The 57,671-nt window shown below is 75.0% G+C and carries 35 protein-coding genes (1 of these 35 running past the window's edge); 18 read left to right on the top strand and 17 right to left on the bottom strand.

All coding sequences use genetic code 11. The annotated features are described in order from the left end of the window. From ACFHW0_RS27720 to ACFHW0_RS27690, 7 genes are all read right to left on the bottom strand, one after another. On the bottom strand, positions 1-2,087 hold the 5' portion of the coding sequence (locus ACFHW0_RS27720; protein WP_416612282.1) for a non-ribosomal peptide synthetase. The gene continues 1,222 nt to the left of window position 1, outside the view; the window shows 2,087 of its 3,309 coding nt (coding positions 1-2,087); the start codon lies at positions 2,085-2,087; the stop codon falls past the left edge of the window. 1 nt (position 2,088) lies between these two features. Beyond that, on the bottom strand, positions 2,089-7,566 hold the full coding sequence (locus ACFHW0_RS27715) for a non-ribosomal peptide synthetase (protein WP_416612280.1): 5,478 nt from the start codon (positions 7,564-7,566) through the stop codon (positions 2,089-2,091). Between the two features lie 21 nt (positions 7,567-7,587). Then, a complete protein-coding gene (locus tag ACFHW0_RS27710; RefSeq protein WP_334609053.1) occupies positions 7,588-7,809 on the bottom strand; it encodes an MbtH family protein in 222 nt (73 codons plus the stop codon). A gap of 70 nt (positions 7,810-7,879) precedes the next feature. Continuing rightward, complete coding sequence (locus ACFHW0_RS27705) at positions 7,880-9,178, bottom strand: MFS transporter (protein WP_416612278.1); 1,299 nt, start codon at positions 9,176-9,178, stop codon at positions 7,880-7,882. A gap of 138 nt (positions 9,179-9,316) precedes the next feature. Continuing rightward, positions 9,317-10,447 (bottom strand): o-succinylbenzoate synthase, encoded by a 1,131-nt coding sequence (gene menC / locus ACFHW0_RS27700; RefSeq protein ID WP_416612276.1) that lies wholly within the window; start codon positions 10,445-10,447, stop codon positions 9,317-9,319. Between the two features lie 85 nt (positions 10,448-10,532). Then, complete coding sequence (locus ACFHW0_RS27695; protein ID WP_416612274.1) at positions 10,533-11,168, bottom strand: MurR/RpiR family transcriptional regulator; 636 nt, start codon at positions 11,166-11,168, stop codon at positions 10,533-10,535. 3 nt (positions 11,169-11,171) lie between these two features. After that, a complete protein-coding gene (locus tag ACFHW0_RS27690) occupies positions 11,172-11,870 on the bottom strand; it encodes a GNAT family N-acetyltransferase (RefSeq protein ID WP_416612272.1) in 699 nt (232 codons plus the stop codon). 97 nt (positions 11,871-11,967) lie between these two features. Here ACFHW0_RS27690 and ACFHW0_RS27685 point away from each other — a divergent pair, with 97 nt between their 5' ends. Continuing rightward, positions 11,968-13,116 (top strand): M20/M25/M40 family metallo-hydrolase, encoded by a 1,149-nt coding sequence (locus tag ACFHW0_RS27685; RefSeq protein WP_416612270.1) that lies wholly within the window; start codon positions 11,968-11,970, stop codon positions 13,114-13,116. Positions 13,117-13,251: 135 nt separating this feature from the next. Here the strand turns inward: ACFHW0_RS27685 and ACFHW0_RS27680 are convergent, their stop codons facing one another. Beyond that, entirely contained in the window at positions 13,252-14,334 is a 1,083-nt protein-coding gene (locus ACFHW0_RS27680; protein ID WP_416612268.1) for a hypothetical protein, read from the bottom strand. A gap of 301 nt (positions 14,335-14,635) precedes the next feature. Here ACFHW0_RS27680 and ACFHW0_RS27675 point away from each other — a divergent pair, with 301 nt between their 5' ends. The 4 genes from ACFHW0_RS27675 to ACFHW0_RS27660 all read left to right on the top strand — a co-directional run bounded on the left by ACFHW0_RS27675 (position 14,636) and on the right by ACFHW0_RS27660 (position 21,391). Further along, entirely contained in the window at positions 14,636-15,166 is a 531-nt protein-coding gene (locus ACFHW0_RS27675) for an adenylate kinase (protein WP_416612266.1), read from the top strand. A gap of 269 nt (positions 15,167-15,435) precedes the next feature. Then, complete coding sequence (locus ACFHW0_RS27670) at positions 15,436-19,710, top strand: S8 family serine peptidase (RefSeq protein WP_416612264.1); 4,275 nt, start codon at positions 15,436-15,438, stop codon at positions 19,708-19,710. A 243-nt stretch (positions 19,711-19,953) separates the two neighbouring features. Further along, the gene (locus tag ACFHW0_RS27665; protein ID WP_416612262.1) at positions 19,954-20,376 is read left to right on the top strand and encodes a hypothetical protein; all 423 of its coding nucleotides are present in this window, start codon (positions 19,954-19,956) and stop codon (positions 20,374-20,376) included. Between the two features lie 142 nt (positions 20,377-20,518). Then, complete coding sequence (locus tag ACFHW0_RS27660) at positions 20,519-21,391, top strand: peptidoglycan DD-metalloendopeptidase family protein (protein WP_416612260.1); 873 nt, start codon at positions 20,519-20,521, stop codon at positions 21,389-21,391. 113 nt (positions 21,392-21,504) lie between these two features. On the opposite strand, the gene ACFHW0_RS27655 is transcribed toward ACFHW0_RS27660, so the two are convergent. Continuing rightward, a complete protein-coding gene (locus ACFHW0_RS27655) occupies positions 21,505-23,766 on the bottom strand; it encodes a catalase (RefSeq protein ID WP_416612258.1) in 2,262 nt (753 codons plus the stop codon). A gap of 107 nt (positions 23,767-23,873) precedes the next feature. Here ACFHW0_RS27655 and ACFHW0_RS27650 point away from each other — a divergent pair, with 107 nt between their 5' ends. Beyond that, complete coding sequence (locus ACFHW0_RS27650) at positions 23,874-24,773, top strand: serine hydrolase domain-containing protein (protein WP_416612256.1); 900 nt, start codon at positions 23,874-23,876, stop codon at positions 24,771-24,773. A gap of 49 nt (positions 24,774-24,822) precedes the next feature. Here the strand turns inward: ACFHW0_RS27650 and ACFHW0_RS27645 are convergent, their stop codons facing one another. The 6 genes from ACFHW0_RS27645 to ACFHW0_RS27620 form a co-directional block, all read right to left on the bottom strand. Continuing rightward, positions 24,823-26,217: an N-acetylmuramoyl-L-alanine amidase gene (locus ACFHW0_RS27645; RefSeq protein WP_416612254.1), complete on the bottom strand. Its 1,395-nt coding sequence runs from the start codon at positions 26,215-26,217 to the stop codon at positions 24,823-24,825. A gap of 257 nt (positions 26,218-26,474) precedes the next feature. Beyond that, on the bottom strand, positions 26,475-27,914 hold the full coding sequence (locus ACFHW0_RS27640) for a hypothetical protein (protein ID WP_416612252.1): 1,440 nt from the start codon (positions 27,912-27,914) through the stop codon (positions 26,475-26,477). A gap of 138 nt (positions 27,915-28,052) precedes the next feature. Next, a complete protein-coding gene (locus tag ACFHW0_RS27635) occupies positions 28,053-29,867 on the bottom strand; it encodes a right-handed parallel beta-helix repeat-containing protein (RefSeq protein ID WP_416612250.1) in 1,815 nt (604 codons plus the stop codon). Between the two features lie 172 nt (positions 29,868-30,039). Continuing rightward, positions 30,040-32,940 (bottom strand): ATP-binding protein, encoded by a 2,901-nt coding sequence (locus ACFHW0_RS27630; RefSeq protein ID WP_416612248.1) that lies wholly within the window; start codon positions 32,938-32,940, stop codon positions 30,040-30,042. An 82-nt stretch (positions 32,941-33,022) separates the two neighbouring features. Further along, positions 33,023-33,259, bottom strand: a complete 237-nt coding sequence (locus tag ACFHW0_RS27625) for a hypothetical protein (RefSeq protein ID WP_416612246.1) — start codon at positions 33,257-33,259, stop codon at positions 33,023-33,025. 86 nt (positions 33,260-33,345) lie between these two features. After that, a complete protein-coding gene (locus ACFHW0_RS27620; RefSeq protein WP_416612244.1) occupies positions 33,346-36,672 on the bottom strand; it encodes a type 2 lanthipeptide synthetase LanM family protein in 3,327 nt (1,108 codons plus the stop codon). A gap of 308 nt (positions 36,673-36,980) precedes the next feature. Between ACFHW0_RS27620 and ACFHW0_RS27615 the strand changes: the two genes are divergently transcribed. Further along, a complete protein-coding gene (locus ACFHW0_RS27615; RefSeq protein WP_416612242.1) occupies positions 36,981-38,798 on the top strand; it encodes a BTAD domain-containing putative transcriptional regulator in 1,818 nt (605 codons plus the stop codon). Between the two features lie 65 nt (positions 38,799-38,863). Here the strand turns inward: ACFHW0_RS27615 and ACFHW0_RS27610 are convergent, their stop codons facing one another. After that, positions 38,864-40,288, bottom strand: coding sequence for a hypothetical protein (locus ACFHW0_RS27610; RefSeq protein WP_416612240.1), 1,425 nt, complete (start codon positions 40,286-40,288; stop codon positions 38,864-38,866). A gap of 189 nt (positions 40,289-40,477) precedes the next feature. Here ACFHW0_RS27610 and ACFHW0_RS27605 point away from each other — a divergent pair, with 189 nt between their 5' ends. From ACFHW0_RS27605 to ACFHW0_RS27595, 3 genes are read left to right on the top strand one after another with little or no spacing between them, the layout of a single operon-like run. Continuing rightward, on the top strand, positions 40,478-40,843 hold the full coding sequence (locus ACFHW0_RS27605; protein ID WP_416612238.1) for a hypothetical protein: 366 nt from the start codon (positions 40,478-40,480) through the stop codon (positions 40,841-40,843). A 5-nt stretch (positions 40,844-40,848) separates the two neighbouring features. Beyond that, positions 40,849-41,361, top strand: a complete 513-nt coding sequence (locus tag ACFHW0_RS27600) for a 3-hydroxyacyl-ACP dehydratase FabZ family protein (RefSeq protein WP_416612236.1) — start codon at positions 40,849-40,851, stop codon at positions 41,359-41,361. Further along, the gene (locus ACFHW0_RS27595) at positions 41,358-42,104 is read left to right on the top strand and encodes an SDR family oxidoreductase (protein WP_416612234.1); all 747 of its coding nucleotides are present in this window, start codon (positions 41,358-41,360) and stop codon (positions 42,102-42,104) included. The genes ACFHW0_RS27600 and ACFHW0_RS27595 overlap by 4 nt, the downstream gene beginning before the upstream one ends. Here ACFHW0_RS27595 and ACFHW0_RS27590 read toward each other — a convergent pair. Then, entirely contained in the window at positions 42,076-42,912 is an 837-nt protein-coding gene (locus ACFHW0_RS27590; protein WP_416612232.1) for an SDR family NAD(P)-dependent oxidoreductase, read from the bottom strand. The genes ACFHW0_RS27595 and ACFHW0_RS27590 overlap by 29 nt on opposite strands. Before the next feature lie 179 nt (positions 42,913-43,091). Between ACFHW0_RS27590 and ACFHW0_RS27585 the strand changes: the two genes are divergently transcribed. The 8 genes from ACFHW0_RS27585 to ACFHW0_RS27550 form a co-directional block, all read left to right on the top strand. Beyond that, a complete protein-coding gene (locus ACFHW0_RS27585) occupies positions 43,092-44,048 on the top strand; it encodes a beta-ketoacyl-ACP synthase III (RefSeq protein ID WP_416612230.1) in 957 nt (318 codons plus the stop codon). A 24-nt stretch (positions 44,049-44,072) separates the two neighbouring features. Beyond that, on the top strand, positions 44,073-44,312 hold the full coding sequence (locus ACFHW0_RS27580; protein ID WP_101410848.1) for an acyl carrier protein: 240 nt from the start codon (positions 44,073-44,075) through the stop codon (positions 44,310-44,312). Next, positions 44,309-45,670: a condensation domain-containing protein gene (locus ACFHW0_RS27575; protein ID WP_416612228.1), complete on the top strand. Its 1,362-nt coding sequence runs from the start codon at positions 44,309-44,311 to the stop codon at positions 45,668-45,670. Before ACFHW0_RS27580 ends, ACFHW0_RS27575 begins: the two co-directional genes overlap by 4 nt. A gap of 98 nt (positions 45,671-45,768) precedes the next feature. Further along, positions 45,769-46,749, top strand: a complete 981-nt coding sequence (sbnA, locus tag ACFHW0_RS27570; protein WP_416612226.1) for a 2,3-diaminopropionate biosynthesis protein SbnA — start codon at positions 45,769-45,771, stop codon at positions 46,747-46,749. Beyond that, a complete protein-coding gene (gene sbnB / locus ACFHW0_RS27565; protein WP_416612224.1) occupies positions 46,743-47,780 on the top strand; it encodes a 2,3-diaminopropionate biosynthesis protein SbnB in 1,038 nt (345 codons plus the stop codon). Before sbnA ends, sbnB begins: the two co-directional genes overlap by 7 nt. Beyond that, on the top strand, positions 47,777-47,983 hold the full coding sequence (locus ACFHW0_RS27560; protein ID WP_121401347.1) for an MbtH family protein: 207 nt from the start codon (positions 47,777-47,779) through the stop codon (positions 47,981-47,983). The genes sbnB and ACFHW0_RS27560 overlap by 4 nt, the downstream gene beginning before the upstream one ends. Before the next feature lie 66 nt (positions 47,984-48,049). Continuing rightward, on the top strand, positions 48,050-53,062 hold the full coding sequence (locus tag ACFHW0_RS27555) for an amino acid adenylation domain-containing protein (protein ID WP_416612222.1): 5,013 nt from the start codon (positions 48,050-48,052) through the stop codon (positions 53,060-53,062). Beyond that, a partial coding sequence (locus ACFHW0_RS27550; protein WP_416612220.1) for an amino acid adenylation domain-containing protein occupies positions 53,059-57,671 on the top strand: 4,613 nt, incomplete at its 3' end. The genes ACFHW0_RS27555 and ACFHW0_RS27550, both read left to right, overlap by 4 nt.

The following is a 57,671-nucleotide window of genomic DNA, read 5'->3' as shown; positions in this document are numbered from 1 at the left end:
CGCAACCGGTTGCCGTCGATCACGTCGTCGTCGCCGGCGACCACCACCGGCGCCCCGCACAGCAGCGGCAGGAGCAGGTCGAGCAGGGCGATGTCGAACGCGAACGGGCTCACCGAGAGGACCCGGTCGGCCGGCCCCAGCGGGATCATCTCGCGGAACGCGTGCAGCAGGTGCGCCACCGCGCCCTGGGTGACGGTGACCGCCTTCGGCCGGCCGGTCGACCCCGAGGTGAACAGCACGTACGCCGCCGCCGTCGCCGGCACCGCGCACGGTGGCGCCACCGCCGGCTCGGCCCCCGCGCCCGTCGGCTCCGGTCCGGCCAGGTCGAGCAGGGTCACCGACGCGGCCAGCTCGGCCAGCAGCGGCGCGGGGACGGCCCCGCTGTCGGTGACGACCACCCGCACCCCGGCGTCGGCGAGCATCCCGCGCAGCCGCCCCGGCGGATGGGTCGGGTCGAGCGGCAGGTACGCCGCCCCGACCCACCAGACGCCCAGCAGGGCCGGGAGCGGACGCGCTCCCCGGGGCAGGACGATGCCCACGGTCTCCTGGACCCGTACGCCGAGCCCGCGCAGCCCCGTGGCGATCCGGCCCGCGAGCCCGCGCAGCGCGTCGCCGGTCAGCGTCACGTCGTCGTCGGCGATGACCACCCGGTCGCCGACGTCGATCCCGGTCACGAGCGCCGCCGCGGTGCTGCCCGGCGGCGGGAGCGACCCGGACCGGGCGGCCGGCCACACCCGGGTGACGAGGTCCGCCGTCGCGGGGGAGAGGAGGTCCACGTCGCAGACGCGGGTCTGCGGGGCGGTCGCCAGCGCGGTCAGGATCGCGCCCAGGGCGTCGGCGAACCGGCCCGCGCTGGCCGGGGTGAAGAGGTCGGTGAGGTACCGCAGGCGCACCGTCAGCTCGTCGGGGCCGGCGACGGCGGCCAGCTCCAGCTCGAACTTGCCGGTGCCGGTGGGCACCAGCTCCGGCCGCCAGCGCAGCGCCCCCCGCTCCAGCGGCGCCAGGGCCTCCTCGACCGTGCACATCACCTGCACCAGCGGCGCCCGCGACGGCTGCCGCTGTGGCCGGCACAGCTCGACCACCCGCGCGAACGGCAGGTCCTGGTGGGCCTGGGCGCGCGCGGTGGCCGCGTGCAGCCGGTCGAGCAGTTCGGCGAGGGTCGGCTCGCCGTGCAGCGCCGCCCGGATCGCGACGGTGTTGGCGAACAGACCCAGCATCGGCTCGGTCTCGATCCGGGTGCGCCCGGCCACGGGCACGCCGACGAGCACGTCGTCCGCGCCGCTGAGCCGGGACAGCAGGGCCGCGTACGCGGTCAGCAGCACGGCGAAGAGGGTGCTGCCCCGCGCCCCGGCCAGGCGGCGCAGCGCCCCGGCCAGCTCCCCGTCGACCGGCACCGCCACCTCGCCGGCGGCCGGCGACAGCCGGTCGGGGTACGGGTGGTCGACCGGGAGCGGCACCTCCGGCGGGGCACCGGCCAGCTCGACCGGCCAGAAGCGTTCCGCCTCGACGTGGCCGCCCGCGTCGTCGTGCTCCCGCTCCCAGAGGGCGAAGTCCGCGTACTGCAGGGGCGGCTCGGCCGAGACGGGCGGCCGGCCGGCGCGTAGCGCCTCGTAGTCGGCGGAGATCTCGTCGAAGAGCAGCCGGAACGACCAGCCGTCGACGATCGCGTGGTGCGCGACCAGCGCCAGGACGTGCCGCTGCGGGGCGAGCCGCAGCAGCGTGACCCGGGTCAGCGGGCCACGGTCCAGCGGCAGCGGGGTGCGGGCGTGCTCCCGCAGCGCGACCCGGGCCGCCGCCTCCCGGTCCGCCTCGGGCAGCTCGTCCAGCGCCACGACCTCGACGGCGCTCGCGCGGGCGCTGTCGTCGATCACCTGGATCGGCCGTCCGCCGTTGGCCCGGAAGGTGGTGCGCAGGATCTCGTGCCGCTCGACCGCCGCCGCCCATGCCCCGTCGAGCGCGGCCGTGTCCAGCGGGCCGTCCAGCCACACCGCCCACCCGACGTGGTAGGTCGGCTGACCCGGGTCGAGCTGGTCGAGCAGCCACATCCGCCGTTGCGCGGCCGACGCCGGGAACTCGAACACGGCCATCTCAGCGCACCTGCCCGTCGACCGCGACGACCCGCAGCTCGGCGGTGTACCGCCCGTCGGGACCGGTCAGCCAGAGCTGGTCCGGCGCCGGCAGCATCTCCACCACTGCCACCGTGGCGTCGTCGCCGGCGTGCCGGCGGGCCCGGCGGACCGACCGGGACACCAGGTCGACCGAGGCGAGGCTGGTCAGGTCGGCGTGGACCGGTTTCCGCTCGCCCGCGCAGCGCAGGAACACGTGGCGCGGCAGGCCGTGGGCGCCGGCCCAGGCCCGCGCCTGCCGGAACCGCAGCGCCTCGTCGCGGGTGTCGGCGAAGGCGAGGTCGGCGGCGGCGAACGTCCACGCCTCGCGGCTGACCACGAGGGAGTCGATGGTGATCCGGGGCTGGTGCGCCGCCGGGGGCAGGACGCGGAAGAGCTGGGACAGCCCGGCGCCGACCACGTCGCCGAGGACGTGCATCAGGTCCACGTCGAACCGCCCGTCGCGCGACCGTACCCGCAGCCCGCCGGGCGTGTCGACCAGGTCGCACTCGCCGACGCGCAGGCTGCGGCGCGGGTCGTGCCCGAACGAGTCGTGCGCGAACACCAACCGGATGTCGTCGGGTCCGGTCAGCGCGTTGCTCTGCCTGGTCGGCACGCCGCCCTCCTGACCGGTCTCGGCGGGATAGACCGCCCCGGTGCCCACGTCCCGGGCCAGCGCGGCGCGCAGCGCGTCCGCCTCCGGGTGGTAGGCGACCCAGGTGGCGTACCGCAGGGTGTTGACGCCCGGGTGCAGCTCGCCCAGGACCCACTCGTCGCCGGCCCGCATCAGGTCCGGGCTGTGCTGCCGCGCGGTCGGCCAGCCGGGCCGTCCCGGTGGGAAGGCGGCGGCCACCGCCGGGGCCAGCTCCGCCGCGGTGAGCCGGACGCGTCGCCCGCCCGCCGGCAGCGGCAGCACGTCGGCCCAGCGCCGGTGCAGCGCGGCGGTGAGCAGGGCGGTCAGCCGTTGCGGCGGGTGGAACAGCGCCTCGCCGGCCAGCAGCCAGAAGTCGGCCAGCGGGACCACGTCGGTGCCCAGCTCGGCGGCCCGGCGCCGGTAGATGTCCGCGCAGAGGCGCCGGTAGAGCGTCGCGCCGGCGGCGGTGAACCAGCGCGCGCTCTCCAGCACCAGGCCGAGCGCGTCGCGGATCCCGTCCAGGCCCGCCTCGCCGACGCCGACCGTGCCGGCGCGCAGGCACTCCTCGTAGACGGGGGTGCGGCCGGCGTACATCGTGCCGGCGCGCCGGGTGGCCGGGACGCCGGCCAGCCGGGTGAAGGTGGCCTCCAGGTCGGCCATCGCACCGGTCAACCGCTCCGGGTCGCCGGCCGCCGAGGCGAGCGCGTCCCGGGCGGCGCAGAGTTCGTCCAGGGCGGCGAGGGCGGGCCCGCGCACGGCCTCGTCGGTGACCCGGGTCAGCCGGGCCCGCATGGTCCGCTCCGGCCGGGTGTCGTGCGGCGCCACCTCCGGCTGCCAGGCGATCCGGTGGGTCCCGGCCAACGTCTCCAGCACCTCGTGCACCTCCCGCGTCGACCGCAGTCCCGAACCCTGCTCGGCCAGCACGGCCCCGGCGACCTCGTCGGCGTCGCGGATCCCGTCGCAGGCGCGCAGCACCGCCGCCTCGGCGTCGGTGAGCGCCACCGGCGGGGCGAGCGGCACCCGCAGCGTCGTCCCGGCCAGCTCCAGGAAGGGCATGAGCCGGGGTACGAGCCACGGGCGCAGCCGTTTCGCGTACGGCGCCAGCACCGCGGCGACCGCCCACCCCTCCAGGTAGACCGTCCGCCCGGCGAGCAGCGCGGGTGGGTCGGCGGGGTCGACCCGCACGCCGGTGCCCGGCTCGATCCGCGCCCAGCCGACCGGCCCGAAGAAGCCGATGGTGTCGTTCTTCGCGCAGTAGCGCTGGAGGTAGCTGGTGACCAGCGCCTCGTGCTGGCGGTGCTTGGTGTTGCGGGTCGGGTTGCCGGGGCCCCGGCGCAGCAGCGCGTCGACGCCGGTGCGCAGCGCGTGCGGGTTCTGCCAGGCCACCGCCTCGCGGAAGCGGGGGTGGGCCGCCACCGCGTGCAGCGCCACCGTGAGCCGGTCGACCGCCCCCGGGTACGCGGTCGCGTACGCCGCCTCGGCGCGGGCGATGCCGGCCGGGTCCCCGTCGGCCCGGGCCGCCACCACCCGGTCGGCGGCGGCGGCCAGCTCCGCGTCGCCGAGCGGGGCCAGCAGGTCGGCCGGGAGGCCCGCGCCCCGCAGGCAGACGGTCCGCCACAGGGCCCATCCGTCGGTCAGCCGGGCCAGGTGCGCGGGCAGGTCCCGGTCGCTGCGGTGCGGCACCCGGTCGCGGCGGCGCAGCGCCGGCCCCGTCCCCGCCCGGCCGCCGGGTGCCGATCCGGTCGCCGCGTCGATCGCCGCCGCCGTCGCGGCCAGGGTCGGCGCCCGGTAGAACGGGCCCACGCCGAGTTCCACGCCGAACGCCTCGCGGATCCGGAACATCAGCCGGGTGACCGTCAGCGAGTTGCCGCCGAGGGCGAAGAAGCCGGTCTCCCGCCCGATGCTCGCGGGCGGGGGCCCGCCGGGCAGCAGCCGGGACCAGAGCCCGGCCAGCCGGTGTTCGGTCGGCGTGGCGGGCCCGGCGACGTCCGGATCCGTCCCGGCGAGGTCGGGCGCCGGCAGCGCCGCCCGGTCGACCTTCCCGTACGCGGTCAACGGCAACCGGTCGAGGACGGCGAACGCGGCCGGCACCAGGTGGGCCGGCAGCCGGGCGGCCACGTGCTCACGCAGGTTCGCCGGGGTCGGGACCGCCGCGCCGGCCGGCGTGACGTAGCCGACCAGGTGCCGCTCCGGCCCGTCGCCCCGTACGCCCACCGCCGCCGCGGCGACCTGCGGGTGCGTGCTGAGTACCGCCTCCACCTCGCCCGGCTCGACCCGGAACCCCCGGATCTTCACCTGGTCGTCGTGGCGGCCGAGGAACTCCAGCACCCCGTCCGCGCGCCAGCGGACGACGTCACCGGTCCGGTAGAGGCGCTCGCCGGGCACCTGCGGATCCGGCACGAACGCCCGGGCGGTCGCCGCCGGGTCGCCGAGGTAGCCGCGGGCCAGCCCGTCACCGCCGGTGTACAGCTCGCCCGCGACCCCGACCGGCACCGGCCGGCCGCTTGCGTCGAGCACGTGGACGGTGCTCTGCGGCACGGGACGGCCGATCGGCACCCGGTCGCCCACCGGCCCGGCGCCGCTCATCAGGTGGCAACTGGTCAGCGTCGTGTTCTCCGTCGGCCCGTACGCGTTGACCAGCGGAAGCCCGCCGCGCGCGGCGAGCACGGCGCGGACCGCGCCCGGGTCGGCCACGTCGCCGCCGGTGAGCAGCTGCCGCACCCCCGCCAGCGCTGTGACGTCCTCCTCGGCGAGCTGCCGGAAGAGCCCGGCGGTGAGGAAGGCGACGGTGACCCCGCCGGTACGCAGCAACGCGGTCAGCCGGGTGAGGTCCACCGGGTCCGGCGGCGCGACCACCGCCGTGGCGCCGGTCAGCAGCGCGCCCCAGATCTCCCAGGTGGACGCGTCGAACGCGGTCGGGGCGAACTGGAGCACCCGCTCGCCGGGGCCGAGGGTGGCGAAGTCCGGGCCGGTCACCAGCCGCACCACGCCCCGGTGGGTGATCCCGACCCGTTTGGGCGCCCCGGTCGAGCCGGAGGTGTGCAGGACGGCGGCGAGCTGCGACGGGTGGACCCGCCCCGGCGGCGGGCCGGCCGGCGCCGCTTCCCCGGCGGGCGCGTCGACGTCCAGCACCCGGACCTGGCCCAGGTCGGGCAGGCCGGCGGCGGTCGCGGAGGTGGTCAGCAGCAGGCGGGTGCCGGCGGCGGCGAGGAGGCCCGCGATCCGGGCGGGTGGGGCGGCCGGGTCCACGGGGAGGTAGGCCCCGCCGGCCTTGAGCACGCCCAGCAGGGCCCGGAACAGCGATTCGCCCCGGGGGAGCAGCACGGCGACGGGGGACTCCCCGGCGACCCCGTGCCGGCGCAGCGTCCAGGCCAGCCGGTCGGCCGCCCGGTCCAGCTCCGCGTACGAGAGGGTGCGGTCGTCGAGGACCAGCGCGGTGGCAGCCGGGTCGTCGGCCACGCGGGCCGCGAAGACCTCGGGGACGGAGGCGTCGCGGGGGTACGGCCGCCGGGTGGCGTTCCAGGCGGCGCGCAGGGGCGCCTCGCCGGCGGCGCCGAGGTCCAGGTCGGCCAGGCGGGCGTCCGGCCGCTGCGCCAACTCACGCACGGTGTCGTGCAGCTGGGCGAGGATCCGCCGGGCCGAGGCGTCCAGGAGCCTGCTGCCGTCCCACGTCACGCCGAGGCGCAGCTCCGGTTCGTCGAAGGCGTGCACCGTCAGCGGATAGCCGGGCATACGGTGTACGCGGGCCGAGCGCCGGGCCGCCTCCGGCCCGCCCTCGGCCAGGGCGGTGGCCAGCCGCTGCCGCTCGAAGACCAGCAGGCTGTCCAGCAGCGGCGTGTCGGGCGCCAGGCCGGCCTGGTCGAGGATGGTGTGCAGCGGCGTGAGCTGGTGCTCGCGCAGCCGGCGGATCCGGTCCGCCACGTCGGCCAGGAACCGTCGCACCGTCCACCGCGGATCGGGGCGGATCCGCAGCGGCACCGTGTTGAGCAGCAGGCCGACGATCTTCTCGGCGTCCGGGACGCTGTCGTACCGGCAGGATCTCGTGACCGCGAAGGTGACGTCGTCGACCCCGCCGTAGCCGCCGCGCAGCAGCGCCCAGGCCGCGTGGACCACGGCGCTGACGCCGACGCCCGCCGCCGCGGCGGCGGCGCGGAGCCGGTCGGACTCCGGCCGGGTGAGGGCCACCTCGTGCGAGGCGGGCACGCCGCGCGCGCCGGATTCCGCGTCGAGGCGGCCCGGGAGCGCCCGGGGCATCGGGGCGTCGCCGAGGTACCCCTTCCAGAACGCGTCGCCGGTGCGCGGGTCGCGCGTGCCCCACCAGTGCACGAAGTCCGCGAACGGCGGCCGGCGCGGCAGGTCCGGCACCCGACCGGCCCGGCGCGCGGCGTAGTCGGCGAGGACCTCGTCGAGCAGCATCCGCGTGGAGCGGCCGTCGAGGATCGCGTGGTGGAAGGTGACGACGACGTGGTGGTCGCTCAGTGCGGTGACCCGCAGCAGGGGCGCCCGACCCACGTCGAAGGGCTCGTACCGGTCGGTGGGGAGGAAGTCGTCGAGCGTGGTCTCCCGCCACCGCAGGTCCGGCGCCACGGTGGACCGGACGACCTGCGCGACGCCGTGGTCACCGTCGACCTCGAAGGCCGTACGCAGCACCGCGTGCCGCCGGGTCGCGGCCCGCCAGGCGGCGGTGAACGCGTCCCGGTCCGGCGGACCGTCCCACCTGATCGTGACCTGCTGGACGTCCACCCCTCCGGCGGGCCGCCGGAGAGTCTGCAGCACCATCCCGCGTTGCACGGCGAGGGCCGGATACCGCTGGCAACTGTCGTTCATGCGCCCTCGTCCGGTGCGGCGTCAGCCGGTGGCGGCGTGCTCGTCCATCCAACGCCGCAACGACAGCGGCCGCATGTCCGTCCACACCTCGTCGATCCGGGCGAGGCACTCGCCGCGTGTCCCGGTGGTGCCCTCACGCCGCCAGCCGGCGGGCAGTTCACGGTCGTCCCACCAGATCGAGAACTGTTCCTCGTCGTTCACGACCACGGCGTACGTCCGGGTGTCGTCGTCGTCTGCGCTCATCGGACCCCCTTCGCCGGGAAGGATTTCAGCCACGTCGATTCCGTGTCAAGGATCGGTCGATCTTCCGACGTCACGCGGACGTGGGCCGTACGGCCGCCTCGGAGTCCGGTGTGGACGGCGGCGGTGGCGCGTCGGCGCCGGCGTCGATCCGCGACGTCCGGGCGACCCAGCCGACGGCCGGGCCGGCGGCCAGCGCGCAGCCCACGAAGATCGCCGCGACGACCCACCAGCCCCAGCCGCCGGTCTGAATCGCGAGGAGGGTCAGACCCACCGGCGCGAAGACGTCCGCCGCCGAGCTGATCGTCTGTGCCGTGCCGAGGTACACCCCGCGCGACGCGGCGGGCGGCACGTTGGTCTGGACGAACCAGAGCGCCGCCGAGAACCACAATTCGGTGGTGGTCAGCAGCACCACGACGCCGAGGAGCGCGAGGACGGTCCATCCGCCGCCGGTCCGGCCCGCGAGCGCGGCCACCGGGCAGGCGAGCGCGGTGACGAGGGCGCCCCGGCGGATCAGGCGGGCCGCGCCGGGAAGCGAGTCCGCGCCGCGCGACGCGGGCACCTGCAACGTGATCACCAGCACCGTGTTGAGGGCCAGCATCGCGCCGAGCAGCGGCTTGGGGGCGTCGGTGTGGGTGATCGCCCAGAGCGGCAGGATCTCGACGAGGATCACCGAGTGGAACATCATGACGGCGAGCAGCACGGCGGTCGTCACGTAGGGCAGGTCCTTGAGTACCGCCCACCGCGAGGCGGTCGCCGCCCGATCGTGGCGTACCACCGGCGCGGCCGGTAGCCGGGTCACGAGGCCGGCGTTGAGCAGGGACAACGCGGAGTTGAGCAGCACCATGGCGACGAGCGCGGCGGCGGAGTCGAACGCCAGCGCCACCGCGCCGAGCCCGGTGCCGAGGGTGAACCCGGCGTTGAGGTACGAGCGCGCGTACGCCATCGTCCGCACCCGGTCCCCGGCCGGCATGGCGTCGGCGGTGTAGATGGTGCGCCCGGCGTTGGCGAACGAGTCGGTCACGGCGGCCACCACCATCAGCACCACGAAGCCCACGAAGGACGTCACGAGCGGATAGGCGGCGAAGGTCAGCGCCGAGCCGAGCGCGCCGACGGCCCAGGAGCGCTGCCCGCCGATCCGGTCGGCCAGCGCGCCCAGCGGCAGCGAGGTGGCGACCCCGGCGAGCCCCGCGATCGAGAAGCCGATCCCGATCTGCACGGCGCTGAGCCCGAGGACCTCGGTGAAGAACACGATGCTGCCGGTGAGGAAGGTGCCGCTGCCGACGGCGACCATGGCGGACTGGTACGCGATCGCCCGGGGCAGCCCGGGCGGCGGCAGGAGCCGGGACACGGCGAATCGGTGACCGTCCATGGTGCCGGTCAGGCTACCCGGGCGGTCGCCTCCGGTGGCGTCGCCGACCCGGCGCGCGGACCCGGGTCCGGTGCCGTGGGGATGGCGCGCACCGCCGGCCGGCGTGCGGGCCCGCCGGCGTCGGCCGCGCCGGGCCCGTCACGCCGCGCCGTCCGCCCGCAGCACGAGCCGGTCGGTGGTCCTCTCCCCGATGTACGTCAGGTCGGCGTCCCACCCGAGCCCGGGCCCGGCGGGCACCTCCACGAGCCCGTCGGCGCTCACGATCGGGCGGGTGGTGACGTCGCGGGCGTAGTACTTGTCGGAGCCGGAGACGTCCGAGGGGAGCGTGAAGCCGGCGAGCGCGCTCAGCGCGACGTTGGCGGCCCGTCCGATCCCGAACTCGTGCATGCCGCCGCACCACACCGGGACGCCGTGCTCGCGCGCGAGGTCGTGCGCCCGTACGGCGTGGGTCAGCCCACCCATCCGCGAGACCTTGACGTTGAGCACGCGTACGGCGCCCAGGCGCAGCGCGGTGACGAGGTCGTCCACCTCCTCGACGGACTCGTCCAGACAGACGGGGGTGTCGATCCGTTCCTGCAGGGCGGCGTGCGCGACGAGCGCCCGCGGCGCGAACGGCTGCTCGATCATCAGCAGGCCCAGGCCGTCGAGTTCCGCCAGGACGGCCCGGTGTTCCGGGGTGTCCTCGTAGGCGCCGTTGGCGTCGACGTGCAGCGGCACGCGCGGATGTGCCGCGCGCACGGCCCGCACCGGGTCGACGTCCCAGCCGGGCGCGATCTTGAGCTTGATCCTGCGGTATCCCTCGTCGACTCGCAGCCGCACCTGCGCGAGGAGGTCGTCGACGGTGGGTTCGATCCCCAGCGACACCCCCGCCTCGACGCTGCCGCGCGTGCCGCCCAGCGCGTGCGCGAGGGAGGTGCCTTCGGCGGCCGACCACAACGCCCAGGCGGCGATGTCGAAACCGGCGCGGGCGAAGTGGTTGCCCCGGACCCGGCCGAGCGTCGCGGCCAGGTCCGCCGGGTGCTCCCAGCCGGTACGCAGGACCATCGGCGCGAGGTGGTCACGGGCGACCGCCCAGCAGCTCTCGACGGTCTCGGCGCAGTAGTACGGGCCGCTCGGCGACGCGATCTCGCCCCACCCCACGGCGCCGTCGGTGTCGGTGAGCGCGACCAGGATGTGCTCCAGCTCGCGCTTGGCGTGGGAGCTGGTCTGGAACCGGTGCACGAGCGGCAGCCGGACCCGACGCAGCTCCACCGCCTCGATCCGCCTCACGCCGTCACCTCGCCGCGCCCGGCGTCGCCGTGCCGGTCGTCCCGGGCCGGCCCGTCGGCAGCCCCTGCGCCTCGCCTGGAATCGGTCACGGCTCCTCCTGGTAGAGATCGAGTTCGGCGGCGAGGGCGTCGCGCTCGCGCAGGCGGCGGCCGGCCCCCTTCGAGCTGGCGATGGTCAGGGTGGCGAGCAGGTGCAGCGCGAGCACCACCGAGGTGGGGGAGTTGGCGTAGGAGGCGCTGTCGGTGCCGATGACGATGCGGACGGCGGCGCTCTCGGCCAGCGGCGCGTCCTCGGCGTCGGTGACGAGGACCAGTTGACCGCCGTGGCGGACGTAGGCGGAGGCGACGTCGATGGTCTCGCGCCGGTAGCGCGCCATGCAGACGGCCACGAGCAGGTCGCCCTGGCGGATGTCGCTGAGCACGTCGAGGGGCCGCAGCGCCGCGCCGTCGACGAGGTGGACGCCGGAGAGCCCGGCGCTGAGGTCGGCAGCGAGCAGGGACGCGAAGCCGAGCGACTTGCCGTGGCCGAGCAGGTACCGTCGCCGGGCCGACACGATGAGCGCCGCGGCCCGCTCGATGGCGTCCTGCTCGGCGGCCCACGCCAGCGCCTTGGCGAACTCGGTGCGTTGCTGCTCCAGGACCCGCTGCTTGAGCACCTGCGCGGACCTGCGCTGCACGTTGCGGTCGAAGCGCTCCGAGGGCGTCGATCTTCTCGTGGTCATGCGTCAATCCTGTGCGAACAGGTAGCTGACGCGGCCGGGGGTGTCCGCCCGCCGCGCGACGCCGACGAGCCGCCCGCCCGCGGCGAACCGGCCAACCAGCTCCTGGCGCAGTCGCGCCCGGTCGTCGGGCCTCCGCGCGGCGGTACGGTCGTCGGCGGGCGAGTCCACGGCCGCGTGCCCGTGCCCGGGCGCCCGGGTGCCGCCCCCGGGACGGTCGAGGTCCCACCGGACCAGGACCCGGTCGCTGTCGCCGTCGTCGTAGAAGTCGGGCAGGAAGCGGATCCCGACGGCGCCCAGCACGTTGAGGTTGAAGTGGACGTTGCGCAGCGCGTACGGGTCGAAGGTCCACCGCATCGTGTGCGCGCCCGCGCGTCGTGCCGCCTCGGCCTGGGCGTGCTTGAGCAGGCGGCCGACGCCGCGCCCCTGCGCCCGCGCGTCGACCACGGCCGCCTGCGAGTAGTGGTAGAGCTCGCCGTGCTCGACGCCGGTGAAGCCGTAGCAGAAGCCGACGAGGGAGCCGTCCTCGTCGAACGCGCCGACCGCGGTCCCGGCGTTCTCGCGTAGCGCGGCCAGGAGGCGGGGGCTGACGGCGTGCTCGGGGCCCTGGTAACCGAAGACGGTCCGGTAGAGCGCCGATGCCGCCGTCCACTCGGCGAGCCCGGCGAGGTCACGCGCCACGATCCCCTGCGGGTCAGCGGTCATCAGCCACTCCCATGTGAAAGATAGCGATCGTATGTGGCCCATGGTGTCGATGTTCGAGCCCGTTGACAAGGCCTCACGGCGACCATACGGTCCGTATGTGCCCTCTTCGCCGTCAGATTCCCGCGCCGCGCTCGACGCGCTGCACCGCTACACGCTGCACGAGTCGCCGACCGGTGACGGGCGGGCGCTGGCCGCGCTGGCCGACGTGCTCGACGCCGACGCCGCCCGCGCCGGCTTCGACACCGCCCGGGTGCCGCACCCGAGCGGTGACCATCTGGTCTGGACGCTCCCCGCGCGAGGGGTCCCGGGCGACCCGGTGCTGCTGCTGACCCACTACGACACCGTCTGGCCGGTCGGCACGCTGTCCGGCATGCCGTGGTCCGTCGAGGGAGACGTCGTCCGCGGCCCGGGCGTGTACGACACGAAGGCCGGGATCGTCGCACTGCTCGCGGCGGCGGCGCGCGTCGAGCGGCAGAGCGCCCCGCACCCCGAGATCAGGGTCCTCGTCGTCGCCGACGAGGAGATCGGCTCGCCCACCGCCACCGGGCTGGTCCGGGCCGAGGCGGCCCGGGCCCGCGCGGTGCTCGGCCTGGAACCGCCGCACCCCGGCGGCGACCTCAAGACCGGCCGGCGCGGCAGCACCCGGGTCCGCATCGAGGCCACCGGGGTCGAGGCGCACGCCGCGCTCGACCCGGACGCCGGAGTCAACGCCATCGACGAGCTCGTCGACCAGCTCGTACGGCTGCGCGCACTCGTGCAGGGCCGGCCGGTCCTGCTCAACACCGGCACCATCGCCGGCGGGGGGCGGACCAACGTGGTGGCCGGCGGGGCCCACGTCGAACTGGGACTGCGCTTCAGCGACCCGGCGGACGAGGACGCCGTCCTCGCCGGCCTGCGGTCGCTGCGCCCGGTGCGCGCCCGCGCCCGGCTCGACACCCGGCTGCTCTCGCACCGGCCCACCTGGCGGCCGGACGAGGCGGGGGCGCACCTGCTCGACCGGATCGTGGGCATCGCCGCCGACCTCGGTCAGGGCCTCGCCGGTCGCCCGGCGGACGGTGCCGCCGACACCAACACGACGGGTGCGCTCGGCCGCCCCACCGTCGACGGGCTCGCCCCGCCCGGTGGCGGCGCGCACGCCCGGCACGAGTGGGTCTCGGCGGCCGGCATCGACGCGCGCAGCGACCTGCTGGCCGCCCTGTTCACCGGCCTCCACACCGCGGCTCCGTCCCCTGGGGACGGCGCCTGACCCGGGCGCGCACCCCGGAAGCCGCGGCGGCTGCCACGACCCGGCCCGCCGCGCGGATCCTCGACCCGGCACACCGGGCGGCGGGACCCGGACCGCCGCGTGCGGGTCGGCGCGACCCGGGTACCCGGTCGCGGGTCAGCGCGACCTGGCGCGCCGCGCGCGGACCAGCGCGACCAGCCCCACGGTGATCAGCGCCAGCCCGAGCGCTCCGGCCGCCAGGAGGTAGGTCCCCACGCCACCGGGGCGACCGGCCCCGTCGCCGGCGGCGCGGGCCGTCGACCCGGGCGTGCTGGACGGGGCGGAGGGCCCGGCGGCCGCCGGCAGCGGGTAGCCCCGGACCGTGGGCATCGTCCCCGGCGGCTGGTCGGCGGTCTCGGACACGGTGAGCAGGGACCGCCCGTCGCGGCTGTAGGTGACCGACTCGCCCTGCGGCTCGTCGGGCAGCGCGATGACCCGTGGCGTGCCGCCGGTCAACGCGGCGACCACGTCGCCGTCGGTCACGTCGAACTCGTACGCGTCCGCGTAGGTGCGCAGGACGATCCGGCGCCCGTCCCGTGCGGTGGCGGCGCCGGTGACCGCCGTGCGACCGAGCGCCCCGAACGGGTTGCTCGTCGTGGAGGCCGGCAGCCGGACCTGCCCCACCTTCACCAGCGGCGCCGTCGTACCCGCCCGCAGGGCGGCGCTCGGCGCGTACAGGTTGGCCGAGTACTTGGTGACGACCACCGGCCGGTCGTCGCCGGTCACGAGCAGGGCCTCGGCGTCGTGCGGACCGTCCGGATAGGCCATGCGGTACAACACCGGCCGGTCGGCTCCCGGCGGCAGCTTCCACACCGCGATCGTCTGCCGCGACCGGTCGTTGTCCCCGATGTCCGCCACCCAGACCGTGCCGTCCGCGCCGACGGCGAGATCCTCGGTGTCGCGCGGCCGGGACGGATAGGACACGGTCCGCACGACGGAGCACCGATCGTCCAGGAAGAAGATGCGGCGGCGGGCCTCGTCGTCCGCGCCGTCGTTGATCATGACGAAGCCGCCGTCCGTGGCGACCATGCCGGAGATCTCGCTCAGCCGGCCGCCACGCACCTCGCACACCGGCGTCCCGGGGGCCGCCGCGGGTGTCGGGTCGGCCACGGCACCACCGGGGGCCGTCGCGACGGCGAGGACGACGACCGTCCCCGCCGCGGCCCGCAGCCGCCGGGTCCCGTTGCCTCGTCGCCTCACCAGCAGTCCCTTCGGTGCCGGTCCGCCCCGTCCGGCAATGCCGTGCCGGTGCGCGAACCGGGTGATCCACTCCTGCCGACCCGGGCGCCACACCGTGTGCCGTGACCGGCTGTCGTCCGCCCGGCTCCGGTGCGTCGCCGGCCCCGACGCGGGCGGCGTCCGGGCGCGTGACCAGGGGATGAGTGTATGACCCCGGTCGCGCGGCCCCGGTCGCGGCCCGCCGTGCCGCGACGCCGTGCCGGCGACCCGGGCCGTCGCCGTCGCCGCGACCGGACCGGCGTCGGCGGCGTACGCTTCCGCGATGACCGCACCGGCCCGCGTCCTCGTCTACGGGGTGTACGGCGCCGGCAAGTCCACCCTGGCGGCGCGGCTGGCCGGGCGGCTCGGGTCGCCGTGGCACCCGGTCGACGACCTGCTGTGGCAGCCGGGCTGGGTGGAGGTGCCGGTCGCGGAGCAGCGCAGCCGGATCGAGGCGGTCTGCCGGCGCGACCGCTGGATCCTCGACGGGGCGTACCACGGGTGGCGCGACGTGGTGCTGGCGCGCGCCGACCTGGTCGTCGGCCTGGACTACCCGCGCTGGCTCTCCTTCTGGCGGCTGCTGCGGCGCACCGCCCACCGGCTGGTCAGCGGCGAGGAGATCTGCAACGGCAACCGCGAGTCGCTGCGCAGCGTGCTGTCCCGGGACTCGATCCTGGTGTGGCACGTCACCGCGTTCGGCCGGGCCCGGCGGCGGATGCGCGCCTGGCAGGCCGATCCGGCCGGGCCGCCGGTGCTGCTGTTCCGTTCCCCGGCGGCCCTGGAGCGCTGGCTGTCCGAACTGCCCCGACGATGAGGACCCGTCCCGCAGCTCCGGCGGGCGGTGTCCCCCCGCGCGCCTCCGGTGAGGTGCGCGGATGGACGGACGCCATTGCCTCGGCCTGCGTGATCACCTAGGTTTCACACGATCGCACCCAGCCGCACCGAGCACTCCCCGGCTCTGGCGAGGCAGCGAGACAGCACCGATCGCGCCGCTCAGTGACTTAGGAGCTCACCGTGGCACATTCCCCCTCCCGAAGAAGGTTCCCCTCCCGTCGGCGGACACCGGCCCGTCTGGTCGCGGCGGTGGCGGCGAGCACCATGCTGCTCGCCGTGGCCCCCGCCCCGGCCGTGGCGGCACCGCTGCCGGCGGGCGACACGACAGCCGAGGCGTCAGCCCGCCCGGCGTCGACCAAGGCACAGCCCAGGAGCGGGCTCTGGCTGGTCAAGATGGACAAGCCGTCGGTGGTGGCCGCCTCGCAGGCGAGGCCGGCACGCACCGGCGGGATCGACACCCGGTCCGCGGCGAGCACCTCCTACGCGCAGGAGCTGGCGCGGCAGCAGGACACGCTGGTGGACGAGATGGAGGCGATCCTGGGCCGCTCCGTGCGGGTCGCCCACACCTACCGCAACGTGGTCAACGGCCTGGCGGTCGAGGTCAGCGCGGACGAGGCGGCGCACCTGTCCGGCCTGCCGGGGGTCAGCGCGGTCGTACCCGACGAGGTCCTGGAGCTGACGACCGACACCAGCAACGCGCTGATCCAGTCGCCCGCGGTGTGGGAGGGCAGGACGGCGGAGAACGTCGGCACCCGTGGCGAGGGGGCCATCGTCGGGATCCTCGACTCGGGCATCAACCCCGAGCACCCGTCGTTCGCGGCCGTGGACGGCGACGGCTACCGGCACACCAACCCGTACGGCACGGGCACGTACACCGGCGTCTGTGCCCCGACCCATCCCCAGCACAAGGCGATCTGCAACGACAAGCTGATCGGCGCCTGGTCGATGGTCGGCACCGACGCCCGGGACGACAACGGCCACGGCAGCCACACCGCCTCGACCGCCGCCGGCAACCGGCACGAGGCGACCATGACCGTCGGCACCAGCACGCACAAGGTCACGGTCTCCGGGGTCGCGCCGCGGGCCAACGTCATCTCCTACAAGGTCTGCATGGCCCTCGGCTGCCTCTCCTCGGCGACGATCGCCGCCGTGGACCAGGCCATCGCCGACGGCGTGGACGTCCTCAACTACTCGATCTCCGGTCGCGACGACCCCTGGAAGGACCTCGTCGATCAGGCGTTCCTGGAGGCGTACTCGGCCGGCATCTTCGTCGCCGCCTCCGCCGGCAACAGCGGCCCGGGCGCCAGCACCGTCGCGAAGACCGCGCCGTGGAACATGTCCGTCGCCGCGGTCAGCCACGAGCGGGTCATCGCCCACCGGCTCGACGTGACGGGCCCGGCCCCCGTCCCGGCGGCGCTCACCGGCATCGCCGCCGTGATCGGGGAGAACTCGCCGAACCCGCCCATCGAGGGTGAGATCCGGTACTCCGGCGCCGTCGACGCGAACAACGTGCAGGCCTGCGTTCCGTTCCCGGCAGCGGCGTTCAGCGGCAAGGTCGCCCTGCTGCCCCGGGGCGGCTGCGACTTCTCCGTGAAGGTCAGGAACGCCACCGCCGCCGGCGCGACCGGCGTGGTCGTGCACAACCAGTACAGCGGCCCGCCGATCACGATGGGCGCGCTCGCCGGGACCACCATCCCCGCCGTGATGGTCTCCCTCGCCGACGGGCAGCGGCTGCGCGACCACGCGGCCGCCACCGACGGCCCCGTCACCGTGCGCGTCGACCCCGGCAGCGAGGTGCTGCGCAACGGCGACTGGACCGACGTCGTGGCCGACTTCAGCTCGCGCGGGCCCAGCAAGTTCGACATGCTGGCGCCCACCGTGGCCGCCCCGGGCCGCAACATCCTCGCCGCCACCATGGCGGCGAAGGACAACCCGGCCACGTACGCCTTCATGCAGGGCACGTCCATGTCGTCGCCGCACGTCGCCGGCGCCGGCGCGCTGCTGGCGGCACTGCACCCCGACTGGTCGCCGACGCGGATCCGGTCCGCGCTGGCGGTCACCGCGGACCGCGACGGGGTGGTCAAGGAGGACGGCCGCACGCCGGCCGACGCGTTCGACATCGGCTCCGGCCGGATCAACCTGGCCCAGGCCGCCCGGACCGGCATCGTGCTCGACGAGACCGCCGCGAACTTCGTCGCGGCCAACCCCGACGCCGGTGGCGACCCGCAGACGCTGAACCTGCCGGCCGTCGTCGAGCACCACTGCCTCAAGGTCTGCACCTTCACCCGGACGGTGTCCAGCGTGGCCAAGGTGTCCGCGACCTACCAGGTGGCGCCGCAGGCCCCGACCGGAGCGCGGATCACGGTCGCGCCGACGCGGTTCACCCTGGCGCCCGGTGCCAGCCAGCAGCTGACCGTCACGGTGGACGTCACCGGGACCGCCCGCAAGAACTGGCTCTTCGGCGCGATCGACCTGACCACCGACGCCCGGCACGCGCCGGACGGGCAGCCGATCGCCCAGGCCCACTTCCCGGTCGCCGTCCTGCCCGCGGCCCCGGACCTGACGGTCGACAGGACCGAGCTGAGCTCCAGCATGGACGTCGCGCAGAACGAGAGCCACACCGTCAAGGTGGGCAACGCCGGCGGCGCCGAACTCACCTGGCGGGCGACCGGCGACGGCGCCGACTGCGCCTGGCCGACCTGGGTCAAGGTGACCCCGGCGCAGGGCACCCTGGGCGCGTTCAAGAGCCAGGACATCCAGATCACGCTCGACTCGACCGGCCTGGACGACGGTGGCGTGTTCCGGGCCGACCTGTGCCTGGCCAGCAACGACCAGGACCAGCCGACGACGACGATCGCGCTGGAACTGACGGTGGTGCCGGTGCCGAAGATCGAGGTGGCACCCACGTCGCTCTCCGCGCGGCAGCCGGCCGGGCTGGTCACCAGCCAGAAGTTCGCGGTACGCAACGCCGGGCACGGCGTGCTGGACTGGCGGCTGGACGACCCGGACGCCGGCCCGAGCGACGAGCGGATCAAGCTCCTGCGGGACGGTGTCCTGCTGATCCCCAACTCGGGCAGCGCCACCCGTGGGGTGATGGCGTTCGATCCGCAGACCGGCAAGCAGATCGACCCACAGTTCATCCCGCACTTCAAGTTCGACCCGACCAGCAACCTCTACACGCCGTTCCAGGTCGTCGCCAAGCCGGACGGCAGCGGCTTCCTCATGTCCGACCAGGTCAACTCGGTGGTCACCGAGCACGGCCTGGACGGCAGCTTCCGGCGCGTCTTCGCCCCCGCCGGCGGTCAGGGAGATCCGACGGTCATGGGCAACACCCGGGGCATCGCGCTCTCGCCGCGCGGCACCGTGCTGGTGACGGTCGCCTCCCAGGCGAACGCCAACTCGGTGGTCGAGTTCGACGCCGACGGGAATTTCCTGGGTACGTTCGTCGCGCCGGGGGCCGACGGGCTGAAGGGACCGTGGGGCATCCTGTTCCGCGGCGACGACGTGCTCGTCTCGGCCAGCGACAGCGACGCCATCCACAGCTTCAAGAAGGACGGCTCCGCCGCCAACGCCCGCTTCTTCCAGGGGCTGAGCTGGCCCGGCCAGCTCGCGGAGCTGCCGAACGGCAACGTGCTCGCGGCGAGTTGGGGCAGCGGCTCCACCCCGGGAGTCTGGGAGATGGACCGCGACGGCAAGCTGATCGGCGTCTACACGCCCCCCGGCGGAAGCGGATACCAGGGCGTCCACCCCCTCGGTAACGGCAACATCCTGACCACCAGCTCCAAGGGGGTCCACGAGATCGACCGCTCCGGCCGCCTGGTCGAGGTCGAGAACGACAAGGGTGCCGCCCGGTTCATCACCCACGTCCGGCTGCCCGACCTGCAGCCGTGCGTGACGCCCGACGAGGTGCCGTGGCTGACGGCGTCCCGCACGTCGGCCGGCACCGGTGCCGGCCGGTCCACCGAGGTGACGCTCTCGATGGACAGCACCGGGCTGGCCGCCGGCACCTACCGGGCCCAGCTCTGCGTCACCAGCGACGACCCGTCCAACCCGCTGACGACGTTGCCGGTGACGCTCGAGGTCACCGACCAGACCTGCGCCCAGGTCGTCAGCGGTGAGCGTCGGGGTCCGCTGCCGGTCAACGGTGGGGTGACCTGCCTCGCGCCGGGTGCCACGGTGTTCGGACCGGTCAACGTCGCGAAGGGCGCGGGCCTGGTCGCGCTCGACGCCAGCGTCAGCGGCCCGGTGACCGCCACCGGGGCCACGGTGGTGGAGTTGACGGGCAGCACGGTCGACGGCCCGCTGTCGGTCACCGGCGTCACCGGCCGGGTCCTGATCGCCGGTACGCGGGTGACGGGGCCGGTCAGCGTGGTCGACAGCCGCACCGGCGACACCCCGGTCGTGGTGTCCGGCAACCGGATCGACGGGCCGCTGCGGTGCGTCGGCAACCAGCCGCCACCGGTGGACGGCGGGGTGGCCAACACGGTCAGCGGCCCGACGTCCGGCCAGTGCCGCGGGTGGTGAGCGGACCTCCCCACCCGGCCCGTCGGTGACGGGGCCAGGCCCGCCGGTGCGGTCGCCGTCGCGACCGCACCGGCGGGCCGCCGTCCTCGCCGGCGGCGGCCCTTCCCGCCGCAACGGCCGCCGTCCGACGCGTGGCCACCGCGGACCCGGCCCCCGCGCGCGTGCCCGGGTGCGAAGGATCCGCCCGCGCGGTGAGTACGCGGGCTCACGTCCCGCGGCCCCGGCCCCGGCAGGCTGTACGGCATGACCTCGTCGACACCCGCCGCCCGGTCCCGGTACGCCGTCGTGCTCCTGACGGTGGCCTGGGTGGGGGCGTGCCTGGCATTGCTGTGGTGGTTGTTCACCATCGGCATGGAAGGGTGGGCCGACCACCACTCGAACGGTGGCGGGCGGGCGGCGGAGATCGGGCGGCGCTCCGCCCGGGCGCTGCTGTTCCTCGCGGCGACGGCAGCGGGCGGACCGGCCGTCATCGCGCTGGTGGCGTTCGGCTGCCGGTACCGCCGCACCGGGCTCGTCTACCTGTTCCTGGCCGTCGTGGTCGCGGCGGCGCTGACGCCGGCGGCCGTGGATGCCGCGCGCACCCTCAGGCCGCCGGCCGCGCCCGTCCCGGCGCCGACGACCTGCCAGGAGCACAGCGGCGGTGACAACCGCTGCCCGGGCGGCTGAGCGACCCGGTGGGGCGGTCGCGGCGCCGGAAGGGACGTCGCCCGTGGCACGACGCCGGGGCGGAGCGGGCGGTCGACAGATTTATCCGTGGCTATGTATGGTCACTGGCCCGACCGGCGTACCGATCAGCAGGGAGCACGCGATGGACCATCTCGACCAACCCGGATGCTGCGGCGACGGCCCGGCGGTCGCCGGTGTCGACCGCCGCGCGGTGCTGCTCGGCGCCGCCCTCGGCGCGGGCGCCCTGGCCGGGCTGGCCGTCCCCGGCCGCGCGTACGCCGCGCCCGCCATCTACCACCCCTTCTCCGGCTACCCCGTCACCGGCACCTGGCAGGACCACCTGAACCGGGGTTCGCTCGGCGGCGTCGACTTCGGCATGCCGGTCGGCACCCGCCTGCCCGCCTGCGGCGCGGGCACCATCCAGAACATCCCGTACAACGGCACGGGTGGGCACACGGTCACCATCCAGCACGCGGACGGGTACCGCAGCCAGTACATGCACCTGTCGCAGTTCCTGCTCGGCAACGGCGCGACCGTGTCCAGCGGCACCGTCGTCGGTCTCTCCGGCGGCGCGGCCGGCGCGCCGGGCTCGGGCTCGTCCACCGGGCCGCACGTCCACTGGCACATGATCAGTCCGGCCGGCGTACGCATCAACCCGCTGGCCTACATCGGGCAGAACCCCGCACCCGGGCGACTGCCCAAGACCTCCACCGAGCAGGACGGCATCCCCGGCACCATCCTCTACCAGCGCATGCAGAACTGGCTGCGGCTCACCGCCGGATACACCGGCCCCATCGACGGCGCGCCCGGGCCGGGCACCTACGCCGCACTCCAGCGGGCCATGCGGGCCTACGGCTACACCGGACCGATCGACGGCCAGCCCGGCCCGAACACCTGGCGCGCCGTGCAGCGCCTCGCGTCCGGGCACGGCTACACCGGCCCGATCGACGGGGTCATGGGGGCCAACTCGTGGCGCGGCTTCGCCCGCTTCCTCAACCAGGACAGGTGGGACTGACCGCGACAGCCCCGCCGCGCCCGCCGGACGGGCGGCGGCGCGGAGCCGACCGGACGCGACGAGGGCCGTCCCCCGATGCTGCGGGGGACGGCCCTCGTCGGCGGACGAGCGCGTCAGGCGACCGAGGCGGGGAACCTCTCCCACACCCGGTGGGCGGCCAGCAGCTGCTGCACGGCGGTCAGGACCTCGGCGCCGGAGCCGCCCGTGACGACGCCGGGCGTGCCGGCGACCCCCGCCTGCCGCAGCACGTCGACGCCGGCGCCCCACGCGCCGATCGCCTTGGCGTGCCGCCAGCACTCGTCGACCAGCAGCAGCACCCGCGGATCCACGGCGGCGGAGGCCGCCGCGCCGGCCTTGGCGTCGCGCGCCGGCGACGCGTCCGGCGCGGGCGCCGGCGCCCCGGCCAGCAGGAGCACGTCGAACTCGACCGAGCGGCCGGTGGCGAAGGTCCGCTGCACGGGCAGGCCGCCCACCAGGCCGCCGTGCGGGGCGACGAGGAGCGGCACCATGCCGGCGGCGAAGACCGCCCGGCGCACCTCGTCGACGTCGTCGAGCCCGGCGGTGGGGTCGACGACGATGCCCACGGTGCGGCCGTCGGCCGGCCACTGCCTGCCCACCTGCGACAGCGCGGGACTGGGCGCGGGGTCGACGAGCGGCACGGTCGGCTCCGGCGCGGGAAGACCCAGCCCGGTGGCGACCTCCGCGCACAGCACCGGGTCGATGTTGGCGAGGCACCGGAGCTGGCGCTCCCGGATCGCCTGGTGGTAGCACTTGCCCAGCTCGAAGGTGTAGGCGCGGATGATGTGCTCCTTCTCGACCGGCGACATGCTCAGCCAGAACAGGCGGACCTGGCTGTAGTGGTCGTCGAACGAGACCGGGTTGGCGCGTACCTTGGGCGCCTCCGTCACCGTCACCGGCACGTCGACGAACGCGCCGTCGGTGTCGCCGGCCGGGAAGGGGTTGCCGCCGTCGAGCGAGTTCGGCCGGTACGGTGCGACCCCGGCGTGGACGGCCTGCTGGTGGAAGCCGTCGCGCAGCATGTCGTTGACCGGGGCGTGCGGGCGGTTGATCGGGATCTGCGAGAAGTTCGGCCCGCCCAGCCGGGTGAGCTGCGTGTCGACGTACGAGAAGAGCCGGCCCTGTAGCAGCGGGTCGTTCGTGACGTCGATGCCCGGCGGCAGGTGGCCGACGTGGAAGGCGACCTGCTCGGTCTCGGCGAAGAAGTTCGTCGGCGTCCGGTTGAGCGTCAGCTTCCCGACCGGCTGCACCGGCGCCAGCTCCTCCGGCACGATCTTGGTCGGGTCGAGCAGGTCGATCCCGGCGAAGGTCTCCTCGGGAGTGTCGGGAAAGACCTGGAGGCCCAGCTCCCACTCGGGGAAGGCGCCGGCCTCGATGGCGTCGTAGAGGTCCCGGCGGTGGAAGTCCGGGTCCACGCCGCCGAGCAGCTGCGCCTCCTCCCAGGTCAGGGAGTGCACGCCCAGCTTGGGCTTCCAGTGGAACTTGGCCAGCGCCGTCTCGCCGGCGGCGTTGACGAGCCGGAACGTGTGGACGCCGAAGCCCTCCATCGTCCGGTACGAGCGCGGGATGCCACGGTCGGACATGTTCCAGATGGTGTGGTGCTGCGCCTCGGTGTGCAGGGAGACGAAGTCCCAGAAGGTGTCGTGCGCGCTCTGCGCCTGCGGGATCTCCCGGTCGGGGTGCGGCTTGCCGGCGTGGATGATGTCGGGGAACTTGATGGCGTCCTGGATGAAGAAGACCGGCATGTTGTTGGCGACCAGGTCGAAGGTGCCCTCGTCGGTGTAGAACTTCGTCGCGAAGCCGCGGGTGTCGCGGACCGTGTCGGCCGAGCCGCGCGAACCGAGGACGGTGGAGAACCGCACGAAGACGTTGGTCGTCCTGCCCTTCGCCAGGAAGCCGGCCTTCGTCACGCCCTCGGCCGTGCCGTAGGCCTCGAAGACGCCGTGCGCGCCGGCCCCGCGCGCGTGCACGACGCGCTCGGGGATGCGCTCGTGGTCGAAGTGGGTGATCTTCTCGCGCAGGTGGTGGTCCTGGAGCAGGACCGGACCGCGCGGCCCGGCCTTCAGCGAGTGGTCCGTGTCGCGCAGCCGCGCCCCCTGCGCCGTGGTGAGGAAGGCGCCCTGCTGACCGTTCGCCGTCGTCGGCGCGCCGGTCGCCGCGCCGGTCGGCGTACGGGTCTCCGGGGCGCCCTGTTCCTTCTTGGGCGGCAGCGGATCGTGTGGCGTCGTCGGCTCCTCCACGGTTGGCGGGGCGCTACCCGGCGCGCCGGGCACGTCCGGGGTCAGCGCGTCGGCCACCTTCCCGGCTGCGGCCTCCACCACGTCCTTGACCGCCTTGGCGGGCTTGCTGGCATCCATCTGGCGAGTTCCTCCACGAGAACGGTGTTGAGCAGGCGTCCTGGCCCGTACCCCGAGGCGGGCGGCGGAAACGGAACCGCGCCGGCGGTCTCGCGTATCGTCCGCCCGTGAGTACCGATCTACTCGACGACTTCGTGCGGGCGGACCGCGACCGTGCGCTGGGCACGTACGGCATCCGCGTGCACCGCGAGGGCCGCCCGCCCGTGGAACACCGCTTCCGCTCCGACGACCGGGTGAACCTGTACTCCGTCGCCAAGACGTTCACGTCCGTGGCCGTGGGGCTCGCCGAGTCGGAGGGGCGGCTGAGCCTCGACGACCGCCTCCTGGACCACCTGCCCGAGCTGCGGCCGATCGCCGCCGACGGGTTCGGTGCCGTCACGCTCCGCCAGCTGCTGACGATGACCAGCGGCACCAGCCACCGCTGGTTCGCCGACGAGCGGATCACCGCCGCCGACCTGCTCCACGAGATCGTCGCCGCGCCGCTCGTCGCCGCGCCCGGGACCCGCTTCGGCTACACGGGTTCGGGCCCGTACGCCCTCGGCCGGGTGATCGCCCGGGTCACCGGGGCCGACCTGCGCGCGTTCCTGCTGCCGCGCCTGTTCGCGCCGCTGGGCCTGCACGATCCGCCCTGGCACGCGTGTCCGCTGGGCCACCCCCTCGCGGAGAGCGACCTCTTCCTCCGTACCGAGGAACTCGCGCGTTTCGCCCAGCTGCTGGTGCAGGAGGGCCGGTGGAACGGCCGGCAGGTGCTCCCCGCGCAGTACGTGCGGCGGATGGCGGGGGAGCGGGTCGACACGAGCGCCGTCACGTACGGCGAGCCGTACACCCACGGATACGGGCTGGGCGTGTGGATCGACCGGGCCGGCACGTACCGGCTGGACGGTCGCTACGGCCAGTACGTGGTGGTCAGCCCCGCGCGGCGGGCCGCCGTCACGGTGACCGCGCACGCGGAGCACGACCAGGAGCTGCTCGCCGCGATCCACGAGCTCGTCGTCGCGCGGCTGTGACGCGCCGGTACCGTCCACCCGCGGGGGTGGACGGCACCGTCCGTGGTGGTCAGCAGCGTGGCACGCCGGGGATGAAGCCGTCGTGGCCGGTCAGGACGTACGCGTCTGAGACGTACCGGTTGGTGCCGATGCGGTCCCAGATGTTGCTCGTGCCGTAGGGGCCGGTCACCGTGGTGCCGACGGCCTGGCAGTAGATGCTGACGGTCGCGCCGTCGGCGACGGAACCCACGACGGCGTAGCCGGTACCGGGTCCGGAGCGCACGTTGAGGCTCACCCCCTCGGTGTTCACCGTGCCGGAGCCGACACCGGTCTGCTGGTTCACCAGCTGCATGTAGTAGCCCCAGTTCCAGTTCGGACCCGGGTCGGTGTGGGTGGCCCCGGGGACCTCGTTGTGGCCGATGATGTGCGTCCTGGTCTTCGGGATGCCGTACTTGTTGGCGAGGCTGCGGGTCAGCGTCGCCGACGCCCGGTACATCGCGTCGGTGAACCAGGCCGCGTTGTCGACGTACCCTTCGTGCTCGATGCCGATGGACTGGGTGTTGTAGGTCCAGTTGCCCGCGTGCCAGGCGATGTCCTTCTCCCGCACCGACTGGGTGACCGCCCCGTCGGAGGAGCGGAACGTGTAGTGCGCGCTGGCCTGGGCGGCCGGGTTCTGGAACCAGCTGATCGAGCCGGCGTAGCTGCCCTGCGTCACGTGGATGACGATGTACCTGACGGAGTGGCTGGTGGGGCGGCTGGCCACCGTGTAGTTGCTGGTGCTCGCCGGCGCCCACGCGGCCGGGCCGTAGTCGGTGCTGAGGATGCCGGCCCCGTCCGACGCGGCGCCCGGCAGGTCCCGCTCCGGGGTCACCTGGCGGCCGGGGACCTTCGCCACCCCGGCGTGACCGGTCTCGAAGCCGGTGCCGAGCAGCTCGTAGACGGCGTCCGCGTAGAGGCGGGCGAGCGACGGTTGGGACGCGCCGCCGTAGCGGGCGACCGGGGCGTACCACTCGTCGACGTCGTCGCGCTCGGCCGCGGTCAGGCCGGCCTGGTCGGCGTAGGAGCGCAGGACGGCGGCCGCTCCGGCGATGTTGGCGGTGGGGTCGGCGCGCAGCGCGGCACGGCTGAGCCCGGTCAGCGTGGCCGCTTCGTCCAGGGTGCGCAGCCTGGGGTTGCTGACCAGGTGCATCATGCCGTAGCCGCCCGCCGCGCTGGGGGCGCCGCCGTGCCCGTCCAGGCGGGTCTCGGCGTAGCCGAGGGCGACGAGCAGGTCGCGGGGGACGTCGTACCGGCCGGCGGCGGTGTCGAAGGCGGTGGCCAACCGGGCGGACGCCGGTGGGGCACCCTCCGGGGCGGCCGACACCGGCGCGGCGGCCAGGGCTGATTCGGCAGTCAGGACCAGGGTGGCGGCCAGCATGGCGCTGAGCAGCCCACGCCTGCGTCGCGCGGCGGGTCGAGCAGTCATCTGCACCCCTCCAGATATTCGCCGATATCAATGAGATTCGGCGGGTGGCGGTAACGTACACCGCGATGGGTGTTGATGTAAACGCCTGCCGTTCCGGTGTGGCTGGATGGCGGAAACCTTCATAGGTGGAGGTGCCCACCCGCCTGGGGGCGTCTGCGCACGAAGGCGGCGGGCGCGGCGGCGCGGTCCCGGCCCCTTAGATCTGCTCAGCTACCGCCGGCCGGTGGTGCCCGCGGTGGGCACCCTGCCGAGCGGCGTCACGAACCGCCGACGCGGGGCATGACCGGGCGGACCGCGACCGGGGCGCCCGGTCGCCCGCCCGCGCGCGACCGGTACTCGGGGACGCCCACACAGGTGAAGAGCAGCGCCGCGAGGTCGTCCGGCTCGCCCAGCAGCCCCGGGACGTCCGAGTCGAGGAAGGTCATGCCGGAGGCGCCCGCGTCGAGGGCGTACGCCGCGAGGTGCAGCCGGCCCTCGACGAGCCCGGCGGCGAGCTGGGCGTCGCGGTAGCCGCGGTCGTCGAGGGCCGACAGCGGCGCGGCGGCGACGACGACATAGGCCGCGTCGCCGGCGAGCGCCTGGTCCAGGCAGACCCGGAGCAGCTCGTCGCGCAGGTCACCGGCGCGCAGCGGCGCCGACAGGTCGGGCCACCAATAGAGGCCGGGCGGCACGCCGTCGACCCCGTGCACGGCGACCCAGTGCGGCACCGGCACGCCGCGCAGGGCCGCCGCCAGGGGCCATTCCAGCAGGGCGCGCGGCAGCGTCCGGGACCTGTCCATCCGCCGCTGCGAGCCGCGCCGCCGGACGACCTCGTCGAGCGGGTCGGACGGCGGGTACGCCGGCAGCGGCTCCGCCCGCGGCCAGGGCGCGCCGAGCACGTTCCGCTCGCCCGCGCGCTGGGCGGCGGTGCACAGCGGCAGCTCGACCGGCGGCAGCTCGCCGGGGACCGCCGGCCCGGTGGGCCCGATCGCCGGCGCACCGTCGCCGAGGGACAGCAGGGCCAGTGGGTACTCGTGCACCCCGTCGGCGCCGACGAGCGCGCGCACGGTGGCGTCCGGGAAGAGCGACCGCAGCCGCGGCGACAGGCCGGCGCTGTCGGCGGCCGCTGAGAGTTGGGACAGCAGCGTGCCGGCGTCCCAGTAGAGGTGCCGCCAGCCGCGCTCGGCGTAGCGCCAGCCCGTGCGCCACGGCACGCCCGTGACCACCAGCGTCGTGACCGCCCCGGTCGCGGCGGGGGCCACCTGGACGAGCGCGTGCCGCCGCGCGTCGTACCAGTGCACGCCGTCCGGCACCCCCGCGACGCCCCGGGTGCTCGCGTAGACCTCCAGCGGGAACCGCGCCCCTGCCGAGCCGGAGGCGCGGTAGAGGAAGGGGCGGCCGTTGCGCTCGGCGGTGCGCACGACGCCGGCGCCGAGGAAGAGCACGCGGCCGAGCTGCGCCGCGTCGAGGGGCTGCGCGGGGGGCGCGACGCCGGCCAGCACGGCGGTCGCGGGGACGCCGGGGTCGGGCAGGTCGCGGGGCAGGGCGAGGACGGCGGGACCGTCCGGGTAGCCCTTCATGGGCGGCGGCAGGGTCTCGGGGTCGTTCGGGACGAGGTCCTGACGGACGCGCGGATCGTCCAGGGGCGCGTCCCACTCGCGGCTCGGCTCGTAGGACGTCAGCCGGTGCAGCAGCCCGGCGCCGGTGTCGAGGTCCATCCGGTCATCCTGCCAGCGCGCGGCGCCGGACGGTGGCCCCGACGGGCGACCCGCACGGCACGGTCCCGCGCCGGTGCGGGAGGCCGCCGGGGCCGGGGGGCCGGCGGTGCCACCGCCGACCGCCCCGGCCGGTCCGGCTCAGATCCGGGCGCCGACGTCCGCGCCGTTGGCCGGGCGCAGGAACGAGGAGGTGGGGATGGCGCCGCCCGCCGTACGGGGGCCGGTGATCGTGGCCGGGTCCGTGCTGACGAGCGACCACGTCCCGCCGAGGTTCCACGAGTTGCCGGAGCCGGTGGAGCCGCCGAGCGACACGTCGGTGGTGTTGCCGACCGCGAGGTTACGGGTGAGGACCGAGGTGGAGCGCGACACGTTGAATCCGTCCTTGCCGTTGTCCCAGGCGGTGTTGCGCTCGAAGACCAGCGAGCCGGGGTTGCCGTTGTCGATGAAGCCGCCGGCCGAGTTGCCCCAGGCCATGCTGTTGCGGGTGACGTGGGCGACCGCCGGACGCGGATCCGTGCCGCCGCCGTTCTTGAAGCCGTTGCCGTCCCCGGTGTAGTCGGGCAGGCTCCAGTAGTTGTAGCCGTTGTCGTAGGCGAGGCTGTCCTCGATGAGCACGGGCGACAGGAACAACCAGGCGTCGAAGCCGTCGTCGGCGTTGCGCCACAGCCGGGCGCCCCGGACGACGTTGCCCGTCCCGGAGCCCTCCTTGATGGCCAGGCCGTCCGCGCTCTCGCCGTTCTTGCGCGGGTCGCGGTTGCCGTAGCTGTCCAGGTCGACGACGTGGTTGCCCGACGAGGCGCCCTGCAGGTGCAGGCCGGTCTCGTAGTTGTCGCGGGTCACCAGGCGCTCGTAGCGGCCGTTGTTGGTGTCCACCCCGAAGATGCCGTACGGGCCGTTGACGATCTCCAGGCCGACGAACCGCCACCAGTCGCCCTCGACGTGCAGGGCGCCCCGGTCGGCGCGGGGGATCGAGGATCCCACGGCCCCCGGGGTGTACGGCATGTTCTCGCCGTCGATGACCACGCGCTCGCCCTGGTAGGCGGTGAGGGTGATCGGCTGGGACTGGCTGCCGTCCTTGAGGATCTTGATGGTGCTGGCCGGCGCGTAGGTGCCTCCGCGCACGGCGATGGTCCCGCCGGGCTGCACGAGGTCGTGGGCGCGCTGGATGGTCCGCAGTGGCTGGGCCAGGGTGCCCGTGCCGGCGTCGTCGCCGTTGGTGGCGACGACCAGGGTGCCGGTGGCCGGCGGCGGCGTGGTCGGGGGCGGAGTGGTCGGCGGGGGAGCGGTGGTCGGGGCGGCGGTGGTCGGCGGGGTGGTCGGGCCGGTGCCGGCGGAGCTGACCACCACGTCGTCGAAGCTCGCGCCGGCGTGGGCGGTGACCAGCGCGATGCGCCCGGCGCCGGTCAGGCTGCCGTTCGCGTCGCCGACCCGCACGCCGTCGACGAATCCGCGCACGGTGCTGCCGGTGGTCTCGATCCGCAGCGTGTGCCACGCGCCGGTGGAGCCGACGCCGGCCGCCGAGCCGAGCACGGTGACCGCGCTGCCGTTGACGGCCTGGAGTTCGGCGTGACCGTCGGCCAGCAGCGACAGCCGGTACATCTTCGTGGAGCTGCTGGCCCGGGCGGCGATGGCGACGAGACCGCCGGGCCCGTACGAGGCCGGCTTGACCCGGGCCTGCACCTCGTAGTCGGTCCAGCTCGTCTGCCCGGCGAACATCCGGGCGAGCTCGCTGCCGGTGTTCGACTGGCGGAGTGCCGGCGAACCGTCGGTGGTCACCGACCAGGTTCCGCCCGACTTCGACCAGCCGCCGCTGTCGCCGTCGCCGAAGTCGTCCGAGAAGAGGGTGGCGGCGTGTGCCGTCGACACCATGGTCGCGGCCAGGGCGAGCGCGGTCGCCGACACGCCGACCGCGGCGACCGCGCCGCGGGTACGTCTGATGCGCCTGTCACGCACGGGGTCCTCCTGGTGCGGTGCGGGAGCGGCCAGGGCCGGCGGGCGGCGGCGGTGCGCCGTCCGGCGGGCGCCGGACCATGCGGGAAAGGGCTTTCCCTCCCGTGACGCTAGGGCCGCCCGGACATCGACGTCAACGTTCGTCGATTGCAGGAATGTTGCACCGTGTCGCCGCTCAGCCGCTCTCCACCTCGGCGGCGTACTCGCTGAGCGCGATCCGGTTCGGCAGGCCCGTCTTGCCGAGCAGGCTGGACACGTGCCGTTCCACGGTGCGCGGGGAGAGATGCAGCCGGCCGGCGATCTCCCGGTTGCTCAGCCGCCCGACCAGCAGCCGAAGCACCTCGAACTCCCGCACCGTCACGCCCACCGACCGCAGGCCGGAGGGGATGTCGCCCGCACCGGAGCGGCGCTGCGTCATGCGTACGCCCGCCTGGCGCAGCAGGGCCCGGCAGGCGCTGGCCACGGCTGGCACGTCGCTGCGGTGGAAGTGCTCCTCGGCGGCGCGCAGCCACTGCACCGGTGTTCCCCACCCGTCGGCGAGGGCCGACTCGCACACCAGCCGCAACGCGAGGTGCCGGCCCATCGCGTACGGCGCCCCGGCCCGCATCGCCTCGGCCGCCGCCGCCGCCGCCTCCTCCTGCCGACCGGACCGGCCGAGCAGCACCGCCTTGGCGAAGAGGGCGAACTGCAGATCCCAGCGCAGCCTGCTCGCCGAGTCGCCCTGCACCGCCTCGTAGGCCGGCCAGCCGGCCTCGCCGGAGGTGACCTGGAGCAGCACGTGCAGGCCGTGCCGGCCGGAGAGGTGGAAGACCGTCGGGCTCTGCGCCTCCGCGTCGAACGCGCGGGCAAGCTCGTCGAGGGCGCGGGGCCGATCCTCCTCCAGCAGTGCGCAGAAGGCCCTGGCCAGCCCGTGTACGCGGGAGGCGTGCAGGGCCTGGTCGCCGCTCCACCGGCGGAACTCGGCCAGCGCGTGCTCCATCTCCCGGCGCCGCCCCTGGTGCGCCGCGAGCACCGCGCTGACCAGCAGCACGTACTGGGTGGTCTCCAGCAGCTTCAGCCGGGTGGTCGCGGCCAGCACCTGCTGGACGAGGGCGTTCGCGGTGTCGAAGTCGCCCCGCAGCACCGCGTGCAGGGCGAGGCTCGCCTCCGCCTGGTGGCGCGCGGTCACCGCGCCGGCCTGCGAGGCCCGCTCCCGGGCCTGTTCGAGCCGGTCCAGGCGCGCGTTGCGCAGCGCGTCGTCGTTGCCGAGCCGGATCAGCGCGTGGATCTCCCAGATCGGCAGCCGGTGCTGCGCGGCGAAGGCCAGGGCCCGTTCCAGGCACCACGTCGCCTCCGCCGGGTCGCGGTGCCGGATCAACGCGCCGAGCAGCTGCCAGGCCTGGCAGGCCACCACCGGCAGGGGGACGGTCTCGGCGACGGTGGCGGCCCGCCGGGCCAGCGCCTCGGCGGTGGCGAGCTGGTCCTGCCCGGCGGTGTCCAGCACCAGGTGGGCGGCGACCACGTCGATCGGCGCGGTGTCCTCCGCGGCGGCGTCCGGGCCCAGCAGGGCCCGCGCCTGCTCCACCTGCGCCAGCCCCTCGGCCGAGCGGCCGGCGACCGTCGCGGCCCAGGCCAGCCGGGTGTGCAGCTGCGCCCGCCGGCGCGGATCGACGCCACCGATCTGGTCGAGGGTGCTGACCGACGCGAGCGCCCGCTCGACCAGTCCCGCCTCCGCCAGGGCGTGCAGCAGGGCTTCGAGGGCGGCCGCGCGGGCCACGGGGTTCTCGCCGAGCAGGCCGATCGCGCGGTCGAGCAGGGCGACCGCGGTGGTGGCGCCGCCCTGCGCGATCGCCCGCCGGCCCGCCTCGGTGAACAGCCGGCCGGCCGCCTCCGGGTTGTCGGCCTCCAGGTGCAGGTTGGCCGACACCTGGCACCACTCGCCCGGCAGACCGGGGAAGACCGCCTCCACCGCGTCGGCCATCCGCTGGGCGAGCCGGGCGCGGTCGGCGGGGCCGAGGAGGCTGAGCAGCGCCTCCCGGGTGAGCCGGTGCCGGAAGGCGTACCAGTCGGTGAGCTGGTCGTCCACCGTGACCAGTCGCCCGGCGACGTCGCCGCACAGGTGGTCGAGCACGTCGTGGTCGCTCAGCCCGGTGGCCGCCTGCACCACGGCCAGCGGAAAGCGCTGGCCCAGCAGCGCGCCCATCGAGAGCAGCTCCCGGGCCCGGGGACCGAGCTGCTCGACCCCCTGCGCCATGCCCCGCGCCAGGGTGCTCGGCAGGGCGGCGGGCAGCTCCTCGGACAGCCGCCAGCCCTGCGGGCCGCCGATCAGCAGCGCGCCGTCGACCATGCCGGCGACGAGTTCCTCGATCAGGAAGGGGTTGCCGGCACTGCCCGTCGCGACGAGGGCGTGCGCGGCCGCCGGCACCCGTTCCGGGTCGGCGTCGAGGCAGGCGCCGACCATCTGCCGCAGCCCGTCGTCGTCGAGCCGGCCCAGCTCGATGAGGGTGCACTGGCCGCGTTGCGCGGCCGACCGGGCGATCGTCGACGCCGCGCAGGGCTCCGCCCTGATCGCCCCCAGCAGCAGGGTCGGTTGCAGGGCGAGGTTGTCGATCAGGTACTCCAGCACGGTCAACGTCTCCGTGTCGGCGTCCTGGAGGTCGTCCAGCAGCATCAGGCAACCCCGCCCCGCGCCGGCCACCCCGGTCAGCCGGAGGACGGCCTCGGCGAGGATCACCAGGGACGCGTTCTCCTGGTCGGCCGGTGGCCGGCCCCAGTCGGGGACGAGCCGGCCGAGGATCGGGCCGTACGGCCCGAGCACGGTGGGGTCGACCGGCCCGGACCGGAGCAGCGACAGCAGCGCCTCGGTCAGCGGGCGCAGCGGCACCGCGGTGCCGATCGTGCTGCCCCGGCCCTGCATCACCCGCATGCCCGCCGCGGTGGCCAGCTCCGCGACCCTCGACGCGAGACGGGACTTGCCGACGCCGCTCTCGCCGACCACGAAGACCGCGCCGCCCCGCCCCGCCCGCGCCGATTCGAGGCTTTTCAGCACCGCGCGCAGTTCGGCGTCCCTGCCGATGAACTTCGAGGAGCGGTACACACTGCGCACGCTATCCGAGGAGGCCGGCCCCGGCCCAACGCGGTGCTGGTCGACGCGCCGCCGCGCGGCTACCGCGCCGTCATCACATCGGCTTCTCGGGGCAGCAGGTCGTCAGGGGTGCGGCGTCCGCCGCCGCGCCGGCGTCACCGACGAGACCGCCGATCACCATGCCCACGGGCACGGCCAGGCTGGCGAGGGCGGCCGCGCGGATCCCGAAGGTCACGACGGGCTGCAGCCACATCGCCCCGGCCGGGTCGTCGACGGGCGTCGCGAGGTCGGTCTCGTCGACGCGGTACGGGGGGAGCTGGTTCTCGGACAACTGTCATTCCTCCTGTTGGTGACTTCGTAGGTCGTTTCCGGAGCTGGCGGCTCCTCTGGAGATCGTCGTCGCTCGCCCGGCGGTCCTCAACCCGTGGGGCGCGGTTCAGGGGTCGGTTCCAGCAGCAGCACCGACGGCACCGGCCCGGCCCCGGAGAGCCGGAGCAGCCCGTACCCGATGCCGGCGAGGCCGGTGAGCAGCCCGGGGGTGGGCACGTTGCCCGGCGTCCCGCAGGACGCCCCGTACCGGTCGACGGCGTCCAGGATCCGACCGGCGCGTCGCCGGACCGCGCCACCGCAGCCGTCGAGGACACCGGTCGCCTCGGCGACGCCCAACTCGCCGTGGCAGAGGCTGAGGTCGTCGAGCAGCGGGCGGTCGGTGAGCAGGCGTACCGCCTCGTCGGGCCCGCGCCCGGGCCCGCCGCCCGGCGGCACGACCCGGTCGGCCGCGCCCGGCCCGCAGGTGCCGGAGGGCTCGGCGTCGGCGGTGCCGGCGTCGGGGGCGAGGGCATGGTGGGCGAGCGCGAGGCCGGCCGCGCCGCGGCACCAGCCGTATTCCGCCGGCCCGTCGCCGCCGGGGGCGCCGGCCCGGCGCAGCGCGCGCCGGCCCGCCCGCGCGTACCGGGCGCCACCGGTGCGGGCGTGCCGGCCCAGCGCCCAGCCGATGCCGGCCAGCCCGTCGGCGAAGCCCACCTCCGTCGGCAGCTCGTCCCGCTCGATCACGTCCACGAGCCGGTCGGCCCAGCCCCGCGCGAGTGCCGCCGCCGGCGCGTGGCCCAGCTCGGCGTGCACCGCGTCCATGGCGGCGAGGCAGCCCGCGCCGCCGTCGGCCCAGGCCACCGCCGCCGAACCCGCGCTGGCGGTGGCGGCCAGGTCGACCGCCGCGCGGGCCTGACCGGCGAGCCCGGGCTCGGCCAGCAGGGTGGACAGCCGGGCGAGTCCGTACGCGATGCCGCCGAGGCCGTACAGCCCGCCGGGGCCGATCGCGGCGGTCAGGTCCGGGCGCGCGCCGAGCAACCGGAGCAGCCCCGGCACCCCGGCGACGGCCCGGTGGGCCAGCTCGGCGTAGCGGGCGGTGCCGGTCACCGCGGCGAGCTGGCCGAGGAAGAGCGCGACCCCGAGGTGCCCGTTGGCCAACCCGCCCCCCATCGGCAGGACGAGCCACTGCCGGTCGTCCACCAGCTCCAGGCCGAGCCAGTTCACCCGGTCCGCGCCGGTCACGCTCCGGGCCTGGATCTCGTCGGCCAGCGCGCACGCCGTGGCGAGCAGGCGCTCCGGCGACGCGGCGGCGTCCGCGACCGGCCGGGACGACGGTGCGCCCGCGTGCCGGCCGTCGACCGGGCGACGGGTCGCCAGCGTCGCCGCGACGATCCACTCCTGGTGCCGCCGGTCGACCTCGCCCAGCCCGGCGATCTTGCTCAGCGCGGCGTCGAGCCCGCAGCGGGCCAGCGGCACGGGCAGCGGCTCGCCGCCCCCGGCCACCCGGACGGTGCGGCCCCCCGGAGTGCCCTCGAACAGCGGGACGTCGCCCGCCCACAGCGCGGCGACCTCGTGCCGCGGGAACTGGGCGAGGAAGGGATGCCCGTCCACGCTGGACCAGAGGACGCCGAACGCGCGGTCGCGCTCCAGCGCGTCGCCGAGCACGTCCGGGTGGGTGGTCTCGGTGAGCAGGGTGTGGTACGCCGAGGTGGGCCGGGCGACCAGCCGTACCGGGACGTCGGCGCAGGACGCGACCAGCTCCGTGAACTCCCGCCGGTGCGCCCGGATCGTCTCGTACGCCTGCCGGAACCCCGCCCGCAGCGCCGGCTCGTGGGCGCCGGGATCGACCGGGGAGCCGCCGACGCGGGGGCGGTTGCGTCCGCCGGCGAAGTCGACGGCCCGGCGGGTCAGCCGCATCCGGTCGGTGCCCGGGTCGGCCCAGTCGAGCGCGCTGACGGGTGCGGTCCCGCCCCGGTCGCCGCCGACGCCGGACAGGTCCATCGCCCCCTGGTCGCCGACGACGATCACCGGCAGCAGGCCGGTCCGGTGCACCGAGGCGGTCAGCAGGTCCGCCGCCGGGTCGCCGGTGCCCACCGGCTCGCCCAGCGCGGGATGGAAGAGCGTCTCGGTGTCCACCACGACCGGTGTGTCACCGGCGGCGATCAGGTTCTCGTAGTGCATGTCCGTGGTGTGCAGGACGTGCAGCAGCGCCACCAGGGCACCCTGCCGGCGGTAGAACCCGTCCGCCTGCCCCGGGTGGCGCAGCGCCGTCGCGTCCACGTACTCCGACCAGCCGTAGCCCGGCCGGGTCAGGGCGGCGACCCCGCGCAGCCCCGACCCCGGCGCCCGCCGCTCCAGCCAGTCGACGAACCCGTTGAAGCGGACCTGAGAGGCCAGGTCGCGGGGCTTGTAGACGACGCGTCGGCCGTCCGCGAAGCGCAGCACGGTGGTCGTACGGCCACCGGTGTGGGCGTCGCCCACGTTGCTGCGGACCGCGACCAGCGGGCCGGGGTCGTCGCCGCCGAGCAGGGTCCCCACCAGGGCGTCGCGGTCGGCGACGAACCGGGTCAGGAGTTCGAGCCCGGACCGGGCGGCGGCCGTGCCGGCCTGCGCCAGCAGGCGGGCCAGCACGGGATAACGGTCGACCAGCTCGACCAGCCCGACGGGATCGCAGAGCTGCGCCACGAAGTCGGCGAAGCGGGCCCGGCCGTCGGCGCCGGCGAGCCGGCCGGCCGCCCGGCGTCGGTGCAGCTCCGAGACCAGCGTGCGGGCCGCGACGGCGAGCAGGCGCCGACCCAGTGCGGCGGCGAACTGGTCGGTGAGGGCGGCCAGGTCGACCGTCCTCTCCGTCGCGATCGGACGGGCTCCGGCGAGGAACCGGTCGGCGGCGACGTCGACGAACGGCCGCAGGGGCGCGGCGAGGGCGGCCCGCCAGTCCGCCGGGTCGACCGGCGGCCGGGGCATGGCCGCGGCGGCCAGGGCCGCCTCGACGCTCTGCGCCCATCCCGGGCGGGTCGTCCTGGCGGCCAGCGCGGATCGGTCCTCGGCCAGCAGCGCGCGCAGCTCCGCCTCGTCCAGGCCGATTTCGGCGAGGCGCGCCCCGAGGCCCGGCCCGTGCCCGTCCCGCCACCGGGCCAGCCGCCGGTCCGCACCGCCCGCGCCTCCGGCGTTGCCCGTGCCGTCGGGGCCGTCGGTGGCCGTGCCGACTGCGCCGCGCGTGGCGTCGACGCCACGCGCGGCGCCGGCGTTGCCCGGGCCGCCCGCATCCGGGTCGTCCGCGTCGCGCGGGGCGTCGGCGGGACGTCGGCCCGGTGCGCCGCCGGTCAGGCCGGGCGCGCGTTCGTGCAGCGCGAGCCCCGGGGCCCACCAGTGCGGGGCCAGCCGTACGCCGGAGCAGGCGTGATCGGTGGCGCCGGCCAGGGGAGTCGAGGTCACCGTTGCACGGTGCCAGAGGGGGGCGCGGAGTTCATGCGTGGAAACTACTCACATTCGTGCCCCATTGCTGGCCGCGCCGGTGCGCGTGAGCCCGCCGGGGCCTCCGGACGGCGGGACCGACCGGGCCGGCGGCGGCTCCTCGCTCCACGTGTGACCCGCCCCATCCTAGTCACGATCAGTGATCAGTTGAACGGTCAGCGTGACGCCGTCGGGAAATTGAGTGCCGACCACGCATGTGGACCGTGCCGGTGCCGATGAGTCTTCGGGCGACTGTTCTACCCGGGGCGGCGCGATGAACGGAGCCAGGGATGGAGTTTCGGGTACTGGGGCCGGTGGGGGCCTGGAAGGGTGACTCGGAGGTGGCGCTGGACGGTGCGAAGCAGCGCACCGTGCTCGCGGCGTTGCTGCTCGCCGAGGGGCGTACCGTGCCGGACACCCGGCTCTGCGAGCTGCTCTGGGGGGAGCGCCCGCCGGCCACCTTCGCCGCCCAGCTCTACAACTACGTCTCGCGGCTGCGCAAGTACCTCGGCGCCGAGGTGGACATCGTCCGGCAGTGGTCGGGGTACCAGATCCGCATCGGCGCCGCCCGGCTCGACCTCGACGAGTTCGAGCGCCTGGCCGAGGCCGGTCGGGAGGCGCTGCGTGACGGGCGGCACGCCGAGGCCGCCGAGCGGCTGCACGCCGCCATGTCGCTGTGGCGCGGCCCCGCGCTGTCCAACGTGACCGAGCACCTCGCGGCGGCCGAGGCGCACCGCATGGCGGAGCTGCGGATGGCGGTCCGGGAGAGCCGGATCGAAGCCGACCTGCGGCTGGGGCACCACGTCCGGCTGGTCCCCGAGATCACCCAGCTCGTCGCCGAGCACCCGCTGCACGAGGGGCTGCGGGGCCAGCTGATGACCGCCCTGCTGCACAGCGACCGGCAGGCCGACGCGCTGGCCGCCTACCACGAGGGCCGCCAGGTGCTCGCCGACGAACTGGGCGTCGACCCGGGGCCGCTGCTCACCGAGGCGTACCGGTCGATCCTCGGCGGCCCCCAGGCCCCGGCGGTCGTCGCGGAGCAGAGCTGGCACGGGGTGCGGCCCGCGATGCTCCCGCCCGGCGTCGGTGACTTCGCCGGGCGGGAGGAGGAGCTGAACGGGCTGCTGCGGGTGCTGACCGCCGAGCCGAAGGTCTGCCCGCCGGTCGCCGTGGTCACCGGGATGGCCGGCGTCGGCAAGAGCACGCTCGCCCTGCACGCGGCCCACCTCACCCGGACCGCCTTCCCCGACGGTCAGCTCTACGCCGACCTCGGTCGCGCGCGGGGCAACGCCGTCGAGCCGTACGACGTGCTCGGCTGGTTCCTGCGCAGCCTCGGGCACGCCGAGTCGGCGATCCCGAAGGGGCTCGACGAGCGGGTCCGGCTCTACCGCAGCCAGCTCGCCGGCCGGCGGCTGCTGGTCATGCTCGACGGCACCGCGGACTACGCGCAGGTGAGCCCGCTGCTGCCCGGCGACCCCGGCTGCCAGGTCATCGTCACCAGCCGGCTCCGGATGCCCGAGCTGGCCGGCGCCACGTCGATCGAGGTCGGCACCCTCGACCGGCAGCAGGCGCTCGTGCTGCTCGGCCGGATCATCGGGGCGCAGCGGGTCGCCGAGGAGGCCGAGGCCGCCGGCCGGATCGTCGAGCTGTGCGGTCGGCTCTCGCTCGGCGTCCGGGTCGCCGGATCCCGGCTGCTGGCGCGCCCGCACTGGTCGCTCGGGTACCTGGCGGACCGGCTCGCCGACGAGCGGTACCGGCTGGACGAGCTCCGGCTGGGCTCGATGGACGTCCGGGAACGGCTGGACAGCAGCTATCACCAGCTGGCCGACCTGGGCCAGCTCGCCCTGCGCCGGCTGGCGCTGCTGCGCGCGCCGGCCTTCCCCAGCTGGTGCACCGCGGAGGTGCTGGGCGTGTCCCGGCACGCCGGCGAGGAGGTGGGGGAGAACCTGGTCGACGCCCGGCTGCTGGAGATCGTCGAGTCCGACGGCGGCCGGCGGCAGCGGTTCCGCTTCCACGACCTCGTCCGCGTCTTCGCCCGGGAGAAGGCCGACCAGGCCGACCGGCTGTTGGTGGCCGGCGCCGGGGCGCTGAGCGCGGTCGGGAGCTGACACCGGCGCCGGGTCGCCCGGGGCGGGCCGTCCGGCCCGCGCCGAGCGGGTGCCCGCGCCAACGCTCAGGTGTCGTAGCGACAGGTCCCGCCGGTGTTCGCCGCGCAGTCGTTGAGCTGGAGGCTGTCGATGGTGACCGCGTGGCTGCCCGTGGTGGCCTGGGCCGGTACGGACACGGTGAGCCGTACCGTGGCGGCGTTGGCCGGGGCGATGGCCGTCACCCGGTGTTCCAGCCAGTTGCCGGCGAGAGCGGCGGTGGGGCCGGAGGCGGTCGACAGCAGGGTGCCGTTGGCGGCGTACCAGGCGAGCTGGAGTCGCGCGTCGACAGCCGTGCCGCTGCGCAGCCGGGCGAACATCTTGTACGTCCGGCCGGCGGTCACCGCTACCCTGCTGGTCAGCCAGATGGCCGAGCTGGTGGCGGGCCCGCTGGAGGTGTGGAACTGCACCGAGCGCCGGCCGTCGAAGTAGACGCAGGAGACCGTCGCGTCGCCGCAGGACGGGGTGACCTGGTGCCACCCGCCCGACGAGGTGAACGTGCTCGTGGCGCTGCCCGGGGTGACCGCCTCGGCGGTGCGCTGCTCGGCGGTGAGCAGGTCGTTGTTGGCACCGACGTCGCAGCAGACCGGGGCGGTCAGCATCGGGTGGCCGGCGATGTTCCGCTTGACGCTCGACGGGGCCGGGTCGATGTGGAACGTGGCCGACGGCTCGCTGGGGTCGTAGTAGTTACGGAAGCCCGGGTCGGTGTTCCAGTGCTCCAGCCAGTTGACCATGATCTCCGGGTAGAAGTACTGCCCCGCCTCGGTCATCCAGGAGTGCGGGGCGCCGAGCACGTGCAACAGCTCGTGCCCGGCCACCCCGGTGGTCCACGACTCGGTGACCGCCGAGCAGAGCTTGGCGGGGGAGGTCGGGGTGAACCCGCCGCCGGTGGGGCACTGGTACGCGTCCGAGTTCGACGCGAAGTCGGTGAAGACCAGGTAGATCCGGTTGCTGTCGCCGTAGCCCGCGGCGACCAGGTCGTCGCGGACCACCTCCGCGCCGGTGTTCGGGTTGGCCCCGGCCTCGATCTTCTCGGGCACGACGAGGGCCCGGGCGTACCCGGCGTAGCTGCCGGTGTCGTACCCGCCGCGGCAGCTGAGCCTCAGGTGCTGGTCGTGGTCGGTGGACTGGTCGAGGGCCCAGTCGACGCGGTCGACGACCTTGGCGATGTACTCGACGTTCGCCTCGTAGTTGTTGCCGTTGCCCTCGTGCCACGCGTAGATCACCTGGACGGCGGGAGAGGCGCCGGTCGGCGCGGTGGGGTCGGCGACGGTGGACTGGCAGCCCCGCACGGGCACGTCGGCGGGGGCCGGCAGCGGGTACGGCCGGGTCGGCTCGGTGCCCGGGCCCCACGCGTGCGCGGGGGTGGGCGGAAGCAGCGCGAGGGCGGAGGCCAGGACGGTCACGGCGACGAGGGCGTGCGACCGGCGCGTCCGGAGCGGGGGCCTGGACAAGGGCTCTCCTGGATCGTGGGGTGAGCGGAGCGGTACGGAGCGTGCGCGCCCATCCAAGCCGATCTCAGTGAGTGCGATCAATGCCTGACGATGGTGAGGAACGTCATCACGGGCGACGTGACCGGCGTGACCAGCGCCGCGATCCCGGGACAGTAGAGAAGATATAGCCGCCGACCCCATGGTGGCCTGGTGAACGCCCTGACATCGGCCGACTGCGCGACGGCCGTTCCCATCGACGTGGAGCACGTCGCACCCGACACGATCGTGGCCAGGATCCGCCCCGACCTCGGCGATCCGGTCTTCGCCGGCCACTACCCGGGATTTCCGTTGCTGCCCGGGGTCCACATCTTCGAGTTCGTGCACCGGGCGGTCCGCGCCGCGGCCCCCGGGCTGACGCTGACCGAGATCGTCAGCTGCCGGTTCCTGCTGCCCTTCCGGGGCGACGACGAACTCGTCGTGACCATCCGCCGCAGCGGCGACCTGTGGCGGGGCGAGGTCGTCGCCGCCGCCGTGCCGGTCGCCGAGGTGCTGCTGCGCTACGCGAGCGAGGAGTGAGCCCCATGATGGGGATCGAGGAGATCAGGCGGATCATCCCGCACCGGCCGCCGATGCTGCTGGTCGACCGGGTCACCGAGCTGGTGCCCCGGCGGCGGCTGGTGGGCTCGCTGACCGTCACCGGTGACCGGCCGCTGCCGATGTCGCTGCTGCTGGAGTCCTGGGGGCAGGCGGCGCTCGTGCTGATCCGGCACGACCGGCCGATGCCGGACGTGCTGACCGACGGCGTGCCGGTGGCCGGGGTCTTCGAGCACATCCGGTTCGGCCGGCCGGTGCTGCCCTGGGAGACGGTGGAGCACCACGTCACCATGAACCGGCTGGTCGCCGACACCGCCTTCGTCACCGGCGAGAGCGTCGTCGGGTCCACCGTGGTGCTGCGGGTGGGCCGCCTGGTCGGTGCGATGCGATCGGTGGAGTCCCTGCGCGCGTCCCTCGACGCGGTGACCCGGGAGCCCCGCGCGGCGGCCCCCGCGCAGCCGGCCGAGCCGGCCCCGGCGGCGTCCGGGGCGGCGCGGTGAGCGCCGGCGGGCGGCCCGTCGCCCTGGTCACCGGCGGCTCCCGGGGCATCGGCCGGGCAGTGGTGCTGCGGCTGGTCCGGGACGGCTACGACGTGGCCATGTGCTACCAGTCCAGCAGGGACGCCGCCGACGAGGTTGTCGCGCAGGCGGCCGCGGACGGCGGACGCGTGCTCGCGCTGGCGGTCGACGTCGCCGACGCCGCCGCGGTGCGGGACTTCGTGTCGACCACCGAGCGGGAGCTGGGCGACCCCGACGCGGTGGTCACCGTCGCGGGGATCATCCGGGACCGGCCGCTGGCCCTGATGGCCGACGCCGACTGGCGCTCCGTGATGGAGGTGAACCTCGACGGCACCTACCACGTCTGCCGCGCGGTGGTCCGCCGGATGATGCGCAGGCGTAGCGGGTCGATCGTCACGGTCTCCTCGGTGTCCGGGGTGGCCGGCAACGCGATGCAGACGAACTACTCCGCCTCCAAGGCCGGGATCATCGGCTTCACCAAGGCGCTGGCCAAGGAGGTCGGCCGGTACGACATCCGGGCGAACGTGGTGGCGCCCGGCTACGTCGACACGGACATGATCGCCGCCCTCTCCGACGAGCTGGGCGCGATCGCCCGGGACCGGGTGGCCCTGGGCCGGCTCGGGCGCAGCGAGGAGATCGCCGACGTGGTGGCGTTCCTGCTCTCCTCCCGGGCGTCGTACCTGACCGGTCAGGTGATCACCGTGGACGGCGGCCTGTCGATGTGACCGGCCGCCGGCCACGGCCGGCGGCCACCCTCGGGTACCAGGGTCCGAGCAGCCGGGTCAGGATCTCGGTGCGGTAGGCGTCCGCCCCGACCAGGATCCGGGCCCGGTTGCGGGCCACCCCGCGCAGGATGGCGCGGGCGGCGTGCTCCGCCGAGACGTCGACCGAGCGCTCGAAGTGCTCCCGGACCGCCTGGTAGTCGCGCAGCCCGTCGTTGCGGGCATTGCGCATGATGTTCGTCCTGATCCGGCCCGGGTGCACGCAGCTCACCCTGACCGGCACCCCGTCGGCGCGCAGCTCCTGCGCCACCGCCTCCGTGAAGCCCCGGACGGCGAACTTGGCGGCGTTGTACCCGCTCTGCATCGGCGCGCCGGCCAGCCCCAGCACGCTGGAGACGTTGACCAGGTGCCCGCGCGACGCCGTCAGCAGCGGCAGGAACGCCCGCGTGCCGTGCACGACCCCCCAGAAGTCGACGTTCATCACCCATTCGAGGTCTTCCCAGGCCCCGTCGGCGACCGAGGCGAGCAGGGTCACCCCGGCGTTGTTGACGACCAGGTCGGCGCGGCCGAAGTCGGCGTCGACCCGCGCGGCGTGCGCCAGCACCGCGGCCCGGTCCGTCACGTCCAACCGGTAACCGCGCACCTGGCCGTCGAGGCCCGCGCAGCACCGTACGGTCTCCCGCAGCCCCTCGTCGTCCACGTCGGAGACGGCGAGCCGGGCCCCCCGGGCGGCCAGCTCGACGGCGAGCGCGCGGCCGATGCCCGAGCCGGCGCCGGTGACCACCGCCACCCTGTCAGTGAAGTCTCTCATCCTGGACCTTCTCGCTCGGCCTTCGGGCCCCGGCGGTCCGCGCCCGACGCAGACTTCCCCCGCCGGCTATGGCATTCCTATGCCGCGTCGATATGTAGAGAAGCTATGAGGCGGCTGCCCGAGCCTCTCTCCCGGCAGTCCTCGACGCGGCTGCCGGCCGGGTTGACGAAGGGAGAACGATGTCGAGCATCTTCGGTTCGGCGATCACCGGGCTCGGCGCCTATCGGCCCACCCGCGTGGTCACCAACCCGGACATCGCACTGCGTACGGACGTGACCACGGAGTGGATCGAGGAGCGCACGGGCATCAAGACCCGGCACGCCGCCGGTCCCGGGGAGACCGTGCCGGTGATGTCGGCGGAGGCCGGCGCGAAGGCGCTGGCGATGGCGAACGTCGACCCCTCCGAGGTCGACCTGCTCATCCTGGCCACCGCCACCAAGCGGGACCGGATCCCGGGCGGCGCGCCGGAGGTCGCCCACCGGATCGGCATCCCGGCGACCGGCGCGTTCGACCTGAACGCCGCCTGCGCGGGCTTCGCCTACTCGGTGTCGGTCGCGTCCAACGCGGTCCGGCTCGGCGAGGCGCGCAACGTGCTGGTCGTCGGTGCCGAACACCTCACCGAGTTCATCGACCCCGAGGACCCGGCGACCTACGTCATCTTCGGCGACGGCGCGGGCGCCGCGGTGATCTCCCGCTCCGAGAACCAGGGCATCGGCCCCGTGGTGTGGGGCAGCGACGGCCGGCGGGCCCCGATCCTCGGCACGAAGTGGGCCAAGGACGGCAAGGAGTACGCCTCGATGAACGGGCCGCTGGTCTACCGGTGGTCCACCAAGAACATCCCCCCGGTCGCGCGGGAGGCCTGCGCCCGCGCCGGGATCGACCTGTCGGAGATCGACTGGTTCGTGCCACACCAGGCGAACCTGCGGATCATCGAGCAGCTCGCCGAGATCCTGGAGATCCCGGAGGAGAAGGTCGCCCGGGACGTGATCGACACGGGGAACACCTCGGCGGCCTCGGTGCCGCTCGCGCTGAGCCGGCTGCACGAGAGCGGCCGGACCAAGCCCGGCGACAAGGCGCTGCTGCTCGGCTTCGGCGCCGGCCTCGCGTACGCCGGCCAGATCGTCCGGATGCCCTGAACACCCTCCCGAAAGGACACTGACATGACCGTTGACCAGGTGGCCGCCGACGTCGAGCAGCTGACCCGCAAGCTGATGACCGAGGAGCCGGACCGGCCGATCTCCGCCGACGACACCTTCGTGGACCTGGGCCTCGACTCGCTCAAGCTGGTCGACCTGCTCGGCGCCGCCGAGGTGCACTTCGACATCGAGGTGCCGGACGAGGAGGTCGGCAACTTCGTCCGCGTCCGGGACCTGACCGACTTCGTGCTCGGCGCCAAGTGAACGCCGGCGACGGGGACGCCCGGGAGCTGTCCGTCGGTCAGGCCGCGCAGTGGGCGCTGTACCGACTCGCGCCCGAGAGCTCGACCAGCAACGTGGTGACGGCCGTGCTCGCCGAGCCGGTCCTCGACACCGACGTGTTGCGGGCCGCCCTCGTCGCCGTCCAGGACCGGCACGACCTGCTCCGGTCCCGGTTCGCCGAGACCGGAGCGGGGCCGGTGCGGCTGGTCGACCCCACCGGCTCGGGCGCGGTCGAGGTCCGCGACGTCGGTGACATGGACGACGCGGCCCTGCGTACGCTCATCCACGCCGTCGGCGAGGAGCCGCTCCGGCTCGAGCAGGACGGCCCCCTGCGGGCGGTGCTGCTGCGTCGGGGCACGGACTGCGCGCTGGTCCTGGTCATCCACCACATCGCCACCGACGGGCTCTCGCAGTACCTGATCTGGCGGGACCTCGGCGACGCGTACCGGGTGCTGCGGGGCGGGGGCACGGTCGACTGGCCCACGCACCCCCGCTACGACGAGTTCGTCGCGCGGGAGCAGGCCATGCTGGCCGGCCCCCGCCGCGCCGAACTGGCCGAGCACTGGGCCCGCACCTGCGCCGGGGCCACCGCCGCCACCCTGCCCACCGACCGGCCCCGCTCCGCCACCCGGTCCTACCGGGGCGCGTCCGTGGCCCGGACGCTGCCGGACGAGGTCGCCCGGCAGGTACGCGCCACGGCCACCGCCCTGGCGGTCACCCCGTTCAGCGTCCTGCTCGGCGTCTTCGAGGCGCTGCTGCACCGGTGCACCGGGCAGCGCGAGTTCACCATCGGCTGCCCGGTCTCGGTGCGGCGGGGACGGGCGCTGCGGGAGGTGGTCGGGATGCTGGTGAACCCGGTCGTGCTCCGCTCGTCGTTCGCCCCGGACACCACCTTCGCGGCGGCGATCTGTGCCGCGGGACGCCAGCTCTCGGACGGGGTGGCGCGCGCCGCCTACCCGTTCCCCCTGGTCCAGGCGGCCCGCCGGGACCGGGACCCGCTGGTGCGGGTCACCATCACGTTGCTCACCCGGCAGCACGGCGACACCCTGTCCGACACCAGCAACGGATTCGTCGGGCACCGGGTCCGCCAGGTGGTGGTGCCGTACGACGAGGGCCAGTTCGACCTCGCCGTGACGGTCCACCAGCTACCGGACCTGGCCCTGCGTACCGAGTTCAACTACGACACGGACCTGCTCGACCGCGCCACCGTCGAGCGGCTCTTCGACCAGTACCTGGCCCTGCTCGGCGCCGCCTGCGACGACCCGGCCGCGACGGTGGCCGACGCCCGCCTGGCGGGCGACGTCGACGAGCGGATGCTGCTCGAACTCGGCATGAGCTGAGCGCCCCGGTCACCCGGCACCCGTCGTCGACGGGGCGCCGCACGACGCCCGCACGGCGGATGCGGGCGACCTTCCGTCAGCCCGGAGAGGGGGTTGAAATGGATCAGGGAATTCTCTCCACGGTCGGCAACACGCCCCTGGTGCGCCTGGACCGGTTGTTTCCCGAATTTCCCGCCCGGGCGTACGCGAAACTCGAACAGTTCAATCCGGGTGGGAGCATCAAGGACCGGGCCGCGCTGAACATGCTGCGCGGGAAGATCGAATCCGGCGAACTGGTGCCCGGACGGTCCGTGGTGGTGGAGTCCAGCTCCGGCAACCTCGCCATCGGCCTGGCCCAGATCTGCGCGTACTTCGGGATCCGGTTCATCTGCGTGGTGGACCCGAAGACCACCCGGCAGAACCTGGCGGTGCTGGCGGCGTACCAGGCCGAGATCGACATGATCGAGCACCCCGACCCGGTGACCGGCGAGTACCTGGCGGTGCGGCGCCGCCGGGTGCGCGAGCTGGTGGAGACCGTACCCGGCGCCTACCGCCCGGACCAGTACACCAACCCGCTCAACGCCCGGGCCCAGCGGCAGACCATGGCCGAGATCATGACCGAGCTGGACGGCCGGGTCGACTACCTGTTCTGCTCCACCGGCACCTGCGGCACGCTGGTCGGCTGCGCCGACTACCTGCGCGAGAACGGCCACCCCACCCGGATCGTCGCGGTCGACGCCGTCGGCAGCGCGATCTTCGGCTACCCGTCCGCGCCCCGGCTGATCCCCGGGCACGGCGCCTCGGTGGTGCCCCCGCTGGCCGCCGACGCCAGGCCGGACGAGGTGCTGCACGTCTCCGACCTCGACTGCGTGGTCGGCTGCCGGTTGCTGGCGGTCCGGGAGGCCATCCTCGCCGGCGGTTCCTCCGGGGCGACGGTGGCCGCGCTGCGGCGTCGGATGGCGGACCTGCCCGCCGGGAGCACCAGCGTCCTGATCTTCCCGGACAACGGCGACCGCTACCTCGACACCATCTACTCCGATCGCTGGGTGACCGAACAGTTCGGCGAGGTCAGCCACCTCTGGAAGGGCGACAAATGCTGATCATCGGCCATGCCGTGGTCCGGGACGTGCTCGACGGCGACGAGGCCCGGGTCATCGACCTCGTCCGGCAGGCGTACCTGCTGCACGAGCAGGGCCGCACGAGCGTGCCGCACTCGGTCTTCCTGCGTTTCCCCGACAACGCCCGCAACCGCATCATCGGGCTGCCCGCCTACCTCGGCGCCGACCCGCCGGCCGCCGGCATGAAGTGGATCTCCTCGTTCCCGGCGAACATCGAGCGGGGCCTGGACCGCGCCAGCGCCGCCATCGTGCTCAACTCGCTGGAGACCGGCCGGCCCGAGGCGGTCATCGAGGGCTCGGTCGTCTCCGCCCGGCGTACCGCGGCCGGCGCGGCCCTCGCCGCGCAGCTGCTGACCGCCGGGTCCCGCCCGGACGGCCTGGCGCTGATCGGCTGCGGGCTGATCAACGAGCAGGTGCTGCGCTTCCTGACGGTGGCCCTGGCGCCGCCGGCCTCACTCGTGCTGCACGACACCGACCCGCGCCGGGCCGAGGCGTTCGCCGCCCGGGCGGCGGCCCTGCTGCCGGCCACGACGATCAGCGTGGTGGCGGGCGCCGAGCAGGCCCTGGCCGCCCACCGGCTGGTCTCGATCGCCACCACCGCCAGCGAACCGCACCTGGAGCTGACCGCCTGCCAGCCGGAGAGCGTGGTGCTGCACCTGTCGCTGCGGGACCTGCACCCCCGGGCGGTGCTGGCGGCCCGCAATGTCGTCGACGACCCCGACCACGTGTGCCGGGAGCGCACCTCGCTGCACCTGGCCGAGCAGCTTACCGGCGGCCGGGACTTCATCCACACCACCATCGGCCGGCTGGCCGGTGGCGCGGCGCTGCCCCCGGTCGACGTCCCCGGACCGGTGGTGGTCTCGCCGTTCGGGCTGGGCGTGCTGGACATCGCGCTGGCCGAACACGTCCGCCGCACGGCGGCCCGGCGTGGCCTCGGCGTGCGGATCGACGACTTCACACCCGTACCGGCCGCCGCCGTGGCGACCGCGGAACCCACGAGGGAGAGAACATGAGCGACGACGACCGCAGCTACCTGGTGGTGCTCAACGACGAGGAGCAGTACTCGATCTGGTGGAGCGACCGGGCGCTGCCGGCCGGCTGGCGGGCCGAGGGCACCGAGGGCACCCGGGACGAGTGCCTCAGCCGGATCAACGAGCTCTGGACCGACATGCGGCCGAAGAGCCTGCGCCTGCGCATGGACGGCGCGTCCGTCTGACGGGCCCACGGCAGGCGTGACCCCCGGCCGTCCGCGATCGACCCCCCACCCCGGAGGAGCACCCCGATGAGCACCCCTCTGTCCACCCCGCCGGCCGCCGGAGCGGGCACGGTCGATCCCGTCGTCCTGCCGGACCTGATCGCCGGCCAGGCCGCGGCGACGCCCGACGCGACCGCGGTGCTCGCCGGCGACGTACGGGTCGGCTACGCCGAACTCGACAGGCGCGCCAACCAGCTCGCCCAGCACCTGATCGGGCTGGGCGTCGGTCCGGAGTCGACGGTCGGCGTGTATCTGCGCCGGGGGGTCGACCTCGTCGTCGCCCTGCTCGGGGTGTGGCGGGCCGGCGGCGCGTACCTGCCGCTGGACCCGGCGCACCCGGTGGACCGGCGGCGGTGGATCGTCGCCGACACCGGGGTGGACGTCGTGCTCACCCAGGCCGACCTGCGCGACGACGGGCTGGCCGGGCCGTCCCACGTGGTCTGCCTGGACGCCGACCGGTCCCGGATCGCGGCCGGACCGGACACCGCGCCGCCGGTCCGCATCGACCCCGACAACGCGGCGTACGTCATCTACACCTCCGGCTCGACCGGCCGGCCCAAGGGCGTGGTCGTCACCCACGGGGCCATCGGCAACCGGGTGGCCTGGACGGTCCGGCAGCACGGCCTGTCGCCGGCGGACCGGGTGCTGCAGAAGACCGCGGTGAGCTTCGACGCCGCCGGCTGGGAGTTCTTCGCCCCGCTGATCTGCGGGGCGACGGTGGCGCTCGCGCCGGACGGCGCCGAACGCGATCCGGCCGCCCTGGTGGCGGCGGTCGTCCGGTACCGGGCGACCGTGCTCCAGGGCGTCCCGTCGGTGCTACAACTGGTGACCGAGGAGCCGGACTGGCCGAGGTGCACCTCGCTGCGGCTGGTCTTCTCCGCCGGCGAGCCGCTGCACGCCGAGCTGTGCCAGCGGCTGGCGGTGGCGCCCGGGACACGGGTCTGGAACACCTACGGCCCGACCGAGTGCGCCATCGACGTGACGGCCCAGCAGGTCGACCTCGCCCAGCGCACCGGGCCGGTGCCGATCGGCCGGCCGCTGGACAACCTCCGCCTCCAGGTGCTCGACGCGAACCGGCGGCCGGTGCCGATCGGCGTGGTCGGCGACCTCTACGTGGGCGGGGCCGGGCTCGGCCGCGGCTACCTCAACCGGCCCGACCTGACCGCGGAGCGGTTCGTGCCGGACGAGTACGGGCCGCCCGGCGCGCGCCTCTACCGCACCGGCGACCAGGTCCGGTGGCGCGCGGACCGGAGCCTGGAGTTCGTCGGCCGCGCCGACGATCAGCTCAAGATCAATGGGGTACGCATCGAGCCGGGCGAGGTGGAGGCCGCGCTGGCCGCCCACCCGGACGTCCGGCGGGCGGTCGTCGTCGGCTTCGCCGAGCCTGGCGGCAGCCCCCGCCTGGCCGCGTACGTCGCCGGCCGGCGCCCCCTGACCGCCGCGCAGCTGCGGTCCTTCCTGACCGACCGGCTGCCCGACGCCCTGGTGCCGGCCGTGTTCGTCCCGGTGGCGGAGTTCCCGCTCACCACCGGCGGGAAGGTCGACCGGGCCGCGCTGCCGCCCGTCGAGACCGTCGACGCGACGGCCTACCTGGCTCCGCGCACCGACGCCGAGCGGCTGGTCGCCCGGCTCTGGCAGGAGCTGCTCGACGTCGACCGGGTGGGGGTGCACGACGACCTCTTCCAGCTCGGCGGGTCGTCGCTGGTGACCGTCCGCCTCGCCAGCCGCCTCGCCACCGAGGCGGGCGTGCGGATCGAGCTGCGGGAGCTGCTCGCCGCGAGCACCGTCGAGGCGCAGGCCGCCCTGCTGACCGGCGGCGCCCCCGCGACGTCGGCGGTGGTCCCGGTGCCCCGCACCGGCCCGCTGCCGCTCTCCCCGGCCCAGCGGCGGTTGTGGCTGCTGGACCAGTTGCACCCGGGCAGCCCCGAGTGGGTGGTGCCGCTCTACCTGCGCCTGCCCGGCTCGCTGGCACCCGAGACCGTACGGGCGGCGCTGACCGCGCTGGAGGCCCGGCACGAGGCGCTGCGCACCCGCTACCTGGCCCGCGACGGCGAGCCGCACCAGCGCGTCGATCCGCCCGGCCCCGTCGACCTCACGGTTTGCGACGCGGCCGAGACCCCGCTCGTCGACCTCGTCGACGCCCAGCTCGGCCGGGGCTTCGACCTGCGCACCGGGCCGCTGTGGCGGGCCACCCTGGTCACCTCGGCCGGAGCGGACCACCTGCTGCTGGTGGCCCTGCACCACATCGCCTCCGACGCGACCACCGCCGGGGTCCTGGAGCGGGACCTGCGCGAAATCTGCGCGGCGAGCGCCGCCGGCCGGGAGCCCGACCTGCCGGAGCTGACGGTGCACTACGCCGACTACGCGGCCTGGCAGCGCCGGTACCTCACCGACGACCGGGTCGAGCGGGAGCTCGGCTTCTGGCGCGAACACCTGGCGGGGGTGCCCGAGATGGCCCTCCCGCTGGACCGGCCCCGGCCGGCCGAGCGCGACCCGCGCGGGGCGCACGTCGAGTTCGAGGTGCCGGCGCAGCTCGCGGAGAGGCTGACCGCACTGGGCCGGCGCTGCTCGGCGACCCCGTTCATGACCATGCTGGCGGGCTTCGCCACCCTGCTGGCCCGCTACAGCGGGCAGTGGGACGTCGCCGTCGGCGCGCCCACCTCCGGTCGACGGCCCCCCGAGGCGGAACAGATCGCCGGGGTCTTCCTCAACCCCGTGGTGGTGCGCTGCACCCTGGACCCGGCCGCGCCGTTCGAGGCGGCCGTGCGGGCCGTGCGGTCCCGGACCCTGGCCGCCCTCGCCCACCAGGACCTGCCCTTCGAGCGGGTGGTCGACGAACTCGTCGACGTCCGCGACCTCTCCCGCACCCCGCTCTACCAGGTGATGCTCAACGCCCAGGAGGGCGGCATCACCGGCCAGTCGACCGACGACGAGGCCCTGCTGGACGCCCTGCGCCGGGCGGCCCGGATCGCGAAGACCGACCTCACCATGCACGTCTGGCCCCGCCCCGACGGCACCCTGGCCGGCAGCCTGGAGTACGCCACCGCCCTGTTCGACGAGCCGACCGTCCGGCGGATGGCCGACCACTTCGTCCGGCTGCTCGCCGTGGCGGTGGCCGAGCCGCGGACCCCGCTCGACGACCTCGACCTGCTCTCGCCGGGCGAGCGGCACCTGCTCCTGCACGAGGCGCACGGTCCCACGGTGCCCCGCTCCACCGCGACGGTCTGCGACCTCTTCGAGGCCCAGCGCCGCCGGACGCCGGACGCGGTGGCCCTGCGCCACGGCGACCTCATCACCACCTACGCGGCGCTGGACGACCGGGCCAACCAGTTCGCCCACCACCTGCGACGCTCGGGCGTCGCCCGGGGCGCGGTGGTGGCCGTGCTGCTGGACCGGGGCGTCGACCTGGTCGCGGCGATCCTCGGCACCTGGAAGGCGGGGGCGGCCGTGCTGCCGCTCGACCCGTCGTACCCCGCCGAGCGGATCGGGCACATGCTCGCCACCGCCGGCGTGGAGCTGGGCGTCACCCAGGCGGCGTACGCGCCCAGGTTCACCGTGCCGACCCTGCACGTGGACACCCACCGGCTGATGGTCTGCGCCGGCCCCACCCACCGGCCGGACCGGGACACCGACCCGGCCGAGACCGCCTACGTGCTGTTCACCTCCGGCTCCACCGGCCGCCCCAAGGGCGTGCTCCTGCCGCACCGGGCGGTGTCCAACTTCCTCGCCTGCGCCGTCGAGACCGAGGCCCTGGGCGACCGGGGGCCGCGCGCGGGGCGGGGCGACGGCGCGCCGCTGTTCACCACCATCGCCTTCGACCTGTCCATCCCGAACCTGTTCAGCCCGCTGGTCTCGGGGCAGTCGGTGACCCTGCTGCCCGCCGCCCTCGACATCGCCGAGCTGGGCGCCCTGCTCGTCAAGGCCGGCCCGTTCGACCGGTTCATCATGACCCCGCCGCACCTGGAGCTGCTCACCGAGCAGCTCGACGACGAGCAGGCGGGCCAGCTCTCCGGCCTGATCTGGACGGCCGGCGCGGCGCTGCGCAGGGAGATCGCCAACCGGTGGCTGGACCGGCTCGGGCCGGGTGGCCTCACCAACAGCTACGGGCCGACCGAGACCACGGTCGTCATGACGGCCCACCCGGTGCGGACGCCGCAGACGAGCGACATCGTGCCGATCGGCCGGGCGATGGCGAACACCACCGTCCGGGTGCTCGACGACGCGCTGCGGCTGCTGCCGGTCGGGGTCGTCGGTGAGCTGCACATCGGCGGCGAGTGCCTGGCCACCGGGTACGCCGGCCGACCGGACCTCACCGCGGAGAAGTTCGTGCCCGACCCGTACGGGCCGCCGGGCAGCCGGCTCTACCGCAGCGGCGACCTGGTCCGGATGCGCCCGGACGGGGTGATGGACTTCGTCGGCCGGGTCGACGACCAGGTGAAGGTTCGCGGCTACCGGATCGAACTCGGCGAGATCCGCGCGGTCGTCGAGGAACACCCCGGGGTGGCCCGGTGCGCGGTCATCGTCCACGAGGAACGGCTGGTCGCCTTTTACCGGGGCGAGGCGCCCGACCTGGCCGCGCACTGCGCCCGGCTGCTGCCCGACTACATGACGCCGAGCCTGCTCGTGCCGGTGGCCGAGATCCCGCTCAACGCCAACGGCAAGGTGGACCGCGCCGCCCTGCTCGACCTGCTCTCGCACGCCGTGTCGACCGGCGCCGCCGGCGCCGCGGACGCCCTCGTCGCGCCGCGCACGGTCGTCGAGGAACGCCTCTGCGCCATCTGGAGCGACCTGCTGGGCGTGCCCGTCGGCGTGCGGCACAACTTCTTCGCCATGGGCGGGCACTCCGTGCTGGCGGGCCGGCTGGTCGCCGGCCTCCAGGAGGAGTTCGACCTCGACGTGTCGCTGCGGCTCGTCTTCGAGCACCCGACCGTCGAGGCGATGGCGGTCGCGGTGGAGGACCTCATCCGGGCCGAGGTGGACGCACTTTCCGACGCCGACCTGACCGAAGACCTGCGGCAGACCAAGGAGCACCAGGCATGACCTCGACCGCGAACCAGCCCAACCTGCGCGAGTCGCTCGTCCAACGCCGGCTGGCGGGCAGGGCCGCCGGTCGGCGCGCCGGGATCCCGACCGTCGACCGCTCGGGCGACCTGCCGCTCTCCTTCGGCCAGCAGCAGATGTGGTTCCTCAACCGGCTGGACCCCACCAGCCCGGAGTACCTGGTCTCCTCGGCGCTGCGGCTGCGCGGCCCGCTGGACCGGGCCACGCTGGGCCGGGCGTGGAACGCCCTGATCGCCCGGCACGAGATCCTGCGCACCCGGTACGCGACGGCCGACCTGACGCCGGTGCAGGTCGTCGACGAGCCCCGGCCGCAGGAGCTGCCGCTGGTCGACCTGACCGCCCTGCCGGAGGCCGAACGGGAGGACCGGGCCGCCGCGCTGATGACCGACCTGGCCGCCACCGGCTTCGACCTGGCCACCGAGTGGCCGGTACGGGCGACGCTGCTGCGCCTCGGCCCCGCCGAGCACGTGCTGGTGCTGGTGATCCACCACATCGCCTGCGACGCGCCCTCCACGGCGGTCCTCCTCGGCGACCTGGCCGAGCTGTACGGCGCGTTCGTCCGGGGCGAGCGGTCGCCGCTGGCGCCGCCGGCCGTGCAGTTCGCCGACTTCGCGGCGTGGCAGCGCGACCGGCTGCGCGGCGAGCCGCTGGAGCGGCACCTGGAGCACTGGCGCGACCGCCTCGCCGGCATCGCCCCGCTGGAGCTGCCCGCCGACCGGCCCCGGCCCCGCGTGCGTGACTGGCGGGGCGCGTCGGTCCCGTTCGCGCTCTCCGCCGACCTCTCCGCCGCGCTGCGGGAGATCGCCCGCGGCGCGGAGACCACCCTCTTCGTCACCCTGCTCACCGCCTTCCAGGCGCTGCTGTCGCGCCACACCGGCCGGACCGACATCCCCGTGGGCAGCGTGACCTCCGTGCGCGACCGCGCCGAGCTGCGCGACCTCGTCGGGTACGGGATCGACAACCTGGTCCTGCGGGGCAGCTGGACGGGGGACCCCACCTTCGCGGAGCTGCTGCGCGGCACCCGCGCCACCGTGCGGGACGCCTTCGCGCACGCCGACGTGCCGTTCGCGCTACTGGTCGACGAGTTCGAACCGGAGCGGGACCTGTCCCGCACCCCGCTCTACCAGGTCGCCTTCACCCTAGGCGACGACGCTCCCGGCGGCACCTGGCCGGCCGGCCTCGCCGCCGAGCCGCTCTGGCTGCCCACCCGGGTCGCCAAGGTCGACCTGCAACTGCACGTCGTCGAGGGCGCCGACGGCCGGCTGCGCGGGCACCTGGAGTACGCGACCGCGCTGTTCGACCGGGCCACGGTGCGGCGGATGGCCGACCACCTCGGCCGGCTGCTGGAGCACATCGGGGCCGACCCGCACGCCCGGATCTCCGCGCTGCGCATCCTCGACGACGCCGAGCTGGCGGCGGCGACCCCCGCCCCGGCCCGCCCCGCCGCCGCGGTGACCGGCACGGTGCACGGCGTCTTCGCCGCCACCGCCGCCGCCCACACCGACGCGACCGCCGTCGTGGACGGCGCGCGACGCTGGACGTACGCCGAACTGGACGCCACCGCGAACCGGCTGGCGCACCACCTGCGGGCCCTCGGCGCCGGCCCGGAGCGGCTGGTGGCGGTCTGCCTGGACCGCCGCGCGGAGCTGGTCTCCACCCTGCTGGGCGTGCTGAAGTCCGGGTCGGCGTACCTGCCGGTGGAGCCCGGCGTCCCGGCCGACCGGCTCGACTTCACGCTCGCCGACGCGGGCGCGCGGATCGTGGTGACCACCGAGGCCCACCGGGCGCGGTTCGCCGACTTCGACGGCGCCGTGGTGGTGCTGGACGACCCCGGGCACGCCGGGGAGATCGCCGGCCGTCCCGGCACCGACCCGGGCGTCGCCGTCGACCCCGAGAACCTGATCTACGTCATCTACACCTCCGGGTCGACCGGCCGCCCCAAGGGCGTCTTCCTGACGCACGCCAACGTGCTGCGCCTGACGACCGTGGCGCAGGACGAGCTGCACTTCGGCCCCGCCGACGTGTGGCCGCTGTTCCACTCCTACGCCTTCGACGTGTCGGTGTGGGAGCTGTGGGGCGCCCTGCTGCACGGCGGTCGCCTGGTGGTGGTGCCCCGGGAGGTCACCCGTTCCCCCGCCGACCTGCTCGACCTCCTGGTCGAGGAGCGGGTCACCGTGCTCAACCAGACCCCGACGGCCTTCCGCGGCCTGGTGGGACTGGCCCGCGACGGCGACCCCCGCATCGACCGGCTCGCGCTGCGCGCGGTCGTCTTCGCCGGGGAGAAGCTGGAGTACGGCGACCTCGGCCCCTGGGTGGCACGTCGCGGGCTGACCGTGCCCCGGCTGCTGAACCTCTACGGCATCACCGAGATCACCGTGCACGCCACCTACTACGAGGTGCGCCCCGACGACCTGGCCGGCACCGCCAACCCGATCGGCGTCCCGCTGGCCGACCTGAGCATCCACCTGCTCGATTCGTACGGCAATCCGGTGCCGGTCGGCGTCACCGGCGAGATCCACGTCGGCGGGCCCGGCGTGGCCCGGGGCTACCTGAACCGGCCCGGACTGACCGCGCAGCGGTTCGTGCCCGACCCGTTCGGCCCGCCCGGCGCCCGCCTCTACCGCAGCGGCGACCTGGCCCGCCGGCGCGCCGACGGCAGCCTCGAGTTCGTCGGCCGGATCGACGACCAGGTGAAGATCCGGGGCTACCGGGTCGAGCTTGGCGAGATCGAGGCCGCCATCTCGGCCCTGCCCGGGGTGCGGGAGGCCGTGGTCGTCGTCCGCGAGGACACCCCCGGCGACCGGCGGCTGGTGGCGTACTCGGTCGTCGACGAGCAGGCGGAGCTGCCCCGGCCGGGGCAGGTGCGCGCGGCGCTGGCCCGCACCCTGCCCGAGTACATGATCCCGTCGGCGTTCGTCCCGCTGGCCCGGCTGCCGCTGACCGTCAACGGCAAGCTCGACAAGCGGGCGCTGCCCGCGCCCGACCGTACGGTCACCGCCACCGACCGGCCCTACCTGGCGCCGCGTACGGAGGTGGAGGAGCGGCTCGCCGCGATCTGGGCGGAGCTGCTCGGCCTGGAGCGGGTCGGCGTCGAGGACGGCTTCTTCGACGTCGGCGGCGACTCGATCCGCGCCGTGGCGCTCGCCGCCGCCATCCGGGCCGCCGGCTTCGACGTGCAGGTGCGCGACCTCTTCGAGCGCCGCAGCATCGCCGAGCTGGCGGAGTTCCTGACCGGCCGCCCCGCGCCGGCCGCGCCGGAGCCGGCCGTCGAGGCGTTCGCGCTGATCTCCGAGGCCGACCGGGTCGCGCTGCCCGACGACGTCGTCGACGCGTACCCGTGCACCCAGGTGCAGCTCGGCATGCTCGCGGAGATGCTCGCCGACGAGCACAACCACTACCTCAACGCCACCACCTACCGCATCCCCGACTCCGGCGAGTTCTCCCTCGACGCCTTCCGGGAGGCCGCCGCGCTGCTGGTGCGGCGGCACGAGGTGCTGCGCACGTCGTTCGACCTGACGGGCTACCCGGTGCCGATGCAGCTCGTGCACGCCACCGCCGAGATGCCCGTCGCCATGGACCGGGCGCAGGCCACCGACCGGGCCGGCCTGGAGCGGGAGCTGCGCGACTTCATCGCCGCCGAGCGGGCAGACATGTTCGACCTCGGCCAGCCGGCGCTGTTCCGGCTGCACGCGCGGGTCTGCGCGGACGGCAGCTGGTGGCTCACCCTCACCGAGTGCCACCCGATCATGGACGGCTGGAGCTACCACTCCCTGATGATGGAGCTGGTCGGCGCGTACCACCGGATCCGCGACGGGCTGCCGGTCGAGCCGCGCCCGGCGCCGCCGGTGCGCTTCGCCGACGCCGTCGCCGCCGAGCTGCGCTCCACCGGCGACGGACCCGACCGCGCCTTCTGGCACGACCGGGTCGCCGGCCGGGACCGGTTCGTCCTGCCGGAGGGCTGGGGCGACCCCACCGCCGAGGAGGGCGCCCAGTACGACCACTGGGTGCCGCTGCACGACCTGGAGCCGGGCCTGCGGGCGCTGGCCCGCCAGACCGGCGTGCCGTTCAAGTCGGTGATGCTGGCCGCGCACCTGAAGGTGATGAGCCAGCTGACCGAATCGGGCTCCTTCTTCACCGGACTGGTGTGCAACATCCGTCCCGAGGTCGCCGGCGCCGACCGGGTCTACGGGATGCACCTGAACACGGTGCCGTTCGTGCACGACGCGGGCGCGCGGACCTGGCGTGAGCTGATCGCCCGGACGTTCGCCGGGGAGCTGGAGCTGTGGCCGCACCGCCGGTACCCGCTGCCGGTGCTCCAGCGGGAGGTCGGCGACGGCGGCCGGATGCTCGACGTCCGGTTCAGCTTCCACGACTTCCACCAGATCGACACCGACGAGATCGACTACGCCGACTCGATCGACGACAGCCCGAACGAGTTCCCGCTGGGCGTGATCAGCCGACTCGGTTTCATCACCCTGGAGGCCAACCTGCGTTACCTCGGCGTCGCGCAGGTCGCCCGCCTCGGTGGCATGTACCGGGCGGTGTTGGAGGCGATGGTCGCCGACGTGGACGGTGACGCGTCGGTGGT

Source organism: Micromonospora sp. LOL_025, from assembly GCF_048060285.1.
GTDB lineage: Bacteria > Actinomycetota > Actinomycetes > Mycobacteriales > Micromonosporaceae > Micromonospora.
Note: the sequence above shows the minus strand (reverse complement) of the source record. Positions and strands in the feature narration are given on the sequence as shown.

Excerpts from the sequence above, each read along its gene's own strand:
- ACFHW0_RS27715 (WP_416612280.1), bottom strand. The coding sequence starts at position 7,566 with ATGAACGACAGTTGCCAGCGGTATCCGGCCCTCGCCGTGCAACGCGGG.
- ACFHW0_RS27710 (WP_334609053.1), bottom strand. The coding sequence starts at position 7,809 with ATGAGCGCAGACGACGACGACACCCGGACGTACGCCGTGGTCGTGAAC.
- ACFHW0_RS27705 (WP_416612278.1), bottom strand. The coding sequence starts at position 9,178 with ATGGACGGTCACCGATTCGCCGTGTCCCGGCTCCTGCCGCCGCCCGGG.
- ACFHW0_RS27695 (WP_416612274.1), bottom strand. The coding sequence starts at position 11,168 with ATGACCACGAGAAGATCGACGCCCTCGGAGCGCTTCGACCGCAACGTG.
- ACFHW0_RS27690 (WP_416612272.1), bottom strand. The coding sequence starts at position 11,870 with ATGACCGCTGACCCGCAGGGGATCGTGGCGCGTGACCTCGCCGGGCTC.
- ACFHW0_RS27675 (WP_416612266.1), top strand. The coding sequence starts at position 14,636 with ATGACCGCACCGGCCCGCGTCCTCGTCTACGGGGTGTACGGCGCCGGC.
- ACFHW0_RS27665 (WP_416612262.1), top strand. The coding sequence starts at position 19,954 with ATGACCTCGTCGACACCCGCCGCCCGGTCCCGGTACGCCGTCGTGCTC.
- ACFHW0_RS27660 (WP_416612260.1), top strand. The coding sequence starts at position 20,519 with ATGGACCATCTCGACCAACCCGGATGCTGCGGCGACGGCCCGGCGGTC.
- ACFHW0_RS27655 (WP_416612258.1), bottom strand. The coding sequence starts at position 23,766 with ATGGATGCCAGCAAGCCCGCCAAGGCGGTCAAGGACGTGGTGGAGGCC.
- ACFHW0_RS27645 (WP_416612254.1), bottom strand. The coding sequence starts at position 26,217 with ATGACTGCTCGACCCGCCGCGCGACGCAGGCGTGGGCTGCTCAGCGCC.
- ACFHW0_RS27640 (WP_416612252.1), bottom strand. The coding sequence starts at position 27,914 with ATGGACCTCGACACCGGCGCCGGGCTGCTGCACCGGCTGACGTCCTAC.
- ACFHW0_RS27615 (WP_416612242.1), top strand. The coding sequence starts at position 36,981 with ATGGAGTTTCGGGTACTGGGGCCGGTGGGGGCCTGGAAGGGTGACTCG.
- ACFHW0_RS27600 (WP_416612236.1), top strand. The coding sequence starts at position 40,849 with ATGATGGGGATCGAGGAGATCAGGCGGATCATCCCGCACCGGCCGCCG.
- ACFHW0_RS27590 (WP_416612232.1), bottom strand. The coding sequence starts at position 42,912 with ATGAGAGACTTCACTGACAGGGTGGCGGTGGTCACCGGCGCCGGCTCG.
- ACFHW0_RS27585 (WP_416612230.1), top strand. The coding sequence starts at position 43,092 with ATGTCGAGCATCTTCGGTTCGGCGATCACCGGGCTCGGCGCCTATCGG.
- ACFHW0_RS27580 (WP_101410848.1), top strand. The coding sequence starts at position 44,073 with ATGACCGTTGACCAGGTGGCCGCCGACGTCGAGCAGCTGACCCGCAAG.
- sbnA (WP_416612226.1), top strand. The coding sequence starts at position 45,769 with ATGGATCAGGGAATTCTCTCCACGGTCGGCAACACGCCCCTGGTGCGC.
- sbnB (WP_416612224.1), top strand. The coding sequence starts at position 46,743 with ATGCTGATCATCGGCCATGCCGTGGTCCGGGACGTGCTCGACGGCGAC.
- ACFHW0_RS27560 (WP_121401347.1), top strand. The coding sequence starts at position 47,777 with ATGAGCGACGACGACCGCAGCTACCTGGTGGTGCTCAACGACGAGGAG.
- ACFHW0_RS27555 (WP_416612222.1), top strand. The coding sequence starts at position 48,050 with ATGAGCACCCCTCTGTCCACCCCGCCGGCCGCCGGAGCGGGCACGGTC.